A 57,671-nucleotide genomic window follows, 5' to 3' on the forward strand; every position below is an offset into this window, starting at 1 on the left:
CCCCCGCCGCTATCTGCCTGAGGGCAGCATGGACCAGCTCTACCCTGGCGAGCAGGCTCGCGACCAACTACCACCCACCGCATGACCGTTGGCAAACGACCACTACACCACTTCACGGGACATGACCCCTGACCGTTCACGACGATGTACCGTGCCAGCGCCTTCCGCAGCCCCGCACCGCAGTAGAAGCACCGCGTCCCCGCCACCCCGGACGGCCTCCCGAACCTCATCACGCACCACCTTCCGGACCCACCAGAGCCCAAACGATCTTCCCGATACCCTCAGGCCGAGGGGTGCAGCCCCACTCCGCCGACAAGGCCTCCACCAGGCACAACCCCCGGCCAGACACGTGGTCGGCGCAGGTGGACCGCCGGATCACCGGCCGCTCGCTGCTCGCGTCGTGTACCTCCATCCGAAGGTGGTCACAGACCAGCTCGAACCGGATGGCGATGCGCCGCCCCTTGGGCACGCGGGCGTGCACCACGGCGTTGGTCACCAGCTCGGACAGCACAAGAAGACCGCCCGGCAGGAGCGCAGACGCTCCGGGAACGCCGATTAGGAAGTCCCGCAGCAGCAAGCGAGCCCTGTGAGCCGACAGCCGATGCCGCGGAAGCGTCGCCTCGAACGCGGACATCCCAATGGCCAGCCGACCGGTCCCACTACCGACTTGGGGTTCACCCGAACTGATCACCCGCACCACCCTCCCGGCGCCCAATGGGAGGCCCGAACCTGGACGTTCCGGCCCTTGACACCAGGCTGCCGAGAGGGAGTGCAGGCTTCGCACCCAAGCTGATTACCCAATGTGGGTAAACTCACAGGCAATCAACTTCCTTGCGGCGGCTACTGATCAACACCGGGGGCAGTGGTGACCGAGGCACGCGTACCGGACCGGCTACCAGCGGTCCTGCTGTCCAACCCGGAGATGATCGCCGCGTGCCGAAGACGCGACTTCGCCGCCGTGTTCCGGCTGCTCAAACTGGCCGGGGTCTACCCGTCGCTCATCGCTCGCGCCTGTGACATGACGCCCAGCCGGGTCGGCGAGGTCATCGCGGGCAAGCGCAAGATCGAGAAGATCGATCTTGTCGAGCGCATCGCGGACGGACTGCACATCCCCGGCCGCATGCTCGGGCTGGCCTCTCGGATGTGGGAACAGGAAGCAGCGCCGACGCAGCCCCGATGCCACGCTCCGGCGCCGACCGCCAGCGGCCAAGGCCTCAGCGCACCGATCGACCCGGAGTTCTTCGTCAGCCACCTGCGCACGGCCATGCCTGGCCACTACAGGGCCGCCAACCTACTCGGGTCCCGCCACGCGCTCGACGCGGTGACCCGCCACGTCCAACTGCTCGACCGCCTCCAGCAAAACGCTGGAGGCAGCGCCCGAGACAAGCTCCTGACCATCGGTGCCCGCACCGCGGAGTTCCTGGGCTGGCTGAACCAGGACCTCGGGGACTTCGACCAGGCCCTCTACTGGTCGGACCGTGCCATGGAGTGGGCCCAGGAGAGCGGCGACGACGTCATGGCCGCTTACGTGCTCTTCCGGAAGAGCAATCAGGCCACCGCCCAACGCAGTGCCCAGAAGGCCGTCAGCCTCGCGCGTGCCGCTCAACGTTCCGTCGGGGCCACGCAGCGCATCCGGGCTTTGGCCGCGCAGCAGGAGGCCCAGGGCCACGCGCTCATGGGCAACCCGCGCTTCGCCCAGGCCAAGTTCGATGAGGCCCACGAACTCGCCGCCGAGCCGGAAGACTCACACGCCGACGACGCACTCGATCTGGCGTACTGCACGCCGACCTACGTCGAGATGCAGCGGGCGAACTGCTTGATCGACTTCGGCGACCCGCACACGGCCGTGGGCATGTTCGAGTCAGAGCTCCGGTCCCTGCCCCCGATCTACCGCAACGACCAAGGCGTGTACCTCTCTCGGCTGGCGCGCGCCTACGCAGTGTCCGGCGAGCCGGAGCAGGCAGCCGCCGCAGCCGGCCGGGCCTTGTCGATCGCCATCGACACCGAGTCCGCCCGGACGATGTCCGAGCTGTCCGCAGCGGGCAAGGCCCTTCAGCACTGGCACGCCGTACCCGAAGTAGCCACGTTCACCGGCCGTTTGACCCTGATGGGCACGGCGAACCCTCTCGACCGCTGACGACCTGATGAGACAGGCTGGGCCCATGGACGCACTGATCACGGCCGCCACCTCCGCAGACGAACGCCGGCGCGGCGCCAAGGTCGCCGTGCTGCCGGTCGGCAGCTTCGAGCAGCACGGCGACCACTTGCCGCTCACCACTGACACCGTCGTCGCCAGCCTGATCGCCCAGCGGATCGCCGCCGACTACGACCTGTTTCTCCTGCCGCCCATCACGATGTCCTGTTCGCACGAACACGCCCACATGCCAGGCACCGTCAGCATCAGCGCCGCCACGCTCTACGCCGTGATCAACGACACATGGAAGTCCCTCCAGGCATCCGGAGTCCCCGGCCTCCTGATCGTGAACGGCCACGGCGGCAACTACGTCCTCTCGAACGTCGTCCAGGAAGCCAACACCGCCGGTCCGCGTGTCGCCCTCTTCCCCATCCGGGAGGACTGGCACCAGGCCCGCGAGGCCGCCGGGCTTGAGAGCTCAGGCGCCGAGGACATGCACGGCGGCGAGCTGGAGGTGTCCCTGCTCCGCCACGGCGCTCCCCACCTCGTCCGCGACGGCATCGAGGGCGACGACCACGACGCTCCGGAGCGTCCCCACCTCCTCACCCTGGGCATGGCCGGCTACACCCGCAACGGCATCATCGGCCGCCCCTCGCTCGGTACGACCGAGAAGGGCAAAGCCATCCTTGAGAGCCTGTCCAAGTCGGCCGCCGCACACCTGTCACTCATCGGAGGCCACCGATAGCCACCGGCTACCATCGGTGGGCGACCCAGTGACACCTGTAAGGCGTAGGAACACTCCACGGCCGAGGGACGGTTCGACCAACTTCTCGGCAGCGGGCTTGCGGGCCACCTCGGTGGCGGTCAGGAAGCCATTGCCGTGCTGGTGCCGGGTCGCCAGTTGGCCAATTTGTCGCCAGGGATCAATGCAGAGGCTCTACCGTATTCGAGTTGAGGTGACGGGACATCGGATAGAGGGTGGGCGCGGTGGATATTCCGCTGGTAGATGCGGTGGCAGCGGTTAGGGACGAGTTGATCGCAGCAGCGGCCGCAGGCGGGGAACACGAGGACGTCGTGTTCGCGGTGGGACCGGTGGAGATGGAGTTCGAAGTCGAGTTGCGCGCGGACGCGAAGGCGAAGGCCGGGTTCCGGCTATGGGCTGTCGGGGCGGAGACAGAGGCGGGGGTATCGCGCGGTCGCACGCACCGGGTGTCGTTCACACTCACGCCCAAGAACACCAACGGCGGTGACCTGATGGTCGCCGGTTCCGCGGGCCGCCAGTCAGGTCCCGGGGTCACCGAGGAGCGCATTCCGGACTGAGGTACCCCTGTCCTGGAACGACGAAACTTGCGGGGCGCGGAGATTCAGCTTGCGGCGCATTGAGGGGCCAGGGTGGAACGCGATCGTCTGGCAGGAGTAACCGGGCCGGGTGGTCCTGGGTCGGGGTACGCGGTGGGCGGTCGGCTCGTGCTGACTTCTGCACATGTCGCGGGCCGAACTGGGGTCAGGGTGGAGGTGTTCCATCCGGGCGCCGCTCACCGCCAGGGTGAGCCGCCGATGGGCGGGACAGTGGTGTGGTGCGGCACGCCCGGAGGCCGGGACGATGCGGCGCTGGTCCGGGTGGACGAGGACGAACGGTGGCAGGCACCGACCGGGCCCGTTCGCTGGGGGCGAATGGCGACGGACAGGCCCGCCGGCTGCGAGACCTGGGGCGTGCCAGATGTCGCCCAGCGCGCAGACAAGCCCGTGGAGGCCGCGCAGTTGCGCGGCGAGGTGAACCCCGGCAGTGGATTCGTGGATAACCAGTACGTCATGGACCTGCGCCAGCACCCCCCGCAGTGGTCGCCTGCTGGCACGTCACCGTGGGGCGGTTTGTCGGGAGCGGCGGTGTTCTGTGACCGGCTGCTCGTAGGCGTGGTGGCCTCTGAAAGGGCCTACTCCGGCCGTGGCCAGTTGAACGTGGTGCCCGCCTACGTCCTCCATCACACTCCCTTCCCAGCTCTCTCTCGTTCGTTCAGTGACGTCCTGTCCGAGCACGGCATCGCCCCGGCCGCTCTGGAGGCGGTGGAATTCCAGCACCTAGCCGACCCCGCCAGCCAGATTCGGGTTCGGTCAGGGATAGGGTCGCCCGTTGGTCTGCTGGAGGCCGGACGGCAGACCGTCCCGTTCCACGGCCGCGAAGACCTCTTGGAACGCCTGGGCGCGTGGTGTGCGCTCGGCGGGTTCGGAGCTTGGCTACTGCACGGGCCCGGTGGGCAGGGCAAGACTCGCCTAGCGCATCACCTCTCCATGCTGCTGGCCGCAGACCGGTGGGCTGTGCTGTGGCCGCGCACGGACGCCACCGCAGCCGAAGTGCGAGAGATCCGGCACGCCTCCAAGCCACTATTGGTCGTCCTTGACTATGCCGAGACTCGCACCCAACAGCTGGCTGCCATTGTCGAAGCCGCCGTCGAGCACCCGGGTACCACTCCACTGAAGATCCTTCTGCTGGCCCGCACCGATGGCGACTGGTGGCGGCGCGCCACCAACAGTCGTCTCTCCCGGGATCTGCTAGGCAGCGCCCCCACGCACCTGCTCACCCCGTTGGAGAACGAGCCTGCTGACCGTCCAGGCGCCTACCGTGACGCTGTCCGGGCGCTCGCCGCCGCCCTACCCCAGGTTGAGGGCCTTGCTGAGCACAACTGGCTGGCCTCCGCAGATACCCTGCCGATACCGCAGCTCAGTCATGACGTCTACGGCAACGCACTCACCCTCCACATGACCGCTCTCGCTGACCTACTTGACACCGCCCTCGGGCCGGCCGACCAGATCGGACTGGGCAAGAATGATGGGGCTCATCGGACGGCGGAAGAGGTGGAGGATCGTCTTCTTTCCCACGAGAGCCATTACTGGGAACAGAGCGCCGCCGCCCGCGGCCTCGTGCCGTCGGATCTGTATCCGGAAGCCATGGAAGCAGCACTGGCCGCAGCCCATCTGGTCGGCGCCACCGACCGCGCAGGTGCCGACGCCATTTGGCGCAGACTCCCTATGCTGGCTGACCAAACTCGGGCCCGGCGTGATCAAGTCACAGCGTGGATCGCCAGCCTCTATCCTGCCGCATCTGGAGATCGACCGTGGGGAGTGCTACAGCCCGACCGTCTCGCTGAACGCCACATCGGCCGCGTATTGGATGACAACCCCGCCATCGCCGCCCAACTCCTCGACGGCGCCGACAACACTCAGGCCAGCCAGTTGCTGACCGTGTACAGCCGCGCCGCCGCTCACCCCGTCTTCCACGACCGCCTTGACACCCAGCTCACCAACCTGTGCACGCACAACTTTCATCGACTTGCCAGTCTTGTCATCGCCACGGCTGTCCAGACCGACCACCCTGAGCCGCTCATTACCGCCCTTGACGCTGTCATCAACGACGATGAAACTCCCCTCAACGACCTAATCACCCTCCATGGCCTCCTTCCGGCCTCCAGTCGACGCCTCGCCAGCACAGCGGTCAGCCTCGCCGAAACCATCACTGGCGGCTATCGAATGTTGGCCGAAGCGAACCCTGACGCTTTCCTGCGTGACCTCGCCTCGTCGCTGAACAACCTGTCCATCCGGTTGGGGGAGGCAGGGCGGCGGGAGGAGGGCCTTGCCGCCATCGAGGAAGCCGTGAGCATCCGCCGCGCACTGGTCGAAAGCAACCCGGACGCCCACCTGCCCGACCTCGCCATGTGCCTGAACAACTTGTCCGTCGATCTGGGAGAGCTGGGGCGGCGGGAGGAGGGCCTTGCCGCCATCGAGGAAGCCGTGAGCATCCGCCGCGCGCTGGCAGAGAGCAACCCGGACGCCCACCTGCCCGACCTCGCCACGAGCCTGAACAATCTGTCGATCCGGTTGGGGGAAGCTGGGCGAAGGGAGGAGGGCCTTGCCGCGTGCCTGGAAGCCGTCCGCCACTACCGCGCACTGGCCAAGGCCGGCCCGGACACCTACCTGCCGGACCTCGCCTTGTTCCTGAACAATCTGTCGATCCGGTTGGGGGAAGCTGGGCGAAGGGAGGAGGGCCTTGCCGCGTGCCTGGAAGCCGTCCGCCACTACCGCGCACTGGCCCAAGCAAACCCAGACGCCCACCTGCCCGACCTCGCCATGTCCCTGAACAATCTGTCCAATCGGTTGGGGGAAGCTGGGCGAAGGGAGGAGGGCCTTGCCGCGTGCCTGGAAGCCGTCCGCCACTACCGCGCACTGGCCCAAGCAAACCCGAAGTCCTACCTGCCCGGCCTCGCCTCGTCACTGAACAACCTGTCCGTCCGGTTGAGGGAGGCGGGACAGCGGGAGGAAGGCCTCGCCGCTATCGAAGAAGCCGTGAGCATCCGCCGCGCACTGGCAGAGAGCAACCCGGACGCCTTCCTACCCGACGTCGCCTCGTCACTGAACAACCTGTCCGTCAATCTGGGAGAGCTGGGGAGGCTGAAGGAAGGCCTCGCTGCAAGCTTGGAAGCCGTGGGCATCCGCCGCGCACTGGTCGAGAGCAACCCGGACGCCTTCCTACCCGACCTCGCCTCATCGCTGAACAACCTGTCCGTCGATCTGGGGGACACGGGGCGATGGGAGGAAGGCCTTGCGGCAATCGAAGAAGCCGTGGGCATCCGCCGCGCACTGGCAGAGGTCAGTCCGGACGCCTTCCTACCCGACCTCGCCTCATCGCTGAACAACCTGTCCAATTGGTTGACGGAGGGGGGCCAGCAAGAGGAAGGCCTCGCCGCAAGCTTGGAGGCCGTCCACCACTACCGCGCGCTGACCCAAACAAACCCAGAAGCTTTCCTGCCCGACCTCGCCTCGTCACTGAACAACCTGTCTAATCGATTGGGAGAGGCGGGACGAAGGGAGGAAGGCCTTGCCACCATCGAGGAAGCCGTCCGCCACTACCGCGCACTGGCCCAAACAAACCCAGACGCCCACCTGCCCGACCTCGCCATGTCCCTGCACAACCTGTCCGCCAACCTGGGAGGGGCTGGCCGGCCGGACGAGGGCCTTGCCACCATCCAGGAAGCCGCGAGCATCCGCCGTGCGCTAGCCGAGGCGTACCCCGACCTCTTCAAAGTCGACCTGCAACGATCGTTGAAGGTCACAGCCTGGCTCAAGTCCCTTCCGCGATACCCGACCGAGGGGTAATGCGGTACAGACGGTCACCAACAATCGGCCCGACCTTCACGCGAAGGTGGGAGACGCCATCTACTGACTATCACTCGCAGGAATGCTGACGAACGCACAGTCGTACTCGCGGTGAGGCCAGTCCTTTGACCGACGCAGTCGTGCATGCAACGGAGCCTTCCCGAGTCCTGCTAGGGAAGGCTCCATGCGTCGCGCTGAGGGGTCAGACCCACTCGATCGACGTCTCGATGCCCGGGGCACTCCGGGCGGCGGGCAGAGGGGTCCTCTGGCCGCCTTGCCGGGCCTCCCTGGGGTGGGCGGGGTCGCCCGGGGCGCGCGTCATGCCGAGCGCGCCCAGGACGAGCTCCCGCTCACCCTCCGGAAGGCTGTGAAGTAAGTCACACAGCTCGCTCACCGTGTCACCCATACTTCGGGCTATTTCTGCTGGTCAGCGGCGTTGACGACCGTCAGCGGCAGCATCTTCTTGCCCGTCGGGCCGATTTGTATAGCCGTCTGCATCTGGGGACACACGCCGCAGTCGAAGCACGGGGTCCAGCGGCAGTCGTCGACCTCGACCTCCTCCAGGGCGTCCTGCCAGTCCTCCCACAGCCAGTCCTTGTCGAGGCCGCTGTCCAGGTGGTCCCAGGGCAGCACCTCCTCGTAGGTGCGCTCGCGGGTGGTGTACCAGTCGACGTCGACGCCGGTGCCGGCCAGGGCCTTGTCGGCGCAGGCCATCCAGCGGTCGTACGAGAAGTGCTCGCGCCAGCCGTCGAAGCGGCCGCCGTCCTCGTAGACGGCGCGGATGATCCCGCCGACCCGGCGGTCGCCGCGGGAGAGCAGGCCCTCGACGATGCCCGGCTTGCCGTCGTGGTAGCGGTAGCCGATGTTCTTGCCGTACTTGCGGTCGCCGCGGATCGAGTCGCGCAGCTTGGCGAGGCGGGCGTCGGTGGCCTCGGCGGACAGCTGCGGGGCCCACTGGAACGGGGTGTGCGGCTTGGGCACGAACCCGCCGATGGAGACGGTGCAGCGGATGTCGTTCTGGCCGGTGACCTCGCGGCCCTTCTGGATGACGTTCTTCGCCATCTCGCCGATCTGGAGCACGTCCTCGTCGGTCTCGGTCGGCAGGCCGCACATGAAGTACAGCTTCACCTGGCGCCAGCCGTTGCCGTACGCGGTGGCGACGGTGCGGATCAGGTCCTCCTCCGACACCATCTTGTTGATCACCTTGCGCATGCGCTCACTGCCGCCCTCGGGGGCGAAGGTGAGGCCCGAGCGGCGGCCGTTGCGGGACAGCTCGTTGGCGAGGTCGATGTTGAAGGCGTCGACGCGGGTGGACGGCAGCGACAGGCCGATCTTGTCGTCGGTGTAGCGGTCGGCCAGGCCCTTGGCGATGTCGCCGATCTCGGTGTGGTCGGCGCTGGACAGCGACAGCAGGCCGACCTCCTCGAAGCCGGTCGCCTTCAGCCCGCGCTCGACCATCTCGCCGATGCCGGTGATGCTTCGCTCCCGCACGGGGCGCGTGATCATGCCGGCCTGGCAGAAGCGGCAGCCGCGGGTGCAGCCTCGGAAGATCTCGACGGACATCCGCTCGTGCACGGTCTCGGCGAGCGGGACGAGCGGCTGCTTCGGGTAGGGCCACTCGTCGAGGTCCATCACGGTGTGCTTGGACACCCGCCACGGCACGCCCGGGGCGTTCGGCACGACGCGGCCGATCCGGCCGTCGGGCAGGTACTCGACGTCGTAGAACTTCGGCACGTACACCCCGCCGGTGCGGGCCAGGCGCAGCAGCAGCTCGTCGCGTCCGCCCGGGCGGCCCTCGGCCTTCCAGGCGCGGATGAGCTCGGTGATGTCGAGCACGGCCTGCTCGCCGTCGCCGACCACCGCGCAGTCGAGGAAGTCCGCGATCGGCTCGGGGTTGAACGCCGCGTGGCCGCCGGCCAGGACGATCGGGTCCTCGTCGGTGCGGTCCTTGGCCTCCAGCGGGATGCCGGCCAGGTCGAGCGCCGTCAGCATGTTGGTGTAGCCGAGTTCGGTGGAGAACGAGAGGCCGAACACGTCGAAGGCCTTGACCGGCCGGTGGGCGTCCACGGTGAACTGCGGGACGTTGTGCTCCCGCATCAGCGCCTCAAGGTCCGGCCAGACGCTGTAGGTGCGCTCGGCCAGCACGCCCTCGCGCTCGTTGAGCACCTCGTAGAGGATCATGACGCCCTGGTTGGGCAGCCCGACCTCGTAGGCGTCGGGGTACATCAGCGCCCAGCGGACGTCGCAGGCGTCCCAGTCCTTGACGGTCGAGTTGAGCTCGCCGCCGACGTACTGGATCGGCTTCTGGACGTGCGGGAGGAGGGCCTCCAGGCGTGGGAAGACCGATTCGACAGTCATGTACTAGGAACCCTTACGACGTGATTCGGTGCCGCGCGCATCGGCAGGCGACGGCTGGGAGGGGTGACCCTCAAGGGTAGCCCAATCCGGGGAACGGGCCGCCTGGCTCACCCCCGCCCCCCACAGAGCCCCGGTCCCGCGGCGCGCTCCGGCGCGACCGGCGGCCGTCGCAGCCGCCCCGCCGCCCACGGTGCGCGCCCGCCGTTCCCGCGCCGTCCGCCGTTGACACCCCCGGACGGCCCGTGCGCTACTGGCAGGGCTCCGCCGGAGACCCCCTGCACCCCTTCCGGAGACGGGAGTTGGGCCGTACGCTCGGCCCTCCGCCGACTCCCCACCGGCGACCCGTCCCCGGCCCGCAAGGCCCCGACCCCGGCTCCGCCGGGCCGCGTCCGGCGGCGCACCGTCCGCGCCCCGGCGGCCCCGCGCCCGGGTGCAAGGAGAACCATGACCGACACCGGCCGGCGGGTCCGTCCGTCCCGGCCCCTCACCGGGGCCCCGGCCCGCTACCCGACGGTGGCCGGCGCCGAGGCCGCGGCCCGGCGGCTGGCCCTGCGCCACCCGGACCGCTGCCGCCTGCGCGAGATCGGCCGGTCCCGGGCCGGGCGGCCCCTGCTGCTGCTCTCCATCGACCGGGGCCCGCACGCCGTGCTCGCGGTCGGCGGCCCGCACCCCAACGAGCCGGTGGGCATCGCCGCCGCGGTGCGGCTGGCCGAGCTGCTGCTGGAGCGCCCCACCCGGCCCGGCCTCTCCTGGCACCTGCTGCTCTGCCTGGACCCGGACGGCGCCGCGCTCAACGCCGGCTGGCTGGACGGCCCGCTCACCATGCGACGGCACTACGAGCACTTCTTCCGCCCGTCCTTCGAGGAGCAGCCCGAAATGCTGCCCGCCCCCGGCGCCGACCGGCGGCCGATGCCGGAGAGCCTGGCCCTGACCGGCCTGCTCGACGAACTCCGCCCGTTCCTCCAGTGCTCGCTGCACGGCGTGGACTTCGGCGGCGCCTTCGTCCAGCTCACCCGCCCGGTCCCGGGCCTGTCCGAGCGCTTCGCCCGTTCCGCCGGCCGGGCCGGCATCCCGCTCGACCTCGACTCCTTCGACGCGATCGGCTGGGCCAGCCCCGCCCCGGGCACCTACCTGATGCCCGCCCCCGGCAGCGCCGGCGCCTCCCGGGCCCTGCCGGACGAGCCGGAGCTCTCCACCTGGTCGTACGCCGCGCGGCTCGGCGCGGTGACGGCCGTCCTGGAGGTCCCGATGTGGTCCGTCGACGCGGTCGGCGACGCCCGCCCGCACCCGGCCGTCGGGCAGGCCGTCGGCGCCGCCGCCCGCACGCTCAAGGCGCGTGCCGAGGAGCTGACCGCGCTGCTCGCCCGCGTCCCCGCGCGCGCCCGCACGGAGCACGGCGCGCTGGTGCGCACCACCGAGTTCAACCTGGAGGTGGCCCCGCCGGTCGCGGACGAGTGGCTGGACCACTGGTACCCGGAGCCGCTCACGGTCTCCCGGGTGACCACCGCCGGGCTGGTCGCGGCCCGCCTCCCGCTGCGGGTGGCGTCGATGCTGCTGCGGCTGCTGGCGGACGCGCGCGGCCCGGCGGCGGACGCCGCGAGGGACCGCGCCCGGGCGATCGTCGCGGAGAGCCTGGACGAGCTGCGCCACCGGTTCGGCGCCCGCTGGGTGCCGGTCGAGGTCCAGGTGGCTCACCAGGCCCGCGCGGTCCTGACCGCCGCCGACTGCCTGCTCTGAGCGCTCCCGGAGACACGCCGAGGGCCGGCCCGGGACCACCCGGACCGGCCCTCGCCGAACACGTCGTCAGGCCCCTATCGGCCGCTGGCTCCGTACCGCCTGGAGCAGCCCGATCGCGATCCACACCGCGAACATCGACGACCCGCCGTACGAGACGAACGGCAGCGGGATGCCCGCCACCGGCATGATGCCCAGGCACATCCCTATGTTCTCGAACGCCTGGAACGAGAACCACGCGATGATCCCGGCCGCCACGATCGTCCCGTACAGGTCGGTCGCCTGCCGGGCGATCTTGCAGGCCCGCCAGAGGATCACGCCGACCAGCAGGATTATCGCCAGCGCCCCGACGAAGCCCAGCTCCTCGCCGGCCACCGTGAACACGAAGTCGGTCTGCTGCTCCGGGACGAACTGCCCGGTGGTCTGCGTCCCGTGGAACAGCCCCTTGCCGGTCAGCCCGCCCGAGCCGATCGCGATCCGGGCCTGCGCGGTGTTGTAGCCGACGCCGGACGGGTCCAGCTGCGGGTTGGCGAAGGCCGCGAACCGGTCGATCTGGTACTTGCTCAGCACCCCGAGCTTCCAGATCGCGATGCACCCCGCGGTGCCGGCCACCAGCAGCCCGAGCACCCAGCGGTTGGCCGCACCCGAGCCGAGCAGGATGCCCAGCACGATCGCGGCCATCACCATGGTCGACCCGGCGTCCGGCATCAGCAGCACCAGGCCCATCGGCAGGCAGGCCCAGACCAGTCCGCGGAAGACCGCCCGGTGCGAGGGGAACTCCCGCTCCCCCGCGTCCACCTGGTCCGACAGCACGACCGCCATCGCCAGCACGATCCCCAGCTTCGCGAACTCGGCCGGCTGGATCGAGAAGCCGCCGCCCAGCTGGATCCACGAGTGCGCGCCGTTGATGGTCGAGCCCACCGGACTGAGCGTGGCCATCAGCAGCACGATGACGGCGACGTAGACGAACGGGACGAGGGTGCGGAAGCGCCGACTCCCTATCGCTATCACCACCGCACACAGCACCAGCCCGACCACGAGGTTGGTCAGGTGCCGGTACAGGAAGTACTGCGGGTCCCCGTGGGTCAGCGACTCCCGCCCGCGGGTGGCCGACCAGACCAGCAGCGAGCTGCCCAGCGACAGGGTCAGCGCAGCCAGCAGCAGTATCCAGTCCAGCCGCCACAGCGGGGAGTCCTTGGCGAGGGCCTTGGAGACCCCGGTGCGCTGCGGCCCGAGCCGCAACTGCCGGTAGGAGCCGTACGAGCTCATGCGCCCGCCTCGCTTCGCTCGGCGAGGGCATTCACCCACGCGCACCTCTCAATGGTGAGCTCACTTCGCTCGCTCACGCCCGTCCCCTTCCCGCGCCGCGCGTCGGTTCGAGCGCGGCGTCGGTTGCGGTGAGCAGGGTCTGCGGGGCCGACGGCGGCGCCGGGTCGAGGAAGACCCGCGGGGAGCCGCCGGTCACGCCCGGGTCGGCGAGCCCGGACGGGTCCGCGACGCTGTAGCCGGCCGGCTTGATGATCGCGGTGCCGTCCGGGTTGAACTTCGGCAGCTCGGCCTGCGGCGCGGGCAGCAGCGCCTTGCCGTTGTCGACGTTGCCCTTGTCGTCCACGCCGTACAGCGCCTGGTAGATCCGGCGGACGGCGTCACCGGAACCGCCGGAGCCGGTGCCGCCCTGGCTGATCGTCATGACGACCGCGTAGTCCTTGCTGTACGTGTCCAGCCACGAGGTGGTCTGCTTGCCCTCGACCTCGGCGGTGCCGGTCTTGGCGTGCAGCTCGATCTTGTTCTGCGGCCAGCCGGCCCCGGCGAACTTCCAGGCGGCGGTACCGCTGGTGATGACACCCGCGGTGGCCTGGTCGATGTAGCTGAGCAGCTTCTGGTCGCCGGGGAACTTGCCGTCCTCGTGCGGGGCGATCTCGCGGACGAGCTGCCCGCTCGGGCTTATCACCGCCTTGGCGATGGTCGGCCGGTAGAAAGTGCCGCCGTTGGCCAGCGCCGAGTAGATGCGGGCCATCTGGACCGGGGTGACGAGCGTGTCGCCCTGGCCGATCGCGTAGTTGACGGCGTCACCGGCGCGCATCTGGTAGCCGTCGACGCAGTTCTCCCGGGCGATCTGGTCGGAGAAGCTGTTGCCGCCCTTCTCCGCCTGCTTGCACCAGGCGTCCTTGTTGTTGTCGTAGAAGGACTGCTTCCACTGACGGTCCGGCACCCGGCCGGTGACCTCGGCCGGCAGGTCGATGCCGGTCTTGGCGCCGAGGCCGAACTGGTGGGCGGTCTTGAAGAACCAGTCGCCCGGTTCCTTCTTCGGCTTGATGCCTCCGTCCTTCATCCACTGGTCGTACGCCAGGCCGTAGAAGACGGTGTCGCAGGAGACCTCCAGCGCCCTCTCCAGGGAGATCGCGCCGAAGCTCTCGCTCTCGAAGTTCTTGAACTCACGGCCGCCGATGGTCATGGCCTTCGGGCACGCGTAGGTCCCGTCCAGCGAGTAGCCGGCCTGCACGGCGGCGGTGGTGGAGACGACCTTGAAGGTCGAGCCGGGGGCGGACTGACCCTGTATGGCCCGGTTCAGCAGCGGGAAGTTGGAGTCCTTGCTGGTCAGCGCCTGGTAGTCCTTGCCGCTGATGCCGCCCACCCAGAGGTTGGGGTCGTAGGTCGGCGCGCTGGCCATCGCGACGATCCGCCCGGTGTGCACGTCCATCACGACGGCGGCGCCCGAGTCGGCCTCGTAGTTGCGGTTGGTGACCTTGTCGAAGGTGTTCCGGGCGTCGGCCATGGCCTGCGCCAGGTTGTCCTCGACGACCTTCTGCACCCGGGCGTCGATGCTGGTGACCAGGTTGTCGCCGGTCTGCGGGGCGACGGTGCCGGCGGTGCCGATCACCCGGCCGAGGTTGTCGACCTCCAGCTGGGTGATGCCGGCGGTGCCGCGCAGGTCGCGGTCGTACACCGACTCCAGGCCGGCCCGGCCGATCTGGTCGGCCGGCAGGTAGCGGTCCAACCCGGTCTTGTCGGCGGTCTTGCTGACCTCGTCGTCGGTGACGGGCGAGAGGTAGCCGAGCACCTGGGCCATGTTGGCGCCCTCGGCGCCGGTGTAGCGGCGTACGGCGGTGGGCTGCGCAGTGATCCCGGGGAAGTCCTCGCGGCGCTCCATTATCTGCATCGCCTGTTGGGTGGTCGCCTCCTTGGTGACCGGGATCGGCTGGTAGGGCGAGCCGTTCCAGCAGGGCTGCGGGGTCTTGGCGTCACAGAGCCGGACCTTCTCCTGCACGTCCTTGGCCGGCATGCCCAGCACCTCGGCCAGCCGGCCCAGCACCGCCTTGCCGCCGTCCCTCTGCTGGAGCAGCGAGGTGCGGCTGACCGAGACCACCAGGCGGGTCTCGTTGCCGGCCAGGATCCGGCCGGAGGCGTCCAGGATCTCGCCGCGGACGGCCGGCTCGACCACCTCGCGGATGTGGTTGCCGGTCGCCTTGGCGGTGTAGACGCTGGCGTTGCGGATCTGCAGGTACCACAGCCGCCCACCGAGGGTGGCGAGCAGCGACAGCACCAGGATCTGCAGCACCACCAGACGGATCGTCACCCGCCGGGTACGGCCGGTCTCGGGGATGTTGCTCACGTCTCGTGCGCTCCAGAGTGCGGGAAGTCGGGAGGTCGGGGGGCGGGGTTACGGGCGCCGGGCGAAGCCGGGTCCGCGTCGCTTCTTGTAGGACGGGCCCGACGAGACATCACGGGTGGTGCGGTAGCGGGCCAGCGTGCCCAGGCCGGGCCCGCCCTCGTCGTCGTCGCTGGCGGCAGCCGCCGGGCCGCGCCCGAAGCGGCGGCCGAGCAGCATCACCAGCGGCACCACGAACGGCGCCAGCAGCAGGTCGTACAGCAGCGCGCTGATCACCAGGCCGCCGAGGCCGACGTGCCGGGCGGCGGTGTCGCCGACCAGCGCGCCGACGATCGCGTACAGCAGGGTGGAGGCGACGGCGGCGACGGCGACCACCAGCAGCGCGCCGGACACCGACCGCTGGCGGCCGTGGTCCGGGCGCAGCAGCCCGGCGGCGTAGCCCATCAGGCAGAGCACCAGCGCGTAGCGGCCGATCGCGTGGTCGGACGGTGGCGCGAGGTCGGCCAGCAGGCCGGCTGCGAAGCCGACCACGCAGCCGCCCTTCGGCCCGTAGACCATGGCGAGGCCGATCACCACGAGCAGCAGTATGTCCGGGGTGGCGCCGGGGAGCTGGAGCCGGCCGAAGACGCTGACCTGGAGGATCAGGCCGAGCAGGATGAGGACGGCGGAGACGGGGATGCGGGCGAGGCGCATGGCTCAGTTCCCCCCAGTGGGCTTGGCGGGCGGGGCGGCCGGGGTCGTGGTGGCGGGAGCGGCCGGTGCGGCAGGGGCGGCGGTAGCGGCCGGGGCCTGGCTCTGGGCGGGCGCGGGCGGCAGCACCCCGTCGCGCGGGTCGCTGCGCGGCGGCACGACCACGACGCCGACCAGGTCCAGCCGGGTGAACTGGACGAACGGCTCGACCAGGATGGTCTTGGTCAGCTGGCCGGCGTTGGCCTGGACCTCGACGACCTTGCCGACCGGCACCCCGGGCACGAACGGGCGGCCGCTCTGCGAGCCGAAGGTGACCAAGCGGTCGCCGGCCTTGACCTGCGCCTTGCCGTTGAGCAGGGAGACCTTCATCGGGCTGTCGCCGCCGCCGGAGGCGAAGCCGATCTCCCCGCTGCCCTCCAGCCGGGCGCCGGCGGTGAAGCCGGGGTCGGAGGCGAGCAGCACGGTGGCGGTGGTGCGGGCGACGGTGGTGATCCGGCCGACCAGGCCCTGACCGTTGATCACCGTCATGTCGCGGGTGAGGCCGTCGTCGCTGCCGGCGTCGATGGTGATGGTCCAGGAGAAGCCCTGGGCCGGGCCGATCGCGATGACCTGGGCGGCCTTGACGGTGTAGCCGCCGGCGCCGGCGGTGCGCAGCAGGTCGTCGAGCTGCTTGGTACGGCCGGCGGCCATGTCGGAGGAGGCGAGCTTCTGCCGCAGTTCGGTGTTCTCGCGGGCGAGCTGATCGGTGCGGCCGCTGTGGGTGGCGGCGTCGCGGAAGGCCCGGACGGTGTTGGCGACCGGGTCGACGACGGTGGCGGCGCCGCGCTCGACCGGGCCGAGGACACTGGCGGCGGCGTGCCGGGCACCGCCGAGCGGGGAGCTCGCACCGCCCTTGATGTCCACGGTGATGAGCGCGAAGGCGACGGCCACCAGCAGGATGAGCAGCAGCCGGCTCTCTCGTGTGTCCCTCACGGTGCTGGTACTGCCCCTTCGTACCTGGCCGGCCGCCGGGGCTGTGGGGCCCGGGCGGCGGCGGCCCGTTCAGTTGACTGTCGGATGTGTCGTCGGTGCTAACGGCGCGGCTGCGCGTCGAGTACCTGCTGGAGCGCCTCGAACTCCTCGACGCACTTGCCGGAGCCGAGCGCGACCGAGTCGAGCGGGTTCTCGGCGATGTGGATCGGCATGCCGGTCTCGCGGCGCAGCCGCTCGTCGAGGCCGCGCAGCAGGGCGCCGCCGCCGGTGAGCACGATGCCGCGGTCCATGACGTCGCCGGCCAGCTCGGGCGGGCACTGGTCGAGGGTGGTCTTGACCGCGTCGATGATCGAGTTCACCGGCTCGTCGATGGCCTCGCGGACCTCGGCGGCGGAGATGACGACGGTCTTGGGCAGGCCGCTGACCAGGTCACGGCCGCGGATCTCGGCGTGCTCGTCCTTCTCGCCCTCCAGGCCGAAGGCGCTGCCGATGCTCATCTTGATCTGCTCGGCGCTGCGCTCGCCGAGGAGCAGCGAGTACTCCTTCTTGATGTGCTGGACGATCGCGTTGTCCAGCTCGTCGCCGGCCACCCGGATGGACTGGGCGGTGACGATGCCGCCGAGGGAGATCACCGCGACCTCGGTGGTGCCGCCGCCGATGTCGACGACCATGTTGCCGGTGGCCTCGTGGACGGGCAGCCCGGCGCCGATCGCGGCGGCCATCGGCTCCTCGATGATGTGCACCTGGCGGGCGCCGGCCTGCGAGGAAGCCTCGATGACGGCGCGGCGCTCGACCCCCGTGATGCCGGAGGGCACGCAGACGACAACGCGGGGGCGGGCCAGGTAGCGGCGGCGGTGGATCTTGAGGATGAAGTAGCGGAGCATCCGCTCGGTGATCTCGAAGTCGGCGATCACGCCGTCCTTGAGCGGGCGGATGGCGACGATGTTGCCCGGCGTGCGGCCGATCATCTTCTTCGCCTCGGCGCCGACCGCGAGGATGCCACCGGTGTTGGTGTTCACGGCGACGACGGACGGCTCGTTGAGGACGATCCCCTTGCCCCTGACGTACACCAGCGTGTTGGCAGTTCCGAGGTCGATCGCCAAGTCGCGGCCGATGAACGACAGGTTGCTCGCCATGGGGTGTAGGTGCCTTCCCGGGCTCGGAGTTCATGGGGGGTGGACGACTGCGTGCGCCCACGCTTGGGCGGAGACCAGCTGAGCTGCCTTACCGGGCCCTTGAGTCGCGTCCATCGTAGTCACGCCGCGCGGTACGGACGTCGACGTGGGGCATACCGTCCATTGTCCGGAGCGTGATCGCTTCTCCGAGCATTGGGACGCCGTGTCGGCGGTCCCAGTTCCCTATTTCACGATAAGAATGCCCCGGCCGGGCCAATGGTCCCGACCGGGGCAGTCCCTAGGTCCCTCGGGCGTGCCGCCCGGTGCCGGTTCAGGCGTGGGCGGGGAAGAAGATCTTGATCTCGCGCTCGGCGGACTCCGGGGAGTCGGAGGCGTGGATCAGGTTCTCGCGGGTGATCGTCGCGTAGTCGCCGCGAATGGTGCCGGCTCCGGCCTCCAGCGGGTTGGTCGCGCCGGCCAGCATGCGGATGCCGCGGACGACCTCCTCCCCCTCGACGATCATCGCGATCGACGGGCCGGAGGTCATGAACTCCAGCAGCGGCTCGTAGAACGGGCGGCCGACGTGCTCCGCGTAGTGCTGCTCCAGCGTCCCCCGGTCGAAGGTGCGCAGCTCGACGGCGGTCAGCCGCCAGCCGGCCTTGCGCTCGATGCGGCTGATGATCTCGCCGGCCAGGCCGCGCTGGACGGCGTCGGGCTTGAGCAGGACGAGAGTGCGCTGGGACACGGTGCGTCTCCTGGGGATTTGGTCCGGCATACGGTATGCGACACGGCAGAGGTTACCTTGCGTGAGCGACCTGCCGGTTCCGCTGGTCCGGGGCCTGGTCTAGGCCTGGGCAGCGGCTGCTTCGGCGGCGGCGCGGGCAGCCTTGAACTCGTCCACCTTGCGGCCGTAGTGCACGGAGCACCACCACAGGCCGGCGAAGACCGCGCCGAGGGCGAACATCGTCGGCAGGACGAAGCCGCTGGCGATCAGGCCGATCTGCAGCACCCAGCCGGTCGTCACCGCACCGGGCCGGTTGATCATGCCGCACAACGCGATGCACAGCGCCATGGCGATTCCGCTGACGATCCAGACCGTGGCCGTCGAGACGCTGGAGAGCCGCATCGCGACCAGCGCCGCGAAGACGATCAGGAGCGCCTCGCCGATCAGCGTGGAGGAGCAGAGCGTCCTCATGTCACTTCCTCCCGAGCAGCAGGCGGGCCTCGCCCACCGTGATGACCGAACCGGTGATCAGCACCCCGGCGCCGCCGAGGTCGCCCCCCTCCTCGGCGAGGGTGACGGCGGCGGCGATGGCGTCGTCGAGCCGGGGCTCGACCTGGACGCGGTCCTCGCCGAAGATGTCGACGGCCAGCGCGGCCAGCGCGTCGACGTCCATCGCGCGGTGGGTGGAGTTCCGGGTGATGACGACCTCGGCGAGGATCGGCTCGAAGGCCTCCAGCACGCCGGCCACGTCCTTGTCCCCGGAGGTGCCGATCACGCCGACCAGCCGGGTGAAGCCGAAGGCCTCGCCGATCGCGGCGACGGTGGCCTGCGCGCCGTGCGGGTTGTGGGCGGCGTCCAGGATGATCGTGGGGCTGCGGCGAACGATCTCCAGGCGGCCCGGCGAGGAGACGCCGAAGAAGGCCTGACGGATCTTGTCCACGTCGAGCTGCCCGCCACGGGCGCCGCCGACGCCGAAGAAGGCCTCGACCGCGGCCAGCGCGAGCGCCGCGTTCTGCGCCTGGTACTCGCCGTGCAGCGGGATGAAGACGTCCTCGTACTCCTCGCCGCCGAGCCCGCGCAGCGTCACCAGCTGGCCGCCGACGGCGACCTCGCGGCGGATCACGCCGAACTCCATGCCCTCGCGGGCGACGGTGGCGTCCACCTCGACCGCGCGCCGCAGGATGGTCTGGGCGGCGTCCAGCTGCTGCTGGGCGACGACGGCGACCGCGCCGGGCTTGATGATCCCGGACTTCTCGACCGCGATCTCGCCGGTCGTCTCGCCGAGCTTGTCGGTGTGGTCCAGCCCGATCGGGGTGATCACGGCGACGGCGGCGTCGATGACGTTGGTGGCGTCCCAGGAGCCGCCCATGCCGACCTCGACGACGGCGACGTCGACGGGGGCGTCGGCGAACGCGGCGTAGGCCATGCCGGTCAGCACCTCGAAGAAGGACATCGGCACCGGCTGCTGCGCGTCGACCATCTCCACGTAGGGCGCGATGTCGCGGTAGACCTCGACGAAGCGCTCGGGGGTGATGGGGGCGCCGTCCAGGCTGATCCGCTCGGTGACGGTCTCCACGTGCGGGCTGGTGTAGCGGCCGGTGCGCAGCTCGAAGGCGTTGAGCAGCTGCTCGATCATCCGGGCGGTGGAGGTCTTGCCGTTGGTGCCGGTGATGTGGATGGACGGGAAGGACCGCTGGGGCTGGCCCAGGATGTCCATCAGCGCCTCGATCCGGTCGAGCGAGGGCTCCAGCTTGTTCTCCGGCCAGCGCTTGGAGAGCTCCGTCTCGACGTCGCGCAGGGCGTCGCCGGTGCCGCCGTCGGCGGGGCGGAGGGTGTACGGGTTCGGGTCGGCCTTGTCGCTCACGACCACAGTCTACGGAGCGTTGGCGGGTCGTCCTCACGGGGTGAGAACGACCACTTTGCGCCATGTTTCCAGTTTTGCCCCCTTTATCATTGATCTAGCGAGCTCGAACCGCAACGAAGCATCGATTCGCACCTCCGAATGCCGTGCAGCCTTTGATCAAGAGGAGTGTCGCCGGGCTGATCTCGCCGGCACCGGCCGCCCACATGCCCCCGGTCTTCGGGCGGACCGAGAGCGATGCGGGTCCACCCGCGGCGTGACACTCCTCTTGACAGCCGGATTGGTCTACTCCACCTTGTGAGACAAGTCTCCTTTCCCGACAGGGACTTGAGTTGTCGGTAGCTCCCGCACGCACACGCACACCATCGGCACACACCTGCACGCGATGCCGTGATGCAGTAACGCCACGCCGAGCCCGGGCCGGGGACCTCGTCAGACCCCCGCCCGAGCCTCCGGGACGTGAGCGGCAGTGCCGCCGTGCCGGCGGCGCAACTCGGTGGTGATCTCGGCCAGTTCGCCCTCGGGCAGGAACGGCAGCATCATCGCGACGCCCTGCAGCAGGCCCCCCACCAGGAAGGTGGTGTCGGCCGTCGAGGCGACCAGCTCACGGACCTCGGCCACGTCACCGACGGCCACCGCCTCGATCAGCCGGGCGGCGTCCGCGGTCTCCTCGTCCACCGCGACGGCGCCGGTGTCGGCCGGCGCCCGCCGGGCCATCGCCCGCAGCACCTTGTCGCCGACCTCGGGGGCGTAGGCCTTGCGGACCGCCTCCGCGGCGATCCAGGCGAGCAGGGTGGTCACCTCGCGCTCGACGTGCTCCGCGAACAGCAGGTCCAGCTCGTGATCGAAGGCGAGCTGGTTCCCGTGCCGGAACGCGAGCAGCAGCGTCGCCGCCCTGGCCTTGGCCTCCTCGACCGCCGCGGGGGAAAGTTCGTCAACCAACTCCTCGGTCACCACCACGCCATGCCCTCCCGTCCGTCGGCTCAGCAGAACGCCCAGCAGAAACGCTCTGCGAAAACTCCGTCACACCGTACACATCCCACCTGCAAACTTCCGCGAACCCGCGCGGGCAAGACCGGAATGAATTCGGGCGGAATAGGACCTCACCCGGTCCAGGATGAATATTCGCCGGAAGGGAGCAATGGTGCTGGGCTATTGGGCGTAGCGAAACCACCGGAAATGACGGAGGGGCCGCACCCCGCTCCCGGCGGAATGCGGCCCCTCGGGGCTACGGACGGGCGGCTCAGCCCTGCGGCAGCGCCGCGATCTGGGCGGTGATCCGGGCGATGTCGGCCTCGGCGGCGTCCTGGCGGGTCCGGATCTTGGCGACCACGTCGTCCGGCGCCTTGGCGAGGAACGCCTCGTTGCCGAGCTTGGCGGTGGTCTGCGCCTTCTCCTTCTCGGCGGCCGCGAGGTCCTTGGCGAGGCGCTTGCGCTCCGCCGCGACGTCGATGGTGCCGGAGAGGTCCAGCGACACAGTGGCGCCGGCGACCGGGAGCGAGGCGGTGGCCGCGAAGCCCTCCTCGGGGACGGTCAGCCGCAGCAGCGAGCGGATCGCGTCCTCGTGGACCACCAGCACGGTGCCGTCCAGCTCCAGCTTCGCCGGGACGCGCTGGCCCGGCTTCAGGCCCTGGTCCGAGCGGAACCGGCGGACCTCGGTGACCACCTGCTGGAGCGTGGCGATCTCGGCCTCGGCCTCGGCGTCGCGGTAGCCGCTGTCCTTCGGCCAGTCGGCGATGACCAGCGACTCGGCACCGGTCAGCGTCGTCCACAGGGTGTCGGTGACGAACGGCACGATCGGGTGCAGCAGCCGCAGCGTGACGTCCAGGATCTCGCCGAGCACCCGGCGCACGGCGTCGGCCTGCGGACCGCCCTTTGCCAGGGTGGTCTTGGAGAGCTCGACGTACCAGTCGAAGACCTCGTCCCACGCGAAGTGGTACAGCGCCTCGGAGAGCTTGGAGAACTGGTAGTCCTCGTACAGCCCGTCCACCTCGGCGACCGTGCTGTTGAGGCGCGACAGGATCCAGCGGTCGGTCGCGGTCAGCTCCTCCGGCGCGGGCAGCGGGCCCTCGACGGTGGCGCCGTTCATCAGCGCGAAGCGGGTGGCGTTCCAGATCTTGTTGGCGAAGTTCCGGGCCGCCTGGACCCAGTCCTCGCCGATCGGCACGTCGACGCCCGGGTTGGCACCGCGCGCCAGCGTGAAGCGCAGCGCGTCGGAGCCGTACTTGTCCATCCAGTCCAGCGGGTTGACCACGTTGCCGAAGGACTTCGACATCTTCTTGCCGTTCTGGTCACGGACCATGCCGTGCAGCGCGATGGTGTGGAACGGCGGGGTGCCGTCCATCGCGTAGAGGCCGAACATCATCATCCGGGCGACCCAGAAGAACAGGATGTCGTAGCCGGTGACCAGGACGGAGTTCGGGTAGAACTTCGCCAGGCTCTCGGTCTGCTCCGGCCAGCCGAGCGTGGAGAACGGCCACAGGCCGGAGGAGAACCAGGTGTCCAGGACGTCGGTGTCCTGGTGCCAGCCCTCGCCGGCGGGCGGCTGCTCGTCCGGTCCGACGCAGACGACCTCGCCGTTCGGGCCGTACCAGACCGGGATGCGGTGGCCCCACCACAGCTGGCGCGAGATGCACCAGTCGTGCAGGTTGTCGACCCAGTCGAAGTAGCGCTTCTCCATCTCCTGCGGGTGGATCTTCACCCGGCCGTCGCGGACCGCGTCACCGGCGGCCTGCGCGAGCGGGCCGACCTTGACCCACCACTGCATGGACAGCCGCGGCTCGATGGTGGTCTTGCAGCGCGAGCAGTGGCCGACCGAGTGGACGTACGGGCGCTTCTCGGCGACGATCCGGCCGTCGGCGCGCAGCGCGGCGACGATCGCCGAGCGGGCCTCCAGGCGGTCCAGGCCGAGGAACGGGCCGTGCGCGGTGATGACGGCGTGCTCGTCCATGACGGTGATGGCCGGCAGGTTGTGCCGCTGGCCGATCTCGAAGTCGTTCGGGTCGTGCGCGGGCGTCACCTTGACGGCGCCGGTGCCGAACTCCGGGTCGACGTGCGCGTCGGCGACGACCGGGATGCGGCGGCCGGTGAGCGGCAGCTCGATCTCGGTGCCGACCAGGTGCTTGTAGCGCTCGTCCTCCGGGTGGACGGCCACCGCGGTGTCACCGAGCATCGTCTCGGCGCGGGTGGTCGCGACGACGATCGAGTTCTCGCCCTCGCCGTAGCGGATCGAGACCAGCTCGCCGTCGTCGTCCTGGTACTCCACCTCGATGTCCGAGATGGCGGTCAGGCAGCGCGGGCACCAGTTGATGATGCGCTCGGCCCGGTAGATCAGCTCGTCGTCGAAGAGCTTCTTGAAGATGGTCTGGACGGCCTGGGACAGGCCCTCGTCCATGGTGAAGCGCTCGCGGGACCAGTCGACGCCGTCGCCGAGGCGGCGCATCTGACCGGAGATCTGGCCGCCGGACTCCGCCTTCCACTTCCAGACGCGCTCGACGAAGGCCTCGCGGCCCAGGTCGTGGCGGGACTTGCCCTCCTTGGCGAGCTCGCGCTCGACCACGTTCTGGGTGGCGATGCCGGCGTGGTCCATGCCCGGCTGCCACAGCGCCTCGTAGCCCTGCATCCGCTTGCGGCGGACCAGCGCGTCGATCAGCGTGTGCTCGAAGGCGTGGCCCAGGTGCAGGCTGCCGGTGACGTTCGGCGGGGGGATGACGATGGTGAACGGGGGCTTGTCGCTCTTGGCGTCCGCGGTGAAGTAGCCACGCTCCACCCAGCGCTCGTACAGCTCGCCCTCTACGTCCGCGGGGGTGTAGGTCGTCGGGAGGGTTGCCGCATCGTCCCCGGGGGTGGTGCTCACGGGGCGCTGGTTCGTCGTGTCGGTCACGACGCACAGTTTACGTAACCGGGGGCGTGGGTTACGAACCGCTTTCGGTCCGCGGACTCCGTGTGCCCGGCCGGGTCCGGCGTGGGCGGCGTGCGATACCGTGCCCGGGCACTCGTCCGGTTTTCCGGGCAGTAACGGGACAACGGGACAACAACCAGACAGGCCGCAAGGTGCGGCGGGGGAGCACAGACAGATGTACGGCCAGAACCAGCAGTATCCGCAGGGACAGCCGCAGCCTTACGGGGGACAGCCCCCGTACGGCCAGCCGCAGCCGCAGCCGCAGCCGCAGTACGGCGCGCCGCAGCCCCAGTACGGCTACCCGCCGCAGGGGCAGCCCCAGTACGGCGCGCCCCAACAGCCCTACGGCGTGCCGCCGCAGGCCCCGTACGGGCAGCCCGGGTACCCGGCGCCGCCGAAGAAAAGCAAGGCCGGCCTGGTGGTCGGTCTGGTGATCGGCGCGCTGGTGCTGGGTGGCGGCGGCTTCGCCGCCTACAAGTTCATCGGCGGCGGCAGCGACGCGGGCGGCAAGTACAAGATCGCCGCCCCGCAGAGCCTCCCGGACGGGTACGTCAAGAAGACGGCCGAGGAGAAGCCCGCCGACACCAGCAAGCCCGAGGCCGCCAAGCTCGGCACGGACCTCAACGTCCTGGTGGCCAGCTACACCAAGGCCCCCGACCCGCTCGACGGCATCTCGGTGATCGGCGTCTACGGGACGCTCAACGACCCGAACCAGATCATCGAGGACTCGAAGAAGGACGGCGGCGGCGCGACCTGGTCCACGCCGATGACCGAGTTCCCGGCGCAGGACAGCCACGCCTCCTCCGGAAAGCTGGAGTGCGGCGTGTACAGCATCCTCGGCGGCAAGAGCCAGACCACGGTCTGTGTCTGGGCGGACAAGTCCACCACCGGCCGCATCACGTTCTCGCACCCCAGCCTGACCGGCGCGGCGCCGACCCCGCTCACCCCGGCCCAGGCCGCCGACAAGGCCCGGGCCATCCGCGACGCGATGAAGGTTGCCAAGTAGCCTCGGGCGCCGTTGCTCACCGCCGCCCCGGGTTTCCGGGGCGGCGCCGCTCTCCCATCCCAAGAAAGGGCCCTCGTGACCGAGCAGAGCCCCCACGGCGCCCCGCCGCCGCCCGCCGGCCAGCCGTACGGCGCGGCACCCGTGCCGCCGCAGACCCCGCCCCCCGGCTACCCCGCGCCCGCTCAGGCCCCCGGCTACCCGGCGCCCGACCAGGCCGGCTACCCCGGGTACGACCAGGCCGGCGGCTACCCCGCGTACGGCATGTACGCCCCGCCTCCGCCGCCGCGCAAGTCGCACAAGACGCTGTGGATCGTGCTCGGCGTCGTCTTCGGCGTGCTGGTCCTGGGCGGCGGCGCGCTCGCGTACTTCGTCTTCGACCTAACCAGCAACGCGGGCACCCAGAAGATCGTGATGCCGGCCACGTTCAAGGACCTGAAGAAGAACGACGACCCCGCGACCACCCAGAAGATAGAGGACGAGCTCACCGCGGAGATCGGCAAGGGCGACGGCAACTGGAAGCCCACCGGCGTGGCCGGGGTCTACCAGGACGCGCAGTCGGAGCCGCAGCTGGTCGCGGTGGGCGTCTACGGCAAGGTGCTGCTGCCGAAGCAGGAGCTGGACCAGATGTTCACCGGCTTCACCTCCAGCGGCCCGAAGCTCGACAGCCGGCACGCGGTGGACGCCGGTCCCAAGGGCGGCACGATGGAGTGCGCCAACGCCACCGACAGCGACACCAAGATGGGCATCTGCGCCTGGGCCGACAACAGCAGCGTCGTCATGGTGCTGAAGGTCGCCACCGACGACACCCCGCCGGACCTGGACAAGCTCGCCGCCGACGCCCGCGACCTGCGCGCGGTCGCCGAGGTGGCCAAGTAACGGTCAGTCGTACGAGAAGGGGCCCCGCACCGGTCGGTGCGGGGCCCCTTCTCGTACGACGATCGCGGGTCAGGCGCTCTTCTCGCGCCGCTCGCGCTTGATCATGTCGCGCGGGACGAGGGTCGGGATCGCGTGCTTGGAGACCACGTCCCCGGTGACCACCACGCGGGCGACGTCCTGGCGCGAGGGGACCTCGTACATCACGGACATCAGCACCTCCTCCATGATGGCCCGCAGACCGCGCGCGCCGGTGCCGCGCAGGATCGCCTGGTCGGCGATCGCCTCCAGCGCGTCCCGGGAGAACTCCAGCTCCACCCCGTCCAGTTCGAAGAGCTTGCGGTACTGCTTGACCAGCGCGTTCTTCGGCTCGGTGAGGATCTGCAGGAGCGCCTCGCGGTCCAGGTTGTGCACGCTGGTGATCACCGGCAGCCGGCCGATGAACTCCGGGATCATGCCGAACTTCACCAGGTCCTCGGGCATCACCTGGCGGAAGTGGTCGCTGGCGTCCGACTCCCGCTTGGAGCGGATGTTGGCGCCGAAGCCGATGCCCTTGGCACCCGCGCGGCCCTCGATGATCCGCTCCAGGCCGGCGAACGCGCCGCCGACGATGAACAGCACGTTGGTGGTGTCGATCTGGATGAACTCCTGGTGCGGGTGCTTGCGCCCGCCCTGCGGCGGCACCGAGGCGGTGGTGCCCTCCAGGATCTTCAGCAGCGCCTGCTGCACGCCCTCGCCGGAGACGTCACGGGTGATCGACGGGTTCTCGCTCTTGCGCGCGACCTTGTCGATCTCGTCGATGTAGATGATCCCGGTCTCGGCCTTCTTGACGTCGTAGTCGGCCGCCTGGATCAGCTTGAGCAGGATGTTCTCGACGTCCTCGCCGACGTACCCGGCCTCGGTCAGCGCGGTGGCGTCCGCGATCGCGAACGGCACGTTGAGCATCCGGGCCAGGGTCTGCGCGAGGAGCGTCTTGCCGGAGCCGGTGGGGCCCAGCAGCAGGATGTTCGACTTGGCCAGCTCGATGGCGTCCTCGCGGCCGTTGCCGCCGCTGCGGCCCGCCTCGCCGGCCTGAACGCGCTTGTAGTGGTTGTAGACGGCTACCGACAGCGCCTTCTTGGCGAGGTCCTGGCCGACCACGTACTGGTCCAGGAACTCGTAGATCTCGCGCGGCTTCGGGAGCTCCTCGAAGCGCACCTCGGAGGTCTCGGCGAGTTCCTCCTCGATGATCTCGTTGCACAGGTCGATGCACTCGTCGCAGATGTACACGCCTGGGCCGGCGATCAGCTTCTTCACCTGCTTCTGCGACTTGCCGCAGAACGAGCACTTGAGCAGGTCGCCACCGTCTCCGATGCGTGCCACGAGGTGCTTCCCCTTCGCCAGGGGCCCCGCAGGGGTTCCGGGGCCTGGTGCTGTGGACCGTCAACGCCGACGGCGATCGGTCTCGCTATCCGACGGTACTCTGCCGGGCCCCTGATTCCGTCCTCTTCGCCGGGTCTGCCCTACGCCCTGGGCGAATTGATACCGAACAGATGCCGTCGCGGAGGCCGCCGACGGGTCCGGGGCGGGGCGCGCAACGGCGTGCGCGCCCCGCCCCGGAAGCTGCCGACCTCAGGAGGTCAGCGAGGTCTTGCGGGTGGAGATGATCTGGTCGATCAGGCCGTACTCGGCGGCCTCCTCGGCGGTCAGGATCTTGTCGCGCTCGATGTCCTCCCGCACCTGCTCCACCGACTTGTTGGAGTGCTTGGAGAGCATCTCCTCCAGCTGCTCGCGCATCCGGAAGATCTCCTTGGCCTGGATCTCCAGGTCGGACACCTGACCGCGGCCGGTCTCGGTGTACGGCTGGTGGATCAGGATACGGGCGTTCGGCAGCGCCATCCGCTTGCCGGGGGTACCGGCCGCGAGCAGCACGGCCGCGGCGGAGGCCGCCTGGCCCATGCAGACCGTGGTGATGTCCGGCTTCACGTACTGCATGGTGTCGTAGATGGCCGTCAGGGCCGTGAACGAGCCGCCGGGCGAGTTGATGTACATCTGGATCTCGCGGTCCGGGTCCATCGACTCCAGGCACAGCAGCTGCGCCATGATGTCGTTGGCCGAGACGTCGTCCACCTGGGAGCCGAGGAAGATGATGCGCTCCTCGAACAGCTTGGCGTACGGGTCGTACTCGCGGATGCCCTGCGTGGTGCGCTCGACGAAGCGCGGGACGATGTAGCGGCCCTCGGCGCGCATGTCCTCGACGCGGGCCTGGGCGGCCGACAGGCTGGGGATGTTCATGGGGGTTCTTGTCCTCCGGGGCGTTGGGGCTGTGGTCTCGTGGGCCGGGCCGAGGCTCAGGCGCCCGTGCCGCCGCCGCCGGGGACATCCGCGGCGCTGTGCATGATCGCGTCGATCAGGCCGTACTCCAGCGCCTCCTCCGGCGTGAACCAGCGGTCGCGGTCGGAATCCTTGGTGATCTGCTCGAAGGACTGGCCGCTATGGAAGGCGATCAGCTCGGACATCCGCTTCTTGGTGCGCAGCAGCTGCTCGGCCTGGATGCGGATGTCGGTGGCGGAGCCGCCGAGGCCGGCGGACGGCTGGTGCATCAGGATGTTGGCGTTCGGCAGCGAGAAGCGCTTGCCCTTGGCGCCGGCGGTCAGCAGGAACTGGCCCATCGAGGCCGCCATGCCCATCGCGATGGTGACGACGTCGTTCTTGATGTACTGCATGGTGTCGTAGATCGCCATGCCGGCCGAGATCGAGCCACCCGGGGAGTTGATGTAGAGGAAGACGTCCTTGTCCGGGTCCGCGGCCAGCAGCAGCAGCTGGGCGGTGATCTTGTTGGCGATGTCGTCGTCGACCTGCTGGCCGAGGAAGATGATCCGCTCGTTGAGAAGCCGGTTGTAGACCTGGTCGCCCAGGCCGCCGAGCACGTCACCAGAGGCGGCGTGCGGCGCCATCGGGCCCATCTGCATCTGCGGGAACGTCACTTAGCCACCTGCTCAGTCGATTTGGACGGTCGCGGGGCGGCCGTCACGGTGTCGCACAGCTTCCGGGTATCACGTCGTGATTGTTGCTGTCCAAGGACCCTAACGCGCAGGCCGGGCCGCAGAATCCCTCACGCAGAACTGTTCGCTGTGAGCGCAGGGTCGCACGAGCCGGACGGGGTGCCTCCGGGTGGAACGACAACGGCTGGAACGACAGCGGGCCCGGACACCGTTACGGCGTCCGGGCCCGCTGGGCGCTTCGGGGTTTACCGGGGCGATCAGGCCTCGGTCTTCTCCTCGGCGGCGGCCTCGGCGGCCTCGGTGGCCTCGACGGTCTCGGCCGACTCGTCGGTCTCGTCGTCGAAGTTGACCTCGTTGCCCTCGGAGTCGACGACCTTGGCGGCCTCGACCACGGTGGCCAGCGCCTTGCCGCGGGCGACCTCGCCGACCAGCAGCGGCACCTGGCCACCCTGGACGACCTGCTGGGCGAACTGGTCCGGGGTGAGGCCGGAGCCGGCAGCGCGGCGGATGAGGTGCTCGGTGAGCTCCTCCTGGTTAACGCCCAGCTCCTCGTCGGCGACGATCTGGTCCAGGACGAACTGGGTCTTGATGCCCTTCTTCGCCTGCTCCTCGATCTCCGCCTCCCACTCCTCGCGGGTCTTGCCCTGGGTCTCCAGGTAGGTGTCGATGGTCAGGCCCATCGGCTCCAGCTGGTGGTGCTCCAGGTTGTGCTTGCGGGTCTCGATCTCGTCCTTGAGAAGCTTCTCCGGGAACTCGATCTCGACCAGGCCGAGCAGCGCGTCCAGCACCTTCTCCTGGGCCTGGGTGGCCTGGTCGTACTCCTTCATGCGCTCCAGGCGCTTGCGGGAGTCGGCGCGCAGGTCCTCCAGGGTGTCGAACTCGCTGGCCAGCTGGGCGAACTCGTCGTCCAGCTCGGGCAGCTCCTTCTCCTGGACGGCGGTGACGGTGACGGTGACCTCGGAGGTCTTGCCCGCCTGGGTGCCGCCCTTGAGCTCGGTGTTGAAGGTGGCGGTGCCACCGGCCTCCAGGCCGACGACGGCGTCGTCGATGCCGTCGATCAGGCGGCCCGAGCCGATCTCGTAGCTGACGCCGTTGGCGGTGCCGTCCTCCGGCACCTCGCCGTCGACCTTGGCCACCAGGTCGACGACCACGATGTCACCGGCGGCGGCGGCGCGCTCGACGTCCTTGACGGAGGAGAAGCGCTCGCGCAGCTGCTCCAGCGACTTCTCGACGTCCTCGTCGGCGACGACGATCGCGTCGACGGTCACCTCGATGGAGGCGAAGTCCGGCAGGGTGATCTCCGGGCGGATGTCCACCTCGGCGGTGAACTTCAGGTCGCCGCCATCGGCGATCTTCTCGACACCCTCGATGTTGGTGATGTCGGGCTGGCCGAGGACCTCAATCTTGCCCTCGTCGACGGCCTGCGTGTAGAAGCGCGGCAGGGCGTCGTTGACGGCCTCCTCCAGCACGGCGCCACGGCCGAAACGCTGGTCGATGACGCGAGCCGGGATCTTGCCCTTGCGGAAGCCCGGAACCGTGACCTGCTGGTTGATCTTCTTGTACGCCGCGTCGAGGCTGGGCTTGAGCTCCTCGAAGGGCACCTCGACGGTGAGTCGAACCCGGGTCGGGTTCAGAGTCTCGACGGCGCTCTTCACGGTTAGGTCTCCTATGGGCTTGCGGTCAGGTTGCCTCCGCCGTCCCCGGACCGCCGGCCGGGGCCGGAACGGGTGGGTCGGGCGAGACGGGCGATGGGCGGTTGGAGCTGCATCTCCCGTGGGGGGGGGTGGACGGTGAGCGTGACTCCTCGCCCTCGTGCGGTTGACCTGGGTGGACGCCGCAGGGACTACCGCCAGCGCCCCATCCTACCGGTACCACGAAAGGCGGACGCCAGACGCCACCGTACCCTCAAACAGAACAGGGCCCCGCCCGGTGGACGAGACCCTGCCGCACTGTCGGGGTGACCGGATTCGAACCGACGGCCTTCCGCTCCCAAAGCGGACGCGCTACCAAACTGCGCCACACCCCGTGGTGCCGAGAGGAAGCGTACACGCCGGGCCCTTGCGGCCGGCCGACTTATTTCGGGGCGGGCCGAAGGAGTGTGCGGGAACGCCGAGGAAAATGCGGTGTGCGCGGGAGCGACCGGACCAGGTACGCTGTTCCCCGAACTTCCGGTCGGCAACGTCCGGGGGATCGTGCGGGCGTAGCTCAATGGTAGAGCCCTAGTCTTCCAAACTAGTCACGCGAGTTCGATTCTCGTCGCCCGCTCATCGGCCCGGCCCCGGTGCGTCCTCGCACCGGGGCCATCGGCGTTTCCGCGCGGGTCACGGGTCAGACCCCGAGGCGGCCGGCCCGGGCCGCGGCCCGGTCGAGCAGCTGGTGGACGTCGGCCTGCCGGGTGGTCGGGCGGTCGTTGTACTCGTCCGGGGAGTTCACCGGGCGGCCCGTGGCGTGCAGCACCTCCATCAGCTGGATCCGGGCGGTGCGGACGGTACCCGGGGTGCCGTAGCCGTGCGCGAGGACCGCGGCCTGCGCCCCGAGCAGGCAGACCCGGCCGCCGGCGTCCCACATCGCGCCCTGGAGCCAGCCGGCGGCACCGATGTAGCGGGAGGCCAGCCGCAGGTGGTCCGCGGCGCTGACCGGTACCGGGCGGGCGGGGCGGCGCAGCACCCGGTCGAGCAGGGTGGCCCGGGGCAGCGGGTGGCCGATGTGCCAGGGGCGCAGGGCGGTGCCGTACGGGCAGACGTACGGCACCGGGGTGCGCGCGGGGGCGGGCAGGGAGGCGAGGTAGGCCTCGATCTCGGCGACCAGGCCGGAGCCGTCCGGGCCCGTCAGTAGCGATGGAGGGAGGGCGAGGAGCGGCGGAGGGGGTGTCAGGTCGGTGCGGGGCATGCGGGTTCTCCAGGCGGACGGCCTTCAGGTTCCGCTCCCCAAAATGGTGCATTCAGGACATTCCCGCGACCGGAGGATCGGACGGTCCGGACGGTTTCCCGGTTGGCTGTCGGGCCGATAGCCTCGGCGGCGTTCGAGCGCAGTTCGAGGGCGCGTACGGAGCGTCACGCAGAACACTGCGATCCAGAGGTGGAGGAGTCCCGGTGCGTCCCGAGGAGCGACTGGCCGTCATACAGCGGTGTGTGGTCAGGGAGATGGCGCGGCTCGGGCAGGAGTTCCACGCGGACGGCGACGTGGTGCGCGGCCCGGGGACGACGGCGGTGGCCGTACGCGAGCACCCGGGGGACGATGGCGGCGGCCACGTCGACCTCGGCTTCGTGCTGCACCTGGGGCGCGCGGACGCGCCGGTGGTGTGGGACTGCGCGGCGGGCCTCGGCAAGACCGAGGAGGAGAAGCTCGCGAACGCGGTGAAGATGTGGGCGACCACCACCGCCTCGGTGCTGGTCGAGCTGACGGACGGCCGGGGCGTGCACGCCGACCACGCGGACCACGCCGAACTGCCCGGGTGGCACGTGGTGCAGGGTCCGGCGGCGGTGTTCGGGTTCGGCAACGAGCGGCTGGCGGCCTGGCTCGCGGAGCACCGGGTGCTGCCCGCGCTGGCGCCGGCGCTGCGGCCGGAGCTGACCGGGCCGGGCCCGGTCGGGGTGAAGCTCTTCCTGGGCGGGAAGGCGGGCGACGACGTCGCCGAGGTCCGGGTCAACGGCGAGGCGGCGTCGGCGGCGTCGGCGGCGCTGCGGGCGCTGGACTGGCCCCGGGGTGAACGGCTGTGCTGGGCGCGGCTGTTCGTGCTGCTGACAGCGGTGGAGCCGGTCGCACGGGCGGTGGCGCCGGCGAGTACCGCGGCACGCGCGCCGGTGCGCACGTCGACCCCGGCGACGGTGCGCCCCCGGGGACTGTTCGCTCGTTGGCGGGAGGCCAGACGGGCCGGCCGGTGACCCCTCGCGGGTGCTGCCGGCCCTCCAGCGGTCAGCCGCCGGTGATACCGGAGATGCTGTGCGCCAGGTTCGCGAGCAGGGCGTTGATCGAACCGGCGACCGTGGTCTCGTGCAGCATGAAGCCGAACAGGGCGGCGATGATGGCGTGCGGGATCTTCAGCTGCTTGTTGCGGATGAAGATGATGCACAGGATCGCGAACAGGACCAGCGCGGAGACGGAGAGTGCCACCCGGACTCACTTCCTCGTTTCATAGCGGGGTGCCACCGGCCGGCGGCACCTGCGAAGCCGGACCCCGGCCTGTCCGACGGTCCCGAGGCGGAATCGCGGACCGTCCGGCACACCACGGCCGGTGAGGGAGCGCGCAGCGATCGCACAAGGTCTGTCGTGCAGCACGTGACGCCCCCCATCCCCCGAATCCTGACCAGTCCCGCCCGGACTCAGTGTGGTCGACCGTGCCGATTGCGTAAAGGTCTGACTGTCAGCCCAACGCCGATATCCTGCGATGCGAGACGAGTTTCCGCCGTCCGAGACGATAGCCGAGTGGTTCTGACGAATCGTCGGCGGGGCCGCGCTGAGCGGCCGGGAAACGGGCGGGGGCGGGTAACGGAAGCGGCAGGTCCGGTCCGTCGACGGGCCGTCCGATTTGGCCGAAGATCAGCACCCAGGCTTGACAGCAGCTGCCGATGGCATGTGCCGGGGAACGGGCGGTTCCGCCGGCACCTCCTCAACCGACGGCTCCCCAGCTGCCGGTCCGTCAGCCGCGATCCCGTCAGTCGCGCCAGAGCAGCAGGACCGCGCGGTCGTCGTTGATGTCCCGGGCGACCGTCTCGATCAGCGCCCCGGCGGCGCCGCTGCCCGTGCCCGGACCGCCGCCGGGGACCAGCCGGTCCGCCTCCCCCATCAGCCGGTCCATGCCCTCGGCGAGGTCCCGGCCGGGCGCCTCGACCATGCCGTCGGTGCAGAGCATCAGCACGTCGCCGCGGTTCAGCCGGCCGCGCACGCCCTCGAACTTGGCGCCGTCGTAGATGCCGAGCAGCGGGCCCTCGGTGGCCTCCTTGACCTCCCAGCGCCCGGCGCCGGCGAGGCGCTGCATGCCGGGCAGGTGCCCGGCGGAGAGCAGTTCGTACTCGCCGGTGTCCAGGTCGAGCACCAGGTGGACGGCGGTCGCGAAGCCCTCCTCCCAGGACTGGCGCAGCAGGTAGCCGTTGGCGGCGGGCAGGAAGTCGTGCGCGGGCAGCGAGCCGAGCAGGCCGCCGAAGGCGCCGGAGAGCAGCAGCGCCCGGGAGCCGGCGTCCATTCCCTTGCCGGAGACGTCCGCGAGGACCACCTCCAGCACCCGCTGGCCCGGGCCGGTGCGGGCGGCGACCACGAAGTCCCCGGAGAAGGACTGGCCGCCGGCCGGGCGCAGCGCCATGTCGGCGTGCCAGCCGTCCGGCAGTTCGGGGACGCGGCTCTGCACCCGCAGCCGCTCGCGCAGGTCGAACAGCATGGTGGAGCCGCCCCACCAGGGCACGCCGACCCGGGCCCGGAACTGGGCCAGCAGCAGGCCGCCGACCCCGGCGGCGCCGACCACGAGGGCCGCGCCCGGGGTGACGCCGTAGGTGTAGGCCTCCGGGTTCAGGCTGGCGACCCGCTCGCCGGTGTGGATCACGGACTCGGCGGACAGGCCGAGCGCGGCGAGCGCGTAGAGCACCACCAGGCTGCCGGGTCGCAGCAGCAGGGCGCCGGCCAGGATCGGCAGCACGAGGGCGGTGGGCGGGGCCCAGGCTGGGATCCAGATGTTCAGCAGGATCAGCAGGGGGACGAGCAGGGCGAGCGCGCAGAGCACCGGCCAGTCGGCGGCGCCGCCGCGGAAGTAGTCGACACCGGCGGTGCGCAGCCTTCGGCGGACCCGGCGGAGTCTCTTGCGCAGCCGGGCCGTCACGGACTCGGACGCCGGGGCGGCGCCGGGCCTCGTCGCAGTCGTCTGGGGCGGTGCGCCCGGCGGTCTGCCAGCCATGGGGCCCGACCTTATCCACGGGCACCGCCCGGCGTCGACGGCTCGGACGCGGGCGGTCGCGCCGTGGCGCGGGCGCGTCAGCAGGTTTCGGCCGATCGGCGCGGGGGCGGGCGCGGCGTCAGGAGGCGTGCGCCGGTTGGGCGTACGAACCAGGCGGGCGGCGCATGCGCCCCGCGCGGCGGGGTTTTCGCACGCCGGTGGGCTGTGGCCGATGACACAGGGTGCGCGTGGCCGGGAACGACAGGGCCGGCCGCACTGGAGCGTGCGGCCGGCCGTCGGAGGGTGGGTGGAAAGGGGGGCTCAGCCCTGGGGGTGGTGGGCCGGGATCGGCGGGAGCTCGCCGGTGGTCTCGTACTCGCTCAGCATCTCGATCCGGCGGGTGTGCCGCGCCTCGCCGCTGTACGGGGTGTTGAGGAAGATCTCGACGAACTTGGTGGCCTCCTCGGCGGTGTGCATCCGGCCGCCGATGGAGATCACGTTGGCGTTGTTGTGCTGGCGGCCGAGCTCGGCGGTCTGCACGCTCCAGGCCAGCGCGGCCCGCACGCCCTTGACCTTGTTGGCGGCGATCGCCTCGCCGTTGCCGGAGCCGCCGATCACGATGCCGAGCGCCTCGGCGTCGGCGGCGGTGCGCTCGGCGGCGCGCAGGCAGAACGGCGGGTAGTCGTCCTCGGCGTCGTAGATGTGCGGGCCGCAGTCGACCGGCTCGTGGCCGGCCCCCTTCAGCCACTCCACGAGGTGGTTCTTCAGTTCGTATCCGGCATGGTCGGAGCCCAGGTACACGCGCATGCCCATGAGTGTGGCATGCGCGGACACCCGGGCTCCGCAAGGGTGCGGGAACGGCGTCAGCGGCGGCCGAGGAGCTTCCAGGCGAGCGGGAGGGCGCCGGCGGCGAGGGCGGCCTTCAGCGCGTCGCCGACCAGGTACGGGTAGAGGCCCAGCTCGGCGGCCCGGGCGAGGGACACGTGCAGCGAGAACGCCAGGTACGGGACGCCGACGGCGTAGATGGCGAGGCTGCCGAGGACCATCGTGACGGCGGTGTTCACCGGGGTGCGGTCGGCGCCGCGGCGGGCCAGGGCGCCGGTCAGGCCGGCCGCGAGGACGAAGCCGAGCACGTAGCCGAGCGAGGGCATGGCCCAGCCGGAGGTGCCCTCGGCGAACCAGGGCAGGCCCGCCAGGCCGGCCAGCAGGTAGAGGCCGAGCGAGGCGATGCCGCGGCGGGCGCCGAGCGCGGTGCCGACCAGCAGGGCGGCGAAGGTCTGCCCGGTGACGGGCACCGGCGAGCCGGGGACGTTGACCGACAGCTGGGCGGCCACACCGGTCAGCGCGGCGCCGCCGGCCACCAGGGCCAGGTCGCGGGCCTGGGCGCCCAGCCGGGTGGTGGCGGCGGGCAGCAGATCGGCGAGGACGGCGCGGCTCGGTATCGGGGTGCCGGCAGTGGCCATGGGGCTCTCCTCCAAGGAGTGCGCAGGTGAGTGAACACCTGTGAACCTACGTGGTGATCGACTCCGTGGCCGTCACGGTTTCGGACAAACCCCCGCCGGGGGCGGTTGTCGGGTCCGGCCCATCGGCGGAGAGTGACGATGCATGGCGGTTTGCGTCACCACGGGGTCCGCATGGTGGGCCCGGATCGGCCGCCGTTGGCATGAACTGCAGTGTCCCCGGATATTGGACAGCTCATGCCGCATTCCGCACAGTCTGGATCCGTCTCCATGGCCCCCACCTCCGCGCCCCCGGCGCCCGGGAGCACCGCCACTCCCCCGGCCGCCGGCCAGCAGCTCTCGCACGGGCTCAAACAGCGCCACCTGTCGATGATCGCGCTGGGCGGGGTGATCGGCGCCGGCCTCTTCGTCGGCTCCGGCGCGGGCATCGCGGCGGCCGGCCCGGCGATCATCCTGGCATTCACCCTCTCCGGCCTGCTGGTCATGCTGATCATGCGGATGCTCGGCGAGATGTCCGCCGCCCGCCCGGCCTCCGGCTCGTTCTCCGTCCACGCCGAGAAGGAGGTCGGCCCCTGGGCCGGGATCACCGCCGGCTGGATGTACTGGGTGATGCTCTGCTGCGGCGTCGCCGCCGAGGCCACCGCCGCCGGGAAGATCGTCAACGGCTGGGTCCCCGGCGTCTCCGCCTGGGTCTGGGTCGGCCTGTTCATGGTCTTCTTCTGCGCCAGCAACCTCACCGCCGTGAAGAACTTCGGCGAGTTCGAGTTCTGGTTCGCCACCATCAAGGTCGCCGCGATCATCGCGTTCCTGGTCCTCGGCGGGCTCGGCATCGCCGGTGTGCTCGGCCCCGGCGCCCCCGGCGCGACCAACCTGACCGGTCAGGGCGGCTTCCTGCCCACCGGCGTCAGCGGACTGATCGTCGGCCTGCTCGCCTCGGTGTTCGCATACGGCGGCCTGGAGACCGTCACCATCGCCGCCGCCGAGTCCGACGACCCCAAGAAGAACGTCGCCAACGCGGTGCGGACGGCGGTCTGGCGGATCGCGATCTTCTACATCGGCTCGATGGCCCTGGTCGTCACCCTGGTCTCCTGGAAGGACCCCTCGGTCGTCCAGGACGGCCCGTACGTCACCGTGCTGCGCCACCTCGGGGTGCCCGGCGCCGGGACGATCATGGAGGTGGTGGTGCTGATCGCGCTGCTGTCCGCCATGAACGCCAACATCTACGGCGCCTCCCGGATGGCGTACTCGCTGGTCGGCCGCGGGCAGGGCCCGAAGGTGCTGGCCAAGGTGAGCGGCGGGGTGCCGCGCCGGGCGGTGCTGGCCTCCTGCCTGTTCGGCTTCGGCGCCGTGCTGGCCGCCAAGTTCTGGCCGGCGACCGTGTTCACCTGGCTGATGAACACCACCGGCGTGGCGATCCTGGTGGTCTGGCTGTTCATCTGCGTCGTCCAGCTGCGGATGCGCCGCCGGCTGGAGCGCGAGGCGCCCGAGCTGCTCACCGTGAAGATGTGGGGCTACCCGTACCTGACCTGGCTGGCCATGGCTGCCGTGGCCGGCATCCTCGCGCTGATGACCACCACCGACGGCAACCGGCAGCAGCTGTACGCGGCCGGGGTGCTGGTCGCCCTGCTGACGGCGGCCGGGCTGCTCAAGCAGCGCCGGGACGCGGCCGCGCTCGGCTCGTAACTCCCCAACTCCCAACGCCTCTGCGCGACAGGCCCGGTACCGCCGAGCGGTACCGGGCCTGTCGCATGCTGCCGGGGGCCTACTCGAACGACGGGCCCGCCGTCCGGGTGCGCTTGATCTCGTAGAAGCCCGGGGTGGACGCGACGAGCAGGGTGCCGTCCCACAGCCGGGCCGCGGCCTCGCCGCGCGGGGTCGGGGTGACGACCGGGCCGAAGAAGGCGACGCGCTCGCCGTCCACGCCCTCGACCGCGATCACCGGGGTGCCGACGTCCTCGCCGACCAGGGTGATGCCCTCCTTGTGGGAGGCGCGCAGGGCCTCGTCGTACGCGTCCGTGTCGGCGGCGTCCGCCAGCTCGGCCGGCAGGCCCGCGGCCACCAGCGCCGCCTCGATGGTCTCCCGGTTCTGCGGGAGGCCCTGGTTGTGGATGCGCAGACCCAGCTCGGTGTAGAGCCGGCCGAGCACCTCGTCGCCGTGGTGCTGGGCGGCGGCGATGCAGACCCGCACCGCGCCCCAGGCGTTGTCCAGCAGCTCGCGGTAGTTCTGCGGCAGGTCGCGGTGCTCGTTGAGCACCGACAGACTCATCACGTGCCAGTTCACGTCCACCGGACGCAGCTGCTGGACCTCGATCAGCCAGCGGGACGTCATCCACGCCCACGGGCAGGCCGGGTCGAACCAGAAGTCGGCGGTCTTGCGCTCGGCGGCAGTCGTCACTGCGGTCGCCCTTCAAGTGAGTGTCCGGGGAGGAGGAAGTTCCACCCCCACGACGCCAACACCCGTCCCACTCCGCTGATTCCGCCCCGGCCGACCGGCCTGTGCAATGGTACCGGCGAGGGAGGGCGTGAAAGGATGCCCCTCGATGCGCCGCACACCCGCGCATCGGACCGCACCACCAGAGACGCACCACCGTGCGAGCCGGACAAAGGAGTACCGCCGTGCCGGGCAAGAACCTGAGCCGCGACGAAGCCCAGCACCGGGCCAGCATCCTGACCGTGGACGGCTACCAGGTCCGGCTGGACGTGGCCTCGGCCCCCGACCCCGCGGCCGCGACCTTCCGCTCCACCACCACCGTCGCCTTCCGCTGCTCCCAGCCCGGCGCCGCCACCTTCCTCGACCTGCTCGCCCCCGCCGTCCGCTCGATCACCCTGAACGGCCGCGCGGTCGACCCGGCCGCCGCGTTCGACGGCGCCCGCGTCCACGTCGACGGGCTCGCCGCCGAGAACGTCCTCACCGTCGAGGCCGACTGCGCCTACAGCCGCACCGGCGAGGGCCTGCACCGCTTCACCGACCCGGTCGACGGCGAGACCTACCTCTACACCCACTACGAGCCGGCCGACGCCCGCCGGGTGTTCGCGAACTTCGAACAGCCCGACCTGAAGGCCCCGTTCACCTTCACCGTCACCGCCCCGGCCGCCTGGGACGTGTGGTCCAACGCCGTCCACGAGAGCGTCACCGAGGAGGACGGCTCCCGCACCTGGGAGTTCGCGCCGACCAAGCCGATCTCGACCTACCTCACCGCCGTCGTCGCCGGCCCCTACCACGTCGCCCGCGACCACTACAGCCGCGAACTGCCCGACGGCAGCACGCTGGAGATCCCGCTCTCCGCGATGTGCCGCAAGTCCCTCGCCCGCTACTTCGACGCGGACGAGATCCTCGGCGTCACCAAGCTCGGACTCGACTTCTTCCACGAGGAGTTCGACTACCCGTACCCGTTCGGCAAGTACGACCAGGCCTTCGTGCCCGAGTACAACATCGGCGCCATGGAGAACCCCGGCTGCGTCACCTTCCGCGAGGAGTTCATCTTCCGCTCGAAGGTCACCGACGCCGCCTACGAGAGCCGCGCCAACGTCATCCTGCACGAGATGGCGCACATGTGGTTCGGCGACCTGGTCACCATGCGCTGGTGGGACGACCTGTGGCTGAAGGAGTCCTTCGCCGACTTCATGGGCTCCTACGGCCTGATCGGCGCCCGCACCCGGTACAGCTCGGCCTGGGTCACCTTCGCCAACCAGCGCAAGGCGTGGGCCTACCGGCAGGACCAGTTCCCCACCACCCACCCGATCACCGCCGACATCCGCGACCTCGAAGACGCCAAGCTCAACTTCGACGGCATCACCTACGCCAAGGGCGCCTCCGTCCTCAAGCAGCTGGTGGCGTACGCCGGTTCGGAGGCCTTCTTCGAGGGCGCCCGCCGCTACTTCAAGCGGCACGCCTTCGGCAACACCGAACTCGCCGACCTGCTGGACATCCTGGGGGAGACCAGCGGCCGCGACCTCAAGGCCTGGGCCGCCGCGTGGCTGCAGACCGCCGGGGTCAACTCGCTCACCCCGCAGGTCACCACCGACGCCGACGGCCGGATCACCGAACTCGCCGTCCTCCAGGACGGGGCTGCGGACGATTCTGCGACTCCGTCGCGTGGGCTCCGCCCGCACCGGATCGCCGTCGGCCTCTACGACCACGACACCGACGGCGCGCTGGTGCGCACCGCCCGGATCGAGCTCGACGTCACGGGCGCGCGCACCGTCGTCACCGAGGCAGCCGGCCGCCCCCGCCCGGCGCTCGTCCTGCTCAACGACGACGACCTCACCTACTGCAAGATCCGCTTCGACGCCGACTCGCTGGAGACGCTGCGCACCGGCCTCGGCGACATCCGCGACGAACTGGCCCGCGCGCTCGCCTGGTCCGCCGTCTGGAACCTCACCCGCGACGGCCTGATGCCCGCCCGCGACTACGTCGCCCTGGTGCTGCGCTTCGCCGGCCACGAGGGCAACATCGGCGTCCTGCAGTCGCTGCACACCCAGGCCAAGGGCGCCGTCGACCTGTACGCCGACCCGGCCTGGCGCGGCGAGGGCAGCCGCCTGCTCGCCGACAGCGCCCTGCGCGAGCTGCGCGACGCCGTGCCCGGCAGCGACCACCAGCTGGCCTGGGCCCGCTTCCTCGCCCAGACCGCCGGCGGCGCCGAGCACCTCGGCCTGGTCCGCGGCCTGCTGGTCGGCAGCGCCCGGATCGACGGCCTGGAGGTCGACCAGGAGCTGCGCTGGTCGCTGTGGCTGGCCCTGGCCGCCGCCGGCCAGGCCACCGACGAGGAGCTGGCCGGGGAGCTGGCCGCCGACAACACCGCCAGCGGCAAGCGCCAGTACACCCAGTGCCTGGCCGCCCGGCCCACCCCCGAGGCCAAGGCCGCCGCCTGGTCCGCCGTCGTCGACTCGGACGAGCTGCCGAACGCCCTGGTCGAGGCGAACATCGCCGGCTTTGCGCTGCCCGCGCACCGTGACCTCACCGCCCTCTACGCGGCGCCCTACTTCAAGCTGCTGGAGCGGGTCTGGGCCGAGCGGACCATCGAGATCGCGATGCGGATCGTCGGCGGCTTCTTCCCGCGCGCCCAGGTCGGCGAGCAGACGCTGGCCGAGGCGGACGCCTGGCTGGCCGGCCACCCGGACGCGGCGCCGGCGCTGCGCCGCCTGGTGATCGAGGGCCGGGACGAGCTCGCCCGGGCCCTGCGCGCGCAGGGCTGCGACCGGGCCTGACGGACGGCACGTGAAGGGGGATCCTGGCTCCGTGGTACTACAACGACGGCCGGGCCGCACCCCGGAAGGGGTACGGCCCGGCCGCCAGGCTCCTGCGCCGGAGTTCAGCCGCTGTGCGCTATCAGCCGATGAGCGAGCGCAGCACGTACTGCAGGATGCCGCCGTTGCGGTAGTAGTCCGCCTCACCGGGCGTGTCGATGCGGACGACCGCGTCGAACTGCTTGTCGCCCGCGACGACCTTGACGGTCTTCGGGGTGCGGCCCTCGTTGAGCTCGGTCACGCCGGTGATGGAGAAGGTCTCCTCGCCGGTCAGACCGAGGGACTCGGCGTTCTCGCCCTCCGGGAACTGCAGCGGCAGGACGCCCATGCCGATCAGGTTCGAGCGGTGGATGCGCTCGTACGACTCGGCGATGACGGCCTTGACGCCCAGCAGCGCGGTGCCCTTGGCGGCCCAGTCGCGGGACGAGCCGGAGCCGTACTCCTTGCCGGCCAGGACGACCAGCGGGATGCCGGCGGCCTGGTAGTTCTGCGAGGCGTCGTAGATGAACGACACCGGGCCGTCCGCCTGGGTGAAGTCGCGGGTGTAGCCGCCCTCGGTGCCCGGCGCGATCTGGTTGCGCAGGCGGATGTTGGCGAAGGTGCCGCGGATCATGACCTCGTGGTTGCCGCGGCGCGAGCCGTAGGAGTTGAAGTCGCGCTTCTCGACACCGTTGGCGGTCAGGTACTGCGCCGCCGGGGTGCCCGGCTTGATGTTGCCGGCCGGGGAGATGTGGTCGGTGGTGACCGAGTCGCCCAGCTTGGCCAGGACGCGGGCGCCGGCGATGTCGGTCACCGGGCTCGGGGTCTTGGCCATGCCCTCGAAGTACGGGGGCTTGCGGACGTAGGTGGACTCGGCGTCCCACTCGAAGGTGTTGCCGGTCGGGACCGGGAGCGACTGCCAGCGGTGGTCACCGGCGAAGACGTCCTGGTAGCCCTTGTCGAACATGGCCTCGTCGATGGAGCCGGCGACGACCTCGGCGACCTCCTGCTCGGACGGCCAGATGTCGGCGAGGAAGACGTCGTTGCCGTCGGCGTCCTGGCCCAGGGCCTCCTTGGTGATGTCGACGTTCATGTTGCCGGCGAGGGCGTAGGCGACCACCAGCGGCGGCGAGGCCAGGTAGTTCATCTTGACGTCCGGGTTGATCCGGCCCTCGAAGTTGCGGTTGCCGGAGAGCACCGAGACGACCGCCAGGTCGGACTCGTTGACCGCGGCCGAGACCTCCTCGGGCAGCGGGCCCGAGTTGCCGATGCAGGTGACGCAGCCGTAGCCGACCAGGTTGAAGCCCAGCTTCTCCATGTACGGGAGCAGGCCGGCCTTCTCGTAGTAGTCCATGACGACCTTGGAGCCGGGCGCCAGGGTGGTCTTGACCCAGGGCTTGACGTGCAGGCCCTTCTCCACGGCCTTCTTCGCCAGCAGGGCGGCGCCCAGCATGACGGAGGGGTTGGAGGTGTTGGTGCAGGAGGTGATCGAGGCGATCACGACCGCGCCGTTGTCGATCTCGTAGGTCGAGCCGTCGGGGGTGGTGACGGTGGTCGGCTTCGAGGCCTCGGCGGAGTACGTCGGCAGCGCCTCGGCGAACTTCTCGGCGGCCTCGGCCAGGATCACGCGGTCCTGCGGGCGCTTCGGGCCGGAGATCGACGGGACGATGGTGGAGACGTCCAGCTCCAGGTACTCGGAGTAGACCGGCTCGACCGACGGGTCGTGCCAGAGGCCCTGCTCCTTGGCGTACGCCTCGACCAGGGCGAGCTGCTGCGCGCTGCGGCCGGTGAGCTTCAGGTAGTTGATGGTCTCGGCGTCGATCGGGAAGATCGCACAGGTCGAGCCGAACTCCGGCGACATGTTGCCGATGGTGGCGCGGTTGGCCAGCGGGATCGCGGTGACGCCCTCGCCGTAGAACTCGACGAACTTGCCGACCACACCGTGCTTGCGCAGCATCTCGGTGATGGTGAGCACCAGGTCGGTGGCGGTGGTGCCGGCCGGCAGCTGGCCGTTGAGCTTGAAGCCGACCACGCGCGGAATCAGCATGGAGACCGGCTGGCCGAGCATCGCGGCCTCGGCCTCGATGCCGCCGACGCCCCAGCCCAGCACGCCCAGGCCGTTGACCATGGTGGTGTGCGAGTCGGTGCCGACGCAGGTGTCCGGGTAGGCCTGGCCGCCCCGGACCATGATGGTGCGCGCCAGGTGCTCGATGTTCACCTGGTGGACGATGCCGGTGCCCGGCGGGACGACCTTGAACTCGTCGAACGCGGTCTGGCCCCAGCGCAGGAACTGGTAGCGCTCCTTGTTGCGGCCGTACTCGATCTCGACGTTCTGGACGAAGGCGTCCGGGGTGCCGAACTTGTCGGCGATGACGGAGTGGTCGATGACCAGCTCGGCCGGGGCCAGCGGGTTGATCTTCGCCGGGTCGCCGCCCAGCTCCTTGACGGCCTCACGCATGGTGGCGAGGTCGACCACGCACGGCACGCCGGTGAAGTCCTGCATGATCACGCGGGCCGGGGTGAACTGGATCTCCTGGCTCGGCTGGGCGCTGGCGTCCCAGTTGCCGAGCGCGCGGATGTGGTCGGCGGTGATGTTCGCGCCGTCCTCCGTGCGGAGCAGGTTCTCCAGCAGCACCTTGAGGCTGTACGGCAGCCGCTTGGAACCCTCGACGGCGGAGAGCTTGAAGATCTCGTACGACTCGTCGCCCACCTGCAGCGAGCTGCGGGCGTCGAAGCTGTTCGCGGACACGACTGACTCCTTCTGGGTGCTTCGTGCGATATCCGGCCGCCACGGTGGTAAGGTCAGCCTTACTTAGGCTCACCTTGCCCGCATCGCCGGGAGCGCCCCTCGGCAAAGTATCTTGATGTCGAGATATATCCTAAGGGGCAGTTATCTCGATGTCGAGATAAACCATAGTGCATGCTGCCGTGTTCACCACCGCAGGCATGCCCGGGTGTGTATCGGCGCAGGTCAGCGGCCATCCGGGCCACGGCGTTTGCGCTCCAGCCGGATCAGCCAGACCGCGCCCGCCACCACCCCGCCGAGCAGCAGCAATACCACCAGCAGGCCGCCGCCGCCGGCGGCGACCGGCTCGGGGGCGACATCGGCCAGCAGGGTCGTCGTCATGCGTTCTCCTCGAATCGTTTCGGTCGTGTCGTGAGGTCCCGACGGGTGGTCCCCAGGCCCAGGACCAGCATCAGCAGCACCGGGAACTCCAGATAGGCGTGGTAGCTCGCCACCGCCGCGTACAGCGCCCGGCCCTGCGCGTAGTCAACCGCGAACAGCACCGCCAGCAGCCCGCCCGCCGCCGCTCCCAGCGCCCAGGCCCTCGCGCCGCTCAGGGCCGGCACCCGGGCCTCGAAGCCCTCCGCGGCCTCCGGCGCGTAGCGCGGCAGGAACCACACCCACACCACGTAGTGCATCGTCTGCAGGAAGGCGAACACCGCCAGGAAGCGGAGCCCCGTGTGCGGGCCCAGCCAGGCCGGCGGCGTGTAGGCCGCGGCGAGCCGTTGCGTCCAACCACCCGAACTGGTGGCGAGCCAGCCGTCCAGCACGCCGGCCAGCAGCAGCGCCGGCACCAGCAGCACCCAGGTGAACTGCAGTACGAGGAACACCGCGCGCCCCCGCGCCAGCCGCCGCGACCACTCCCACAGGAACAGCAGCGGCACCACGTTGTGCAGATGCGCCAGCACCACGAAGTGGTACGCCGGGAACGCCAGCGACCCGGCCGCCGCCCCCGCCAGCACCACGGCGCTCCCCGCCAGCAGCAGCGGCCGGCCGCGCAGCCCGTACCAGCAGGCCGCCGCCAGCAGCCCGTACGCGAGCAGGATCTCCGCCGACTGGGAGATCCGGGAGGGCGGCAGGAGGCGGCACACGACGATGCCGGTGACCAGGAGGAGCAGCAGGCGCAGCAGCGGGCCGGCCAGCACCACCGCGAACCGGCCTGCCACGTACCGCAGCTCCAGCACGTTGTGGAGCAGCCCGAAGGCCGCCAGGCCCAGCACCGCCAGGCCGGTCGGCGCCCGCAGCGCCAGCGCCAGCGCCAGTGCGCCCGCCAGCGCGAAGCCCGCCTGCGGGACCGCGCCCAGCCGGAGCGTCGGCCCGGCGGCGGGCCAGGCACCGGTGGGTGTCCGGGCGCCGGTGGGTGTCCCTGTGCTGGTGGGTGTCCCTGTGCTGGTGGGTGTCCCTGTGCTGGTGGGCGTCCCTGTGCTGGTGGTGGTCGCCATGCTCCCCCTTCCATGGCACGATCCCCGCCGTGCGCTACCCGGTGGCCCTTGCCCTCACCCTGCTGACCGAGACACCCGTCTACACCGCCGCCCTCGTGCGCGCCGGGCAGGTCCGCCCCGGGCGGGCCGCGACGGCCGCCGTGCTGGTCAACCTGGTGACACACCCGCTGCTCTGGTGGACCCTCCGGCACTGGACCGGCGGGCCCGCCGCAGCGTACTGGACGGCGTTCGGGCTCAGCGAGGCGGCGGTCTGCGTGGTCGAGGCGCTGCTGCTGTGCCTCTTCGCCGGGCTGCGCCCGCGCGACCCGCTGCCCTGGATCGCCTCCGGCACTGCCAACACCACGTCGTTGCTCGCCGGGCTGCTCGCGGCGCCGCTCCTCGGCCCGTAGCGCGGTCTCCGGGCTCGGGCCCGTAACGCGGTCTCCGGGCTCAGGCGTCTAACCGTGCACAAGGGGTGGCGACGCCACGATTCACGGGGTTTCGAGGGGACAGCGGTGATCAGGAGAACGCGACGGGCCGAGGAGGCCGCGGAGTTCGAGAGCTTCGCGTACAGCCGGGGGCAGCGCCTCTTCCGCACCGCGCTGTTGCTCTGCGGCGACTGGCACCTCGCCGAGGACCTCACCCAGGTCACCCTCGCCAAGCTCTACGCCTCCTGGCCCAAGGTCCGCCGCGCCGAGAACCAGGACGCCTACGCCCGCAGCGCGCTCGTCCGCAGCTACCTCTCCCACCGCCGCCTGCGCCGCACCGGCGAACGCCCCGCCCTCGGCGACCTGCCCGAGGGCGCCGTACCCGAGGACGACCCGGCGCTGCGCGTCACCCTCCTCACGGCGCTCGCCGAACTGCCGCCGCGCGACCGGGCGGTGCTCGTCCTGCGCTACTGGGAGGACCGCAGCACCGAGGAGACCGCCACCGAACTCGGCCTCAGCGCGGGCGCGGTGCGCGCCCAGTCGCTGCGCGCCCTCGGGCGGCTGCGCGCGGTGCTCGGGCCGGAGGCGGCCGAGCAGCTCACCCGCTCCTGAGAGCGCCTCACCACCGGACCACCCGGCACCGGCCGGTGCGGCGCGGGGTTCCGCACCGGCCGGCGCCGGGGCTCACGACTCACCTTCTGCTGCTGAGAAAGGGACCAGACCATGAACGAGCCGGATGTGGACGGCGAGATGCTGTCCGCCACCTTCGAGCAGGCGATGAACGGCGTCGGCCCCGACCTGGGCCCGCTGGTCGTCGCGAGTGCCCGGCGGGGTCGGTCGATCCGGCGCCGCCGCCGGCTGACGGTGGCCGCCTCCGTGGCGGCGGTCGCCGCGCTGGCGGTCGGCGGCTCGGTCGCCCTGCGGCCGGACGGTGGCACTCCGCCGTCCACCGCCGCGGCCTCCTCCGCCTTGCCGACCCCGGCCAAGCAGTTCCCGCAGCCGTTGCAGAAGTCGGACGACGGCGCCGAACACCTGAGTCCCGGCAGCGGCGCCAACAAGGAAATGGTCGCCCTGACCGGGCACGCGGCCGTCCTCACCCTCGCCCGGGCACTGCCGCCGGGGCACACCTCCGGATACTCCGGTTACTCCTCCCTGGTCGGCTGGACCGGCCCCGAGATGACGAACGTGGCTGTCCGGGCCCGCCTCCTCTACGACGACGGCACCGGCCCGGCCGACGTCAGCGTCCAGGTCGACGGCGGCATCGGCGCCCTGTACCGGCCCGGGTCGTACCCGCCGGGCCCGGGCAAGGACCCGTTCGTCCTGGGATACGACGACCACTTCAGCTGCGACAAAGTGAACGTGAACGGCCAGTACCGCTACTGCTCCGGCAGCGTGCTCCCGGACGGCAGCCACCTGCTGCTCACCGAGCGGGCCATCGGCGACGTCCTCACCCGCAACGTCACCCTGCTGCGGCCCGACAACACCAAGGTGACAGTCAGCGCCTACAACACGGCGGAGGTCGCGGGCCAGGCGAAGGCCAACACGATCCGGGACGGACTGCCGCTAACCCTCGACCAGTTGAAGAGCGCCGCCATGGCCGCCGGCTTCCAGGAGTGGATCACCCCCGAGGAGGCGACGCGGGCCGAACAGGCGATCCGGCCGTTCCACGACGACACTCCGGGGCGGAACATGCCGTCCGGGGCCGGCTCTACGACACCCGTCCCCTCCGCCCCGAGCCCGTCCGGGTACGGTGGCCGGTGAAGTAACACGCTGGGAAGGACCGGGGGCCGACCGATGATCGTGGTGGACGCGTCCGCGCTGGTGCTCGCGCTGGCCGACGAGGGCGTGCGCGGTGCCGCGGCCCGGGCCGAACTCGCCGCCGACGGTGAATGGTTGGCGCCCGAGCACATCGTCATCGAGGTGATGCAGTCGCTGCGCGGCCTCTACCTGGCCAAGGAGCTGACCGCCGAGCGGGTCGCCGAACTCACCACCGAGCTGGCCGGGCTGGCGATCCGCAAGGTCGAGGTCGCGCCGCTGCTCGGCCGGATCTGGGAGCTCAAGGACAACCTCACCCCGGACGACGCCGCCTACGTCGCCGTTGCCGAGCAGTACGGGGTGCCGCTGATCACCGCGGACCTGCGGCTGATGCGGGCCAGCGGGCCGCGCTGCGAGATCCGGGGCATCCACCGCACGGCGGAGTGACGACGGTGTCCACGGCGGCCCGGCGCCGTTGAGCAGGGTGCCCGTCACCCTGCCCGTGGAGGCCCGCCGATGTCCGCCCCGTTCCTCGCCGCCCTGCTGCCGCTCGCGCTGCTCGCCCCCGCCACCTCGCCGGTGTCCGTCGTCGAGGCCGACTTCGACCCGGCGACGGCCTTCGTCCCGCCGGCCGCGATCAGCTACGCGAGCGACCTCGTGCCGTACGGCTCGCACGCCACCGTCGTCACCGACCGCTCGGCGCCCGGGCGGACGGTGCTCACCCTGACGGTCGCCGGGCTCGCGCCCGGGCACGGGTTCCCGGTGCACCTGCACACCGGCACCTGTGGGGCCGACCCAGCCGTGTCCGGGCCGCACTACCAGGACGTCGTCGACCCGGTGCAGCCGTCCACCGACCCGGCGTACGCCAACGAGCGCAACGAGCTGCGGCTGGTGCTGCGCACCGACGAGCGCGGCGACGGCACCGCCTCGGCCGCGGTGGACTGGCAGCCGCGGCCGGGCAAGGCGCGGTCGCTGGTGCTCCACGCGGGCACCCCGGCCGGCCCGCACGCGGCTGGCGACCGGGTGGCCTGCGTCAAGCTGGAGAAGAAGTAGGAGAAGTAGCCGTCAGGAGCCCAGCGTCGCGACCAGGACCGCCTTGATGGTGTGCAGGCGGTTCTCGGCCTGGTCGAACACGATGGAGTGTGCCGACTCGAACAGCTCGTCGGTGCACTCCAGCTCGGTCATGCCGGTCGCCTCGTACATCTGCCGCCCGACCACCGTGCCGAGGTCGTGGAACGCGGGCAGGCAGTGCAGGAACTTCACGGCCGGGTTGCCCGTGGCCCGGACGGTGTCCATCGACACCTGGTACGGCCTGAGCAGCTCGATCCGCTCCGCCCAGACCTCCTTGGGCTCGCCCATCGAGACCCAGACGTCGGTGTAGAGGAAGTCCGCGCCGGCCACGCCCTCGGCCACGTCCTCGGTCAGGGTGATCCGCGCGCCGGTGGACTCGGCCAGGGCCTGCGCCGCCTTCTGCACGTCCTCGGCCGGCCAGACCGCGCGCGGCGCGACGATCCGGACGTCCATGCCGAGCAGGGCGCCGGTGATCAGCAGCGAATTGCCCATGTTGGAGCGGGCGTCGCCGAGGTAGGCGAGGGCGACCTCGGGGAGCGGCTTGGCGGTGTGCTCCGTGATGGTGAGCACGTCGGCCAGCATCTGGGTCGGGTGCCACTCGTCGGTGAGGCCGTTCCAGACCGGGACTCCGGCGTGCGCGGCCAGCTCCTCGACGACCTCCTGGCCGTGGCCGCGGTACTCGATGCCGTCGAACATCCGGCCGAGCACCCGGGCGGTGTCCTTGATCGACTCCTTGTGGCCGATCTGCGAGCCGGACGGGTCAAGGTAGGTGGTGCTCGCGCCCTGGTCGTGCGCGGCGACCTCGAAGGCGCAGCGGGTCCGGGTGGAGGTCTTCTCGAAGATCAGCGCGATGTTCTTGCCGCGCAGCCGGGGCTGTTCCGTGCCCGCGTACTTCGCGGCCTTGAGCTGCGCGGCGAGGTCCACCAGGAAGCGGAACTCCTGGGGCGTGAAGTCGAGCTCCTTGAGGAAGTGCCTGTTCCGGAGGTTGAACGCCATACCGGGCTCCTGGGGTGACGGGACGAACGGGAAAGCGGCAAGTGTATACGATACTCGGAATTTGTATGCAGCTTGTAGGTGAACGAGGGGGAGCCCAGGTCGGACTCCCCCTCGATTCTCGGTCGACTTACCAGCGCTGGTCGAACGGGTCCACCGGCATGGGGTAACCGGCTACAGGCGCGGGTCGACCGGCTCCGACTCCAGCGCGAGCACGGCGAACACCGGCTCGTGCACCCGCCACAGCGGCTCGCCGGCGGCCAGCCGGTCCAGCGCCTCCAGGCCCAGCGCGTACTCGCGCAGCGCGAGCGAGCGCTTGTGGCCCAGGGTGCGCCGGCGCAGCTGGTCCAGGTGCCCGGTGTAGTCCGGGCCGTAGATGATCCGGAGATACTCCCGGCCGCGCACCTTCACCCCCGGCTGCACCAGCCCGCCCGGACGGCCCTCGCCGCGCTCGGTCCGCACCAGCGAGGCCAGCGGCTTGACCACCATGCCCTCGCCGCCCGCCCCGGTCAGCTCCTCCCACCAGGCGATGCCGGCGGCCACCGACGCGTCGTCCGCGGTGTCCACCACGAGGCGCCCAGTGCGGTGCAGCACCGGCGCGTCCGCGTCGTCCGCCGCGACCAGGCGGTCGATCCAGGCCAGGTGCTCGTCGTGCGGACGCACCGCGAGGTTCGCACCCTCGGCGGCCAGCACCTGGAACGGCGCCAGGCGGATGCCCGACAGCCCCTCGGTCGGCCAGCAGTACCGCCGGTACGCCTCGGTGAACGCCTGCGCGTCGGCGGCCCGCTGCCGCTGCCGGGCGGTCAGGTCCGCGAGGTCCAGGCCGCGCCCGGCCGCCCGCTCCAGCGCGGACAGCACCTCCGGCAGGGCGGCGCCCGCCGCCGCGCCGACCGCCGCGTACTGGCGGCGCAGCAGCTCGACCGCCTTAAGCGACCACGGCATCAGCTCGGCGTCCAGCAGCAGCCAGCCGGTGCCCAGCTCCTCGAACAGTCCGGCCCGCTCGGCGGCCTCCCGCACCCGGCCCAGCACGGCGGCGGTCAGCCCGTCGTCGGCGAGGAACGCCCGGCCCGTCCGGGTCCAGACGGCGCCCGGACCGGCCACGCCGAAGCGCTTCTCCAGCGCCGCCTCGTCCCGGGCCACCAGCACCACCGCCCGCGAGCCCATGTGCTTCTCCTCGCACACGACGTGCCGGACGCCGTCCGCGCGGTAGCCGGCGAACGCCTCCTCGGGGTGCTCCAGGCAGCCGTCCCGGCGGGAGGTGGCGGTCGGCGCCATCGTCGGCGGCAGGTAGGCGAGCAGCCGCGGGTCCAGCGCGAAGCGGCTCATCACCTCCAGCGCCGCCGCCGCGTTCTCCTCCCGGACGGCGATCCGCCCGTGCAGCGCGGTCTCGACGATCCGCCGGCCCGCCACGTCGGCGAGGTCCAGCGGACGGCCCTCCCGGGCGCCCGGCGCGTCCGTGTGCATCGGACGGACCGGCGCGTACCACTCGCGCTCGGCCTCGACGCTCACCAGCTCGCGCTCCGGGTAGCGCAGCGCCGTCAGGCTGCCACCGAAGACGCAGCCGGTGTCGAGGCAGATGGTGTTGTTGACGAAGCTCGCCGTCGGCACCGGCGTGTGGCCGTACACCACCAACGCCCGGCCCCGGTACTCCTCCGCCCACGGGTAGCGCACCGGCAGCCCGTACTCGTCGGTCTCGCCGGTGGTCTCCCCGTACAGCGCGTGCGAGCGCACCCGGCCGGACGCGCGGCCGTGGTACTTCTCCGGCAGACCGGCGTGGCAGACCACCAGCGCGCCGCCGTCCAGCAGGTAGTGGCTGACCAGGCCGCGCATGAACGCGCGCACCTCGGCCTTGAACTCCTCGGACTCGTCGGCCAGTTGGTCCAGCGACTCCTGCAGGCCGTGCGAGACGGTGACCTTCTTCCCGTCCATCGCGCGGCCGAGCTTGTTCTCGTGGTTGCCCGGCACGCAGAGTGCGTGGCCGGCCGCCACCATGCCCATCACCAGGCGCAGCACGCCAGGGGTGTCCGGGCCGCGGTCGACCAGGTCGCCGACGAAGACGGCGGTGCGGCCCTCGGGGTGCGCAGCGTCCACCGGGCGGCCCTCGGCGTCCCGGGTGAGGGTGTAGCCGAGCCTGGTCAGCAGGGTCTCCAGCTCGGCGCGGCAGCCGTGGATGTCGCCGACGATGTCGAACGGGCCGGTGAGGTGGCGCAGGTCGTTGTAGCGCTTCTCCAGCTCGATCTCGGCCGCCGCCACCTCGGCCTCGCCGCGCAGGATGTGCACCTTGCGGAAGCCCTCGCGCTCCAACCCGCGCAGGGAGCGCCGCAGTTCGCGGTTCTGCCGGGGGATGACGTGGGCCGGCAGCTGGCGGTCCGGGCGGGAGCGGTTGCGCTCCGCGCAGACGCCCGGCGGGACGTCCAGGACGATCGCGATCGGCAGCACGTCGTGGTCGCGGGCGATCCGCACCAGCTGGCGGCGCGACTCCAGCTGGACGTTGGTGGCGTCCACGACCGTCAGGCGGCCGGCCGCGAGGCGCTTGCCGACGATGTAGTGCAGGACGTCGAAGGCCTCGGCGGAGGCGGACTGGTCGTTCTCGTCGTCGGCCACCAGGCCGCGGCAGAAGTCGGAGGAGATGACCTGGGTGGGCAGGAAGTGGTGGCGGGCGAAGGTGGACTTTCCCGCGCCGCTGGTGCCGATCAGGACGACCAGGGAGACGTCGGTGACGGGGAGGCGGCGGGGCTCGGCGGGGGCGGGGAGCTCGGACGGCACAGGCTGGTCGGCCTGCGCCGGCTGCTCGGCCGTCGGGGTCGCTTCGTCGCTCATCGGGGCTCGCCTCCTTCGGGCGTCGCGGGGGTGTCGGTCGGTTCGGCCGGGGTGGCGTCCGTGGCAGCGGCGCTCTCGGTGGCCTCGGTGGCCTCGGTGCCGAGACGGAACAGGGCCAGCTGCGTCGGCGGGCCGACCTCCGGGTCGTCCGGGCCGACCGGGCGCAGCACCACGGTGTACCCGTAGGTCGCAGCCACCCGCTCCGCCCAGGCCCGGAACTCGGCGCGCGACCACTCGAAGCGGTGGTCGGCGTGCCGAGCCCTGCCCGCCGGGAGGGTCTCCCAGCGGACGTTGTACTCGACGTTCGGCGTGGTCACGACCACGGCCCCCGGGCGGGCGCCGCCGAACACCGCGTACTCCAGCGCGGGCAGCCGCGGCAGGTCCAGGTGCTCGATCACCTCGCACAGCACCGCCGCGTCGAAGCCCTTCAGCCGAGCGTCGGTGTACGTCAGCGCACCCTGCGCCAGCCGCACCCGGGCCGCCTGGCGCTCCGGCAGCCGCTCCAGGCGCAGCTTGCGGACCGCCACCTGCAGCGCCCGCGCGGACACGTCCACGCCCAGGATCTCGGTGAACCGGGCGTCCTTCAGCAGCGCGCCGATCAGCTCGCCCTGGCCGCAGCCGAGGTCGGCGACCTTGGCCGCGCCCACCTCCCGCAGGGCGGTGAGGATCGCGGTGCGACGCTGCTCGGCGAGGGACGGCTGCCGGGGCTCGGCCGCCGCCTCCGCAACCTCCGCGGTCTCCGTGGCCTCCGTGGCCTCCGTGGCCTCCTCCGGGCGGTCGTCGACCGCGTTGTCGATCTCCTCGACCTCGCGGTCGTCCGCCTCGGCGAGCCGGGCCAGCTCCAGGCGCTCCATCGCCGCCCGGGTCAGCGACCAGCGCCGGGACAGGTAGCGCCGGGCGATCATTGCGCGCTCCGGGTGGCCGGCCAGCCAGCCCTCGCCCGCGGCGAGCAGCTTGTCCACCTCGTCCGGGGCGACCCAGTAGTGCTTGGCACCGTCCAGGACCGGCAGCAGGACGTACAGTTGCTGGAGCGCGTCGGCCAGCCGGACGGACTCCGAGGCCAGCTCGATCCGTACGTACCGGGACTCGCCCCACTCCGGGAACGCCTCGTCCAGCGGGATCGCCGCCGCCTCGACCCGCCAGCCCAGCGGCTCGAACAGCCGGGCCACCAGCGCCGCGCCGCCGCCCTCGCCCGCGCCGTTCGCGGGCACCGCAGGCAGCACGATGCGCAGCGGCCTGGCCTGCTCGGGCAGCTCGGGGCGGGCCGGGCAGACGCCCTTCATCGCGGACCGGAACACCGTCCGCAGCGCCACCGCGAGCAGCGAGGACGCGGCGTAGGGGCGGTCGTTGACGTACTGGGCGAGCGCGAAGTCCGGCGAGCCGCCGCGGCCCTTGCCCCGGCCCTTTCGGACCAGCGCGATCGGGTCGACGTCCAGCAGCAGCGCCGCCGTGCAGACCTCGTCCCCCGCCTCCGGATAGAAGACGTGGGCCTCGCCGTGCGACGTCGCGAACTGCTGGACCTTGCCGGGGTGCTTGTGCAGCAGGAACCCGAGATCCGTGGCCGGGCTCTCGGCGCTGCCTGTGGTGGAGATCGACATGAACACCCGCCCGAGTATTGCCCAGCGGCGAGCCCCTGAGCACCGGGTTTTCCCGCCCCGTCCGACGCCGGGTGCGCGCCCGCCGGGGGCCGGCGGCGGCCGTGTCCGCACGGTGGGCGTGTTCGGCACCGGGCCCCCGCATTGGTTAACGTGCACGATGTGACTGCTGAATCCACCTCCCTCCCGAACGGCGCCGTCGCCGCCGGTCTGGCCACCGTCGCCGCCGACGGCACCGTCCTCGACACCTGGTTCCCCGCCCCCGTCCTGACCGCCGAGCCCGGCCCCGCCGGGACCGTCCGGCTGACCGCCGAGCAGGCCGCGGCCGAGCTCGGCGCCGGCGCCGCCGAGGCGCTGGGCGTCGACGCCCGCCGCGGCGTCGAGGTGGTCGCCGTGCGCACCACCATCGCCTCGCTGGACGAGAAGCCGCTCGACACGCACGACGTCTACCTGCGCCTGCACCTGCTCAGCCACCGCCTGGTCCGGCCGCACGGCCAGAACCTGGACGGCATCTTCGGCCTGCTCGCCAACGTGGCCTGGACCAGCATCGGCCCCGTCCCGGTGGACCAGGTCGAGCAGGCCCGCCTCGCGGTCCGCGCCCAGGGCGGCCAGCTCGCCGTGTACGGGATCGACAAGTTCCCGCGGATGACCGACTACGTCGCCCCGACCGGCGTGCGCATCGCCCACGCCGACCGCGTCCGCCTCGGCGCGCACCTGGCCACCGGCACCACCGTCATGCACGAGGGCTTCGTCAACTTCAACGCCGGCACCCTCGGCACCTCCATGGTCGAGGGCCGGATCAGCGCGGGCGTCGTCGTCGGCGACCACAGCGACATCGGCGGCGGCGCCTCGATCATGGGCACCCTTTCGGGCGGCGGCAAGCAGGTCGTCGCGGTCGGCGAGCGCTGCCTGCTCGGCGCCAACGCCGGCATCGGGATCTCCCTGGGCAACGACTGCGTCGTCGAGGCCGGCCTGTACGTCACCGCCGGCACCCGGGTCACCACCCCGGACGGCAAGGTCGCCAAGGCCGTCGAGCTGTCCGGCCAGGACAACCTCCTGTTCCGCCGCAACTCCCAGACCGGCGCCGTCGAGGTCATCGCCCGCTCCGGCTCCTGGGGCGGCCTGAACGCCGACCTCCACGCCCACAACTGACCCACCCCGCACCGCGCCCCGGCCCCGCCTTCGGCGATGCCGTTGGCGAATCCGACCGATCGACTGCGGGAGTGACGCCGGTCTCCGAGACGTGTTCTCGGAGACCGGCGTTTTACCGTTCCTGGGCATGGCGCTGATCCGGTACGCGAAGACGCGGCGGCCGCCCACGTGGTGGGCGGCCGCCAAGATCCCAGGGTGTTAAGGGTGTTTCAGGAACGAGTGTGCGCCGAGAGATTCGTTGAGCTTCTTCCCGGACGATTGGCAGTGGTGGTGCTTTCGAGGGCCCCGGCGCCGCGAGCGCGGCGCCGGGGCCCAAAACCTTGATGCTCTGCGGTTCCTCCGGAGCCCTCCCCCCGCCCGCCCCCTCACCACCTGCCCCTGGCCCCGGGCTCTGCCCTATTCCCAGGCTGCTCGGCGCCGGGCACGCCGGCGCCGAGCGGCCACCATTCCCCCAGTAGCTTCAGACGTCCTCTTCAACACCCGCTGCCCCCTCAGCGTGCTGAGAGGGCAGCGGCAAACCACGCAGCGGTGATCCGTTGTCGGACAATGCCTGTTCACGAAGGTCGTTGAACTCGCCGTCGGCAGCAGCGGCCTTGAACGCGGTCCACTCGTCGGCGTCGAACGTGAGTGTCGGTGCTGTGGGGTCGCCACCGTGGCGCATCACCACGTAGCCGTCGGGCATGTAGGCGATCTGGGGACCGTCGGTGTCACCGGGCGCCCCGTACCAAGTGGCGGCGTCCAGCACGGCGCGGCTGAACGTCCTCTTCGGAGGCTGGGGCATCGGTTCTCCGGGACGAGTTCGGGTAGTTGGGACGTGAGCCCCGCTTGGCAGAGCTCACTGTAATGCGGCAGAGGGCGACCAGATCTGCCCCGTCGGGCGTGAGCATTGTCCAGCCGAAGGCGGGGCTGGATAGCGCGCTGCGGTGGACGGGTCATACATCTGGCGCCGGCCGTCGATCACTCATTGCTGCGCCGCGTCGGTGTTGAGACGGACGGTGATACCGAGGGTGGCAAGGTGGTGGGCACAGGCCTGGGGCGTGGTGAAGAGCTCGGCGCGCAGACCGGCCGCGCGGGCTCCGGCGACGAAGGTGACCTGGTCGTCGAAGTAGAACAGGTCCTGCGGGCGGATGCCCATGCGATCCGCGGCCTCCCTGAACACGAACGGACTTGGCTTGGTGATGCCGAGGTCGGCGGAGGCGTAGGCGTGGCGGGCGGTGATGCCGTGCAGGGCCAGGTCGGAGTGCATGCGGTCGGTGAAGTTGGAGAGGATGCCGACTTCGACCACCTGCCCGGCTTGTTCGATCAGGTCGATCATGACGGGGTCGGGCCGCCCGCGGTCGTCGCGCCACGGCGCTATCGCTGATCGAGCCTTCTCTCCGAACTCGGCGACGAGGACGTGCTCGATGATGCGCGCCCATTCGTCGTCGGTCATGAGGCCGACCTTTGCCGCCTCGTAGGCGGGGTGCTGGTAGGCAATGCGGTCGATGATGCCAGGCGGCAGACCCGCGGCCTGCTCGCCCGAACGGGCGCCCTGGTTGTCGAAGTGCTGGAGGACACCGTGCAGATCGAACAGCAGACCTTTGGGTTTGCTCACGATCGTGACGTCTCCGTCCTCCCCCTTGCTCGGGGTGATGGTGTGCCAGGGGCGCTGGTCGTACGGGACCCGCGATCGAGGCGGCTGAACCCGGGGTGAGTGTGGGGCTAGGAATTGCGAGCCGGAAGGATGGACGTGCCGCGGCGGGGGCGGCTGGGGGCGCCGAGTCTGGCCGCCCGTCACCGTGCGCTCCTGCTACCGACCCGGGCGACCTCGTACTGCTCCGCATACCGGTCGGCGACCGGCTCCCACCCGTGAACGGCTTGGACGTGGCGGGCCCCGTTGGCGGCGCGGCGGGCACGCTCGCGCGAGCCGATGAGGGCCTCCTTGATCGCGGCCGCCAGTGAGGCCGGGTCGTTCGGGCGAACAAGCCAGCCGGTGGCGTCGTGCCCGCTGGA

Annotated in this window: 47 protein-coding genes and 2 tRNA genes (1 of these 49 running past the window's edge); 17 read left to right on the forward strand and 32 right to left on the reverse strand. The window is 71.0% G+C overall.

The window, feature by feature from the left end:
* Positions 1-229 precede the first annotated feature (229 nt).
* Entirely contained in the window at positions 230-634 is a 405-nt protein-coding gene (locus tag KV557_RS44970) for an ATP-binding protein (protein WP_374106693.1), read from the reverse strand.
* Between the two features lie 288 nt (positions 635-922).
* Between KV557_RS44970 and KV557_RS30195 the strand changes: the two genes are divergently transcribed.
* The 4 genes from KV557_RS30195 (at position 923) to KV557_RS30210 (ending at position 7,282) form a co-directional block, all read left to right on the forward strand.
* A complete protein-coding gene (locus KV557_RS30195; protein ID WP_218204723.1) occupies positions 923-2,137 on the forward strand; it encodes a hypothetical protein in 1,215 nt (404 codons plus the stop codon).
* Between the two features lie 25 nt (positions 2,138-2,162).
* Positions 2,163-2,879 carry a creatininase family protein gene (locus KV557_RS30200; protein ID WP_218204724.1) on the forward strand — a complete coding sequence of 239 codons (717 nt, stop codon included), beginning with the start codon at positions 2,163-2,165 and terminating at the stop codon, positions 2,877-2,879.
* A 242-nt stretch (positions 2,880-3,121) separates the two neighbouring features.
* A complete protein-coding gene (locus KV557_RS30205; RefSeq protein ID WP_218204725.1) occupies positions 3,122-3,454 on the forward strand; it encodes a trypco2 family protein in 333 nt (110 codons plus the stop codon).
* A gap of 237 nt (positions 3,455-3,691) precedes the next feature.
* The gene (locus KV557_RS30210) at positions 3,692-7,282 is read left to right on the forward strand and encodes a tetratricopeptide repeat protein (RefSeq protein WP_218204726.1); all 3,591 of its coding nucleotides are present in this window, start codon (positions 3,692-3,694) and stop codon (positions 7,280-7,282) included.
* Positions 7,283-7,696: 414 nt separating this feature from the next.
* On the opposite strand, the gene KV557_RS30215 is transcribed toward KV557_RS30210, so the two are convergent.
* Complete coding sequence (locus tag KV557_RS30215; RefSeq protein WP_218204727.1) at positions 7,697-9,640, reverse strand: TIGR03960 family B12-binding radical SAM protein; 1,944 nt, start codon at positions 9,638-9,640, stop codon at positions 7,697-7,699.
* A gap of 444 nt (positions 9,641-10,084) precedes the next feature.
* Between KV557_RS30215 and KV557_RS30220 the strand changes: the two genes are divergently transcribed.
* Positions 10,085-11,377 carry a M14 family zinc carboxypeptidase gene (locus KV557_RS30220; RefSeq protein WP_218204728.1) on the forward strand — a complete coding sequence of 431 codons (1,293 nt, stop codon included), beginning with the start codon at positions 10,085-10,087 and terminating at the stop codon, positions 11,375-11,377.
* A gap of 66 nt (positions 11,378-11,443) precedes the next feature.
* On the opposite strand, the gene rodA is transcribed toward KV557_RS30220, so the two are convergent.
* The 10 genes from rodA to KV557_RS30270 all read right to left on the reverse strand — a co-directional run bounded on the left by rodA (position 11,444) and on the right by KV557_RS30270 (position 24,229).
* The gene (gene rodA / locus KV557_RS30225) at positions 11,444-12,643 is read right to left on the reverse strand and encodes a rod shape-determining protein RodA (protein WP_218204729.1); all 1,200 of its coding nucleotides are present in this window, start codon (positions 12,641-12,643) and stop codon (positions 11,444-11,446) included.
* A 73-nt stretch (positions 12,644-12,716) separates the two neighbouring features.
* The gene (gene mrdA / locus KV557_RS30230) at positions 12,717-14,987 is read right to left on the reverse strand and encodes a penicillin-binding protein 2 (RefSeq protein ID WP_218204730.1); all 2,271 of its coding nucleotides are present in this window, start codon (positions 14,985-14,987) and stop codon (positions 12,717-12,719) included.
* Between the two features lie 48 nt (positions 14,988-15,035).
* Complete coding sequence (gene mreD / locus KV557_RS30235) at positions 15,036-15,677, reverse strand: rod shape-determining protein MreD (protein WP_218204731.1); 642 nt, start codon at positions 15,675-15,677, stop codon at positions 15,036-15,038.
* Between the two features lie 3 nt (positions 15,678-15,680).
* Complete coding sequence (gene mreC, locus KV557_RS30240; RefSeq protein ID WP_218204732.1) at positions 15,681-16,646, reverse strand: rod shape-determining protein MreC; 966 nt, start codon at positions 16,644-16,646, stop codon at positions 15,681-15,683.
* 98 nt (positions 16,647-16,744) lie between these two features.
* Positions 16,745-17,770: a rod shape-determining protein gene (locus tag KV557_RS30245; protein ID WP_030256393.1), complete on the reverse strand. Its 1,026-nt coding sequence runs from the start codon at positions 17,768-17,770 to the stop codon at positions 16,745-16,747.
* Between the two features lie 322 nt (positions 17,771-18,092).
* Positions 18,093-18,506, reverse strand: coding sequence for a nucleoside-diphosphate kinase (gene ndk / locus KV557_RS30250; protein ID WP_218204733.1), 414 nt, complete (start codon positions 18,504-18,506; stop codon positions 18,093-18,095).
* 99 nt (positions 18,507-18,605) lie between these two features.
* The gene (locus KV557_RS30255) at positions 18,606-18,956 is read right to left on the reverse strand and encodes a DUF4233 domain-containing protein (protein ID WP_218204734.1); all 351 of its coding nucleotides are present in this window, start codon (positions 18,954-18,956) and stop codon (positions 18,606-18,608) included.
* A gap of 1 nt (position 18,957) precedes the next feature.
* Positions 18,958-20,349: a bifunctional tetrahydrofolate synthase/dihydrofolate synthase gene (gene folC, locus KV557_RS30260; protein ID WP_218204735.1), complete on the reverse strand. Its 1,392-nt coding sequence runs from the start codon at positions 20,347-20,349 to the stop codon at positions 18,958-18,960.
* A gap of 429 nt (positions 20,350-20,778) precedes the next feature.
* Complete coding sequence (locus tag KV557_RS30265) at positions 20,779-21,288, reverse strand: hypothetical protein (RefSeq protein ID WP_218204736.1); 510 nt, start codon at positions 21,286-21,288, stop codon at positions 20,779-20,781.
* 301 nt (positions 21,289-21,589) lie between these two features.
* Entirely contained in the window at positions 21,590-24,229 is a 2,640-nt protein-coding gene (locus KV557_RS30270) for a valine--tRNA ligase (protein WP_218204737.1), read from the reverse strand.
* A gap of 193 nt (positions 24,230-24,422) precedes the next feature.
* Here KV557_RS30270 and KV557_RS30275 point away from each other — a divergent pair, with 193 nt between their 5' ends.
* Entirely contained in the window at positions 24,423-25,253 is an 831-nt protein-coding gene (locus tag KV557_RS30275) for a hypothetical protein (RefSeq protein WP_218204738.1), read from the forward strand.
* Positions 25,254-25,328: 75 nt separating this feature from the next.
* Positions 25,329-26,129, forward strand: coding sequence for a hypothetical protein (locus KV557_RS44205; protein ID WP_218204739.1), 801 nt, complete (start codon positions 25,329-25,331; stop codon positions 26,127-26,129).
* Between the two features lie 69 nt (positions 26,130-26,198).
* Here the strand turns inward: KV557_RS44205 and clpX are convergent, their stop codons facing one another.
* The 5 genes from clpX to KV557_RS30305 form a co-directional block, all read right to left on the reverse strand.
* Entirely contained in the window at positions 26,199-27,488 is a 1,290-nt protein-coding gene (gene clpX / locus KV557_RS30285; protein ID WP_063347569.1) for an ATP-dependent Clp protease ATP-binding subunit ClpX, read from the reverse strand.
* Positions 27,489-27,737: 249 nt separating this feature from the next.
* Positions 27,738-28,400: an ATP-dependent Clp protease proteolytic subunit gene (locus tag KV557_RS30290; RefSeq protein ID WP_218204740.1), complete on the reverse strand. Its 663-nt coding sequence runs from the start codon at positions 28,398-28,400 to the stop codon at positions 27,738-27,740.
* 56 nt (positions 28,401-28,456) lie between these two features.
* Positions 28,457-29,071: an ATP-dependent Clp protease proteolytic subunit gene (locus KV557_RS30295; protein ID WP_218204775.1), complete on the reverse strand. Its 615-nt coding sequence runs from the start codon at positions 29,069-29,071 to the stop codon at positions 28,457-28,459.
* 296 nt (positions 29,072-29,367) lie between these two features.
* The gene (gene tig / locus KV557_RS30300) at positions 29,368-30,765 is read right to left on the reverse strand and encodes a trigger factor (RefSeq protein WP_218204741.1); all 1,398 of its coding nucleotides are present in this window, start codon (positions 30,763-30,765) and stop codon (positions 29,368-29,370) included.
* Positions 30,766-31,062: 297 nt separating this feature from the next.
* Positions 31,063-31,136 (reverse strand) — tRNA-Pro (locus KV557_RS30305).
* 168 nt (positions 31,137-31,304) lie between these two features.
* Between KV557_RS30305 and KV557_RS30310 the strand changes: the two genes are divergently transcribed.
* Positions 31,305-31,375, forward strand: a tRNA-Gly gene (locus tag KV557_RS30310).
* Between the two features lie 63 nt (positions 31,376-31,438).
* On the opposite strand, the gene KV557_RS30315 is transcribed toward KV557_RS30310, so the two are convergent.
* Positions 31,439-31,999: a DUF6197 family protein gene (locus tag KV557_RS30315; protein WP_218204742.1), complete on the reverse strand. Its 561-nt coding sequence runs from the start codon at positions 31,997-31,999 to the stop codon at positions 31,439-31,441.
* A 203-nt stretch (positions 32,000-32,202) separates the two neighbouring features.
* Here KV557_RS30315 and KV557_RS30320 point away from each other — a divergent pair, with 203 nt between their 5' ends.
* A complete protein-coding gene (locus KV557_RS30320) occupies positions 32,203-32,994 on the forward strand; it encodes a DUF6348 family protein (RefSeq protein WP_218204743.1) in 792 nt (263 codons plus the stop codon).
* A gap of 31 nt (positions 32,995-33,025) precedes the next feature.
* On the opposite strand, the gene KV557_RS30325 is transcribed toward KV557_RS30320, so the two are convergent.
* The 4 genes from KV557_RS30325 to KV557_RS30340 all read right to left on the reverse strand — a co-directional run bounded on the left by KV557_RS30325 (position 33,026) and on the right by KV557_RS30340 (position 36,436).
* Entirely contained in the window at positions 33,026-33,223 is a 198-nt protein-coding gene (locus KV557_RS30325; protein WP_218204744.1) for a hypothetical protein, read from the reverse strand.
* Between the two features lie 541 nt (positions 33,224-33,764).
* On the reverse strand, positions 33,765-34,994 hold the full coding sequence (locus KV557_RS30330; RefSeq protein ID WP_218204745.1) for a PP2C family protein-serine/threonine phosphatase: 1,230 nt from the start codon (positions 34,992-34,994) through the stop codon (positions 33,765-33,767).
* Positions 34,995-35,294: 300 nt separating this feature from the next.
* Positions 35,295-35,780 carry a ribose-5-phosphate isomerase gene (locus KV557_RS30335; protein WP_218204746.1) on the reverse strand — a complete coding sequence of 162 codons (486 nt, stop codon included), beginning with the start codon at positions 35,778-35,780 and terminating at the stop codon, positions 35,295-35,297.
* A gap of 56 nt (positions 35,781-35,836) precedes the next feature.
* A complete protein-coding gene (locus tag KV557_RS30340) occupies positions 35,837-36,436 on the reverse strand; it encodes a biotin transporter BioY (protein WP_218204747.1) in 600 nt (199 codons plus the stop codon).
* Positions 36,437-36,703: 267 nt separating this feature from the next.
* Between KV557_RS30340 and KV557_RS30345 the strand changes: the two genes are divergently transcribed.
* The gene (locus KV557_RS30345) at positions 36,704-38,116 is read left to right on the forward strand and encodes an amino acid permease (protein WP_218204748.1); all 1,413 of its coding nucleotides are present in this window, start codon (positions 36,704-36,706) and stop codon (positions 38,114-38,116) included.
* Positions 38,117-38,195: 79 nt separating this feature from the next.
* On the opposite strand, the gene KV557_RS30350 is transcribed toward KV557_RS30345, so the two are convergent.
* The gene (locus KV557_RS30350; RefSeq protein ID WP_218204749.1) at positions 38,196-38,828 is read right to left on the reverse strand and encodes a DsbA family protein; all 633 of its coding nucleotides are present in this window, start codon (positions 38,826-38,828) and stop codon (positions 38,196-38,198) included.
* A gap of 221 nt (positions 38,829-39,049) precedes the next feature.
* Here KV557_RS30350 and pepN point away from each other — a divergent pair, with 221 nt between their 5' ends.
* Entirely contained in the window at positions 39,050-41,641 is a 2,592-nt protein-coding gene (pepN, locus tag KV557_RS30355) for an aminopeptidase N (protein WP_218204750.1), read from the forward strand.
* 121 nt (positions 41,642-41,762) lie between these two features.
* On the opposite strand, the gene acnA is transcribed toward pepN, so the two are convergent.
* From acnA to KV557_RS30370, 3 genes are all read right to left on the reverse strand, one after another.
* Positions 41,763-44,408 carry an aconitate hydratase AcnA gene (gene acnA / locus KV557_RS30360; protein ID WP_218204751.1) on the reverse strand — a complete coding sequence of 882 codons (2,646 nt, stop codon included), beginning with the start codon at positions 44,406-44,408 and terminating at the stop codon, positions 41,763-41,765.
* 222 nt (positions 44,409-44,630) lie between these two features.
* The gene (locus tag KV557_RS30365; RefSeq protein WP_218204752.1) at positions 44,631-44,786 is read right to left on the reverse strand and encodes a hypothetical protein; all 156 of its coding nucleotides are present in this window, start codon (positions 44,784-44,786) and stop codon (positions 44,631-44,633) included.
* Positions 44,783-45,886: a hypothetical protein gene (locus KV557_RS30370; RefSeq protein WP_218204753.1), complete on the reverse strand. Its 1,104-nt coding sequence runs from the start codon at positions 45,884-45,886 to the stop codon at positions 44,783-44,785. The genes KV557_RS30365 and KV557_RS30370 overlap by 4 nt, the downstream gene beginning before the upstream one ends.
* Positions 45,887-45,915: 29 nt before the next feature.
* Here KV557_RS30370 and KV557_RS30375 point away from each other — a divergent pair, with 29 nt between their 5' ends.
* From KV557_RS30375 to KV557_RS30395, 5 genes are all read left to right on the forward strand, one after another.
* Positions 45,916-46,275: a hypothetical protein gene (locus tag KV557_RS30375; protein WP_218204754.1), complete on the forward strand. Its 360-nt coding sequence runs from the start codon at positions 45,916-45,918 to the stop codon at positions 46,273-46,275.
* 105 nt (positions 46,276-46,380) lie between these two features.
* Entirely contained in the window at positions 46,381-46,905 is a 525-nt protein-coding gene (locus tag KV557_RS30380; RefSeq protein ID WP_308130146.1) for a SigE family RNA polymerase sigma factor, read from the forward strand.
* A 111-nt stretch (positions 46,906-47,016) separates the two neighbouring features.
* Positions 47,017-48,054, forward strand: coding sequence for a hypothetical protein (locus KV557_RS30385; RefSeq protein WP_218204755.1), 1,038 nt, complete (start codon positions 47,017-47,019; stop codon positions 48,052-48,054).
* 33 nt (positions 48,055-48,087) lie between these two features.
* The gene (locus KV557_RS30390) at positions 48,088-48,495 is read left to right on the forward strand and encodes a type II toxin-antitoxin system VapC family toxin (RefSeq protein ID WP_218204756.1); all 408 of its coding nucleotides are present in this window, start codon (positions 48,088-48,090) and stop codon (positions 48,493-48,495) included.
* A 69-nt stretch (positions 48,496-48,564) separates the two neighbouring features.
* The gene (locus KV557_RS30395; protein ID WP_218204757.1) at positions 48,565-49,101 is read left to right on the forward strand and encodes a superoxide dismutase family protein; all 537 of its coding nucleotides are present in this window, start codon (positions 48,565-48,567) and stop codon (positions 49,099-49,101) included.
* A 12-nt stretch (positions 49,102-49,113) separates the two neighbouring features.
* Here the strand turns inward: KV557_RS30395 and argF are convergent, their stop codons facing one another.
* From argF to KV557_RS30410, 3 genes are all read right to left on the reverse strand, one after another.
* On the reverse strand, positions 49,114-50,115 hold the full coding sequence (argF, locus tag KV557_RS30400; RefSeq protein ID WP_218204758.1) for an ornithine carbamoyltransferase: 1,002 nt from the start codon (positions 50,113-50,115) through the stop codon (positions 49,114-49,116).
* 171 nt (positions 50,116-50,286) lie between these two features.
* Positions 50,287-52,932: a polynucleotide kinase-phosphatase gene (locus tag KV557_RS30405; protein WP_218204759.1), complete on the reverse strand. Its 2,646-nt coding sequence runs from the start codon at positions 52,930-52,932 to the stop codon at positions 50,287-50,289.
* Positions 52,929-54,530: a 3' terminal RNA ribose 2'-O-methyltransferase Hen1 gene (locus KV557_RS30410; protein ID WP_256178166.1), complete on the reverse strand. Its 1,602-nt coding sequence runs from the start codon at positions 54,528-54,530 to the stop codon at positions 52,929-52,931. Before KV557_RS30410 ends, KV557_RS30405 begins: the two co-directional genes overlap by 4 nt.
* A 159-nt stretch (positions 54,531-54,689) precedes the next feature.
* On the opposite strand from KV557_RS30410, the gene dapD reads away from it, so the two are divergent.
* The gene (dapD, locus tag KV557_RS30415; RefSeq protein WP_374106694.1) at positions 54,690-55,679 is read left to right on the forward strand and encodes a 2,3,4,5-tetrahydropyridine-2,6-dicarboxylate N-succinyltransferase; all 990 of its coding nucleotides are present in this window, start codon (positions 54,690-54,692) and stop codon (positions 55,677-55,679) included.
* Positions 55,680-56,139: 460 nt separating this feature from the next.
* On the opposite strand, the gene KV557_RS30420 is transcribed toward dapD, so the two are convergent.
* The 3 genes from KV557_RS30420 to KV557_RS30430 form a co-directional block, all read right to left on the reverse strand.
* Positions 56,140-56,424: a DUF397 domain-containing protein gene (locus tag KV557_RS30420; RefSeq protein ID WP_308130147.1), complete on the reverse strand. Its 285-nt coding sequence runs from the start codon at positions 56,422-56,424 to the stop codon at positions 56,140-56,142.
* Between the two features lie 216 nt (positions 56,425-56,640).
* Positions 56,641-57,273: an HAD family hydrolase gene (locus tag KV557_RS30425; protein ID WP_218204763.1), complete on the reverse strand. Its 633-nt coding sequence runs from the start codon at positions 57,271-57,273 to the stop codon at positions 56,641-56,643.
* A 179-nt stretch (positions 57,274-57,452) separates the two neighbouring features.
* A protein-coding gene (locus KV557_RS30430) for a glycosyltransferase family 4 protein (protein ID WP_218204764.1) crosses the window boundary here: on the reverse strand, positions 57,453-57,671 show its end. Its footprint extends 1,362 nt past the window's final position; only the last 219 of its 1,581 coding nucleotides appear in the window; its start codon lies off the right edge, out of view — the gene reads right to left on this strand; it ends in the stop codon at positions 57,453-57,455.

This window comes from Kitasatospora aureofaciens, assembly GCF_019192735.1.
Classification (GTDB): domain Bacteria; phylum Actinomycetota; class Actinomycetes; order Streptomycetales; family Streptomycetaceae; genus Kitasatospora; species Kitasatospora aureofaciens_A.

Excerpts from the sequence above, each read along its gene's own strand:
- KV557_RS44970 (WP_374106693.1), bottom strand. The coding sequence starts at position 634 with ATGTCCGCGTTCGAGGCGACGCTTCCGCGGCATCGGCTGTCGGCTCAC.
- KV557_RS30195 (WP_218204723.1), top strand. The coding sequence starts at position 923 with ATGATCGCCGCGTGCCGAAGACGCGACTTCGCCGCCGTGTTCCGGCTG.
- KV557_RS30200 (WP_218204724.1), top strand. The coding sequence starts at position 2,163 with ATGGACGCACTGATCACGGCCGCCACCTCCGCAGACGAACGCCGGCGC.
- KV557_RS30210 (WP_218204726.1), top strand. The coding sequence starts at position 3,692 with ATGGGCGGGACAGTGGTGTGGTGCGGCACGCCCGGAGGCCGGGACGAT.
- KV557_RS30215 (WP_218204727.1), bottom strand. The coding sequence starts at position 9,640 with ATGACTGTCGAATCGGTCTTCCCACGCCTGGAGGCCCTCCTCCCGCAC.
- KV557_RS30220 (WP_218204728.1), top strand. The coding sequence starts at position 10,085 with ATGACCGACACCGGCCGGCGGGTCCGTCCGTCCCGGCCCCTCACCGGG.
- rodA (WP_218204729.1), bottom strand. The coding sequence starts at position 12,643 with ATGAGCTCGTACGGCTCCTACCGGCAGTTGCGGCTCGGGCCGCAGCGC.
- mreD (WP_218204731.1), bottom strand. The coding sequence starts at position 15,677 with ATGCGCCTCGCCCGCATCCCCGTCTCCGCCGTCCTCATCCTGCTCGGC.
- KV557_RS30255 (WP_218204734.1), bottom strand. The coding sequence starts at position 18,956 with ATGAGGACGCTCTGCTCCTCCACGCTGATCGGCGAGGCGCTCCTGATC.
- KV557_RS30275 (WP_218204738.1), top strand. The coding sequence starts at position 24,423 with ATGTACGGCCAGAACCAGCAGTATCCGCAGGGACAGCCGCAGCCTTAC.
- KV557_RS30290 (WP_218204740.1), bottom strand. The coding sequence starts at position 28,400 with ATGAACATCCCCAGCCTGTCGGCCGCCCAGGCCCGCGTCGAGGACATG.
- KV557_RS30295 (WP_218204775.1), bottom strand. The coding sequence starts at position 29,071 with ATGGGCCCGATGGCGCCGCACGCCGCCTCTGGTGACGTGCTCGGCGGC.
- KV557_RS30315 (WP_218204742.1), bottom strand. The coding sequence starts at position 31,999 with ATGCCCCGCACCGACCTGACACCCCCTCCGCCGCTCCTCGCCCTCCCT.
- KV557_RS30330 (WP_218204745.1), bottom strand. The coding sequence starts at position 34,994 with ATGGCTGGCAGACCGCCGGGCGCACCGCCCCAGACGACTGCGACGAGG.
- KV557_RS30335 (WP_218204746.1), bottom strand. The coding sequence starts at position 35,780 with ATGCGCGTGTACCTGGGCTCCGACCATGCCGGATACGAACTGAAGAAC.
- KV557_RS30340 (WP_218204747.1), bottom strand. The coding sequence starts at position 36,436 with ATGGCCACTGCCGGCACCCCGATACCGAGCCGCGCCGTCCTCGCCGAT.
- KV557_RS30345 (WP_218204748.1), top strand. The coding sequence starts at position 36,704 with ATGGCCCCCACCTCCGCGCCCCCGGCGCCCGGGAGCACCGCCACTCCC.
- KV557_RS30365 (WP_218204752.1), bottom strand. The coding sequence starts at position 44,786 with ATGACGACGACCCTGCTGGCCGATGTCGCCCCCGAGCCGGTCGCCGCC.
- KV557_RS30370 (WP_218204753.1), bottom strand. The coding sequence starts at position 45,886 with ATGGCGACCACCACCAGCACAGGGACGCCCACCAGCACAGGGACACCC.
- KV557_RS30385 (WP_218204755.1), top strand. The coding sequence starts at position 47,017 with ATGAACGAGCCGGATGTGGACGGCGAGATGCTGTCCGCCACCTTCGAG.
- KV557_RS30390 (WP_218204756.1), top strand. The coding sequence starts at position 48,088 with ATGATCGTGGTGGACGCGTCCGCGCTGGTGCTCGCGCTGGCCGACGAG.
- KV557_RS30395 (WP_218204757.1), top strand. The coding sequence starts at position 48,565 with ATGTCCGCCCCGTTCCTCGCCGCCCTGCTGCCGCTCGCGCTGCTCGCC.
- argF (WP_218204758.1), bottom strand. The coding sequence starts at position 50,115 with ATGGCGTTCAACCTCCGGAACAGGCACTTCCTCAAGGAGCTCGACTTC.
- KV557_RS30405 (WP_218204759.1), bottom strand. The coding sequence starts at position 52,932 with ATGAGCGACGAAGCGACCCCGACGGCCGAGCAGCCGGCGCAGGCCGAC.
- KV557_RS30410 (WP_256178166.1), bottom strand. The coding sequence starts at position 54,530 with ATGTCGATCTCCACCACAGGCAGCGCCGAGAGCCCGGCCACGGATCTC.